This is a genomic window from Emcibacter sp. SYSU 3D8 (assembly GCF_039655875.1).
GTDB lineage: Bacteria > Pseudomonadota > Alphaproteobacteria > SMXS01 > SMXS01 > RI-34.
This window is the reverse complement of the sequence record NZ_JBBYXK010000003.1, coordinates 341,399-399,069: the sequence shown is the minus strand read 5'-3', so window position 1 is coordinate 399,069 and position 57,671 is coordinate 341,399. Positions and strand designations below refer to the sequence as shown.

Genomic DNA, 57,671 nt, shown 5'->3' with positions numbered 1-57,671 from the left:
GGGACCCGGCTTGCACTGCAGCAGCAGAAGCGCAGGCTGGGCCCGGCTCGCGGCCACACGCATTACGAGAAGATGAGCGATGGCCAGCTCACCGACAGCCACCACTACACCATCTTCCCCAACTTCTCGGCGGGGATGCTGGCCGACGGCATCCTGTTCCACCGGCTGCGGCCGCATGCAACGGACCCGAACCGGTCCTATTACGACGTGTTCTATTACGCGGTGGGCGACGACGCGTTCAGCAGCATGTCGACGGCCGCAGGCGGCGGTATCGCTGAGGCCGAGCGCGAATATGTGGAATATGGCGAGAAGAGCCTGGGCGCCCTGCTCGACGGTGACGTGGGCACCATGGCCACCCAGCAGAAGGGTTTGCGCTCGCGCGGCTACCGCGGCGGCGTGCTCGCCGACCAGGAATACCGGCTGGCGTTCTACCACCACATGATCGACCGCTACATGGCGGGGTACAGGCCCGAAAAGGCCTAGAATTGCGCTTCCGGCAGCCGGATCACGAGACCGTCCAGTTCGGGCGTCATCTCGATCTGGCAGGTGAGCCGGCTGCTGGGCAGCACGCCGATGGCGCAGGACAGCATGTCCTGCTCCTCCTCGGAAGGCGGCGCAATCCGGGCAGCCCAGGCGTTATCCACATAGCCGTGGCAGGTGGCGCAGGACAGGCAGCCGCCGCACTCGCCGATGATGCCGGGAACGAGCGCGTCGGTCGCCGCCTTCATCATGGAGCGGCCGGCTTCGGCGTTAAGAATGTGTTCGGCGCCCGAGGCGTCGATGACGATCAGTTTCACCATGCTTACAAATTTGCCAGACGAGCCGCAATTCCACCACCGTTCCGGCGATGTCGCAGAGCAACTTTCGGCGGCACGGCAGCCTTGCGGACAAATTCTCGGCCACGGCCATCGCGATCGCCCGTTTCAGCATTTCCCCGGGTGGACTCCGGCACTCCCTCGGGCGCGACTGCAAACGATTGCAGGTCGGACGTCAGGAACTCATCAGACGGGCCGCCGCGACACCCGCCACTGAACAGACCATGGTCAGCACCGCGCCCCACAGCATGTCGGCCAGTGTGATCGCCAGGGTCCAGTGCTTCAACGTCGCCAGGTTGGTCAGGTCATAGGTGCCGTAGGCCAGCAGGCCGAGCAGGAAGCCGCACAGCGCAGCGGTCTTGAGCGACTGGGCGGCGATCCCCGGCGCCATGGCAAAAAACAGCATCCCGCCCAGATAAAGCAGATAAAAGGCCACGGCAGCAGGCACGTTGAACGGCTCGCGCAGCAGGCCGCCGATCTGCCCGTGATAGAAGCCGCGCGCCACAATACCGAGCCAGAGCAGATCGAGCACGATGAACACGATGCCGGCAGCGGCATAGGCCCAGACATAGATCATCAAACATTCTCCTGTCGCCCACGTCGCCCGATCATACGCACAGATCGCGCCGGTGGATCGCCGCATCTGCCGGGGCGGCGCCGGGACAAACGTAAACGGCCCGCCGAAGCGGGCCGTCCGTAACCGGATCGATATCCGGATTACATGGTCATGATCGGGTTGTCGCCGGGCTTGAACAGCTCGTGAGCACGCTTCCACTGGGCGAAGGTGCCCAGGATGTGCTTGGGGTCGCCGTGCAGTTCGGTGAAGCCGCCGTTCAGCGAACGGGTGTCGAAGTAGCATGCATCCACTTCGTCGGCATACAGCCGGCAGGCGTCGACAAAGCCCAGGTCCTGCATGCGCTTGTATTCGGCCTCGAAGTCATGAACCAGCAGGCCCACATGGTGGTAGCCCTCTTCGCCCGCCTTGTACATGTCGCGGTAGATGGACGGCTTGTCGTCGTGCTGCTGGATGAACTGGATCATCATGTCGCCCAGATAGCCGAACGCGTAGGACACATCGGCCTCGATGTCCTGGCCGCGGTAGTGGAACTTGTCGGTGACGTGATGCGGCACCATCACGAACGGACCGGCGTAATACAGCTTCGCCCACTTGTTGATCGACGTTTCCAGATCGTTCACATAATACGCATACTGGAACAGCGGATATTCTGACATTAACGCTGTCATTTGGCTCTCTCCCCTTGATGACGGTGTTCAGGGCCGAACTGTTGCATCAAAAGCAGGCGCGGGAAAGACCCTATCGCAAGAAACAGTCATGTGCGCATGTCGCCGCGTCCGGAACCGTCCCATCCATCATGACTGGCGCGCGGGAACAGCCAGCTTCATAATCTAACAATTCCAGAGGACGGTTTTTGTCGCGGCGGTCTGACATGAAGTTTCCACCGGATGCGGGCGTCCGACGCGCCGGGGCGCTACCCATACGATTTCGGATCAATTTGGTTCAGGAATTCAACGACCGACCGCATACTACCCGCCATTTCACCAACAGCCAGACCCATAGTTCATGAACGTCGCCTCGCTCCGCTCGTCCCACAGAAACAAGGCCGTCCTGGCCGTCCTGGCAGTCGCGCTCGTTGCCGCGGGGTGGTGGATATTCGGCGGCGGCGAAACCGCGGCGCCTGCTCCGCCCTCCGTGCCCGTGGGCGTCATCCGCGCCGAACAGCGCGACGTGCCGCACATGGCGAGCGGCATCGGCACGGTGGAATCCCTCCATAACGTCACCCTGCGCCCGCAGGTCGAGGGCGTTTTGGCCGAGGTGCTGTTCCAGGAAGGCCAGATGGTTCGCAAGGGCGACCTGCTGGCGCGCATCGACGACCGGTCGATCGCCGCGGCGCTGGCGCAGGCACAGGCCGAGAAGGCCCGCAACGAGGCCCAGCTGCGCGCCGCCGAGCAGGATCTGACCCGGTACGAGAATCTGGTCAAGGAAGAGGCCATCTCGCGCCAGACCGTCGAACAGCAGCAGGGAACCGTCGGCGAGCTGCGTGCCGCGGTCAACGCCAGCGCCGCCGCCGTCGCCGCTGCCCAGGTGCAGCTTTCCTATACCCGCATCACCGCGCCGGTCACCGGGCGCGTCGGCCTGCGCCGGGTGGATCCCGGCAATCTGGTCCGCGCCTCCGATTCCGACGGGCTGGTGACAGTGGCCCAGATCGCGCCGATCTCGGTGGTTTTCTCGCTGCCCCAGACGCTGCTGACCAGCGTGCAGCCATTGCTGAAACAGCCGGACCGGGCGCTGGTGACGGCCTATGACCGCGACAATGGCACGCCGCTTGCCGAGGGACGGCTGAGCATGATCGACAACCAGATCGACACCGCGACCGGCACGATCAAGCTGCGCGCCGAATTCGACAATGCGGACGGCTCGCTGTGGCCGGGCCAGTTCGTCACCGTGCGGCTGCAGATCGGCCAGAGCCCCAAGGCCACGGTGGTTTCGCCGCGGGCCGTCAAGCAGGGCCTTGATGGTCCATTCGTGTTCCGGATCAACAATGGCAAGGCCGAGGTGGTGCCGGTGACCCTTGGCTACACCACGGACAGCGAGGTCGTCATCACCAGCGGAATCGCGCCCGGCGAGACCATCGTCTCCGACGGCCAGTCGCGGCTGAAGGATGGCGCGCCGGTGAAGATCGTAGAGGGCGAAGGCGCCGCCGCCGTTGCGGAGGAGACGCCGTGACCGTAAAGCCGGGCATATCGGTCTGGTTCATCCGCCACCCCATCGCCACCTTCCTGCTGTCGCTGGCGCTGGTGGCGCTGGGCGCTATCGCTTTCCCGCAACTGCCCATCGCGCCGCTGCCACAGGCTGAATTTCCCACGCTGAGCATCAATGCGCGCCTGCCCGGCGCCAGCCCCGAAACCATGGCCTCGTCGGTCGCGACCCCGCTGGAGGCCGAACTGAGCGCGGTGCCGGGCATCACCGAGATGACCTCGAGCAGCGCGCTGGGCATCACCAGCATCACGCTGCAATTCGCCCTCGACAAGGACATCGATACCGCAGCCCAGGAAGTGCAGGCCGCGATCAATTCGGTATCGGGCCGCCTGCCGTCGGACATGCCGAGCCTGCCCACCTGGCGGAAGGTCAATCCCGCCGATTCCCCGATCATCATTCTCAGCATCCAGTCCAAGCTGATGCCGCTGAACGAGTTGAGCGACCTGGCCGAAACCCTGATCGGCCGGCAGATCAGCCAGATCGAGGGTGTCGGCGACATGTTCTTCTCCGGCCAGAAGAAGCCGGCGATCCGCATCCAGGCGTCACCCGAACGGCTGGCGGCCTATGGCATCACCCTGGCGGATCTGCGCGACGTGATCCAGAAGGCCAGCGTCAACCAGGCCAAGGGCGCCATCTACGGCCAGGACCGGGTTTCGACCATCGAAACCAACGACCAGATATTCACGCCGGGCGAATACGATCGGCTTCCCGTCGCCTACCGCGACGGCCGGCCGGTGCTGATGAAAGATGTCGCCAAGGTTATTTTCGGCGCCGAGAACGACTACGTGCAGGCGTGGCAATATGGCGAGCCGGGCGTGAACTTCATCATTCGCCGCCAGCCCGACGCCAACATCGTCGAGACCGTGGACCGGATCACCGCGGCGTTGCCCCAGCTTCGGGCCAGCCTGCCCGCCAGCGTCGAGGTCAAGGTGCTCAATGACCGGACGCGGACCATCCGGGCGACGCTCCACGAGGTCGAGATCACCCTGATGGTCACCGTGTTCATGGTGATCCTGGTGATGGGCCTGTTCCTCAGGCAGCTTTCGGCGACGCTGATCGTGGGCGCCGTGCTTGGCGTGGCATTGATCTCCACCTGCGCGGCCATGTACATGCTGGGCTTCAGCCTGAACAACCTGACCCTGGTCGCGCTGGTGATCGCCGTCGGCTTCATCGTCGATGACGCCATCGTGGTGATCGAGAACATCCACCGGCACCAGGAAGCCGGCGAAGGCATGGTCGAGGCGGCGATCAAAGGATCGTCGCAGATCGGATTCACGGTGGTGTCGATCAGCTTTTCGCTGATCGCCGCGTTCATCCCGTTGCTGTTCATGGGCGGCATCGTCGGCCGGCTGTTCCGCGAGTTTGCGCTCACCGTCACCGCGGCGATCCTGATTTCCGTGGTCATGTCGCTGACCCTCGCTCCCATGCTGGCCTCGCGCTTCATGAAGCCGCAATCGCACAAGGAGGAAGGCTCAACCTTCACCGATCGCCTGCTGGGCAGCTATTCGCGGGGCATCGACTGGGTGCTGGCACACCAGAAATTCATGCTGACCACGTTCGGCCTGACGCTGGCCCTCGCGGTCGCCAGCTATGTGATGGTCCCGAAGGGCTTCTTCCCGCTGCAGGATACGGCTTTCGTGTTCGGCACCACCCAGGCGGCCGACGACGTCTCGTATGACGACATGGTCAAGAAGCACAAGCAGCTCGCGGCCATCGTCGACAAGGATCCGGCGGTCATGCAGTTCGGCATGGCGGTGGGGCCGACGGCGGGCAGCAGGACGCTGACCAATGGCCGCTTCTTCATCGTGCTGAAGGACCGGGGCGACCGCGACGTGGATGCTGAAGGCTTCATCGCCCGCCTGCGGCCGCAGCTGGCCGAGGTGCCGGGCATCTCGCTGATCCTGCGGTCGGCCCAGGACATCAATGTGGGCGTCGGCTTCAGCAAGGCCCAGTATCTCTACGTGCTGCGCGGCAACGACAGCCAGGAGCTGGGTATCTGGGCCGAGCGACTGACCGAACGGCTGGCGCGCATTCCGGGCCTGACCGACGTGTCCAACGACCTGCAGATGGGCGCCGCCATCACCCGTGTCACCATCGACCGGACCGCCGCCGCGCGCTATGGCATCGCCGCCCAGGATGTGGATCAGCTGCTCTACAACGCCTACGGACAGCGGCAGATCAGCGAGTTCCAGACCGAGGTGAACCAGTACAAGGTGATCCTGGAGATCGGCACCGACCAGCGCGGCACCGCCGGGAGTCTGGATTATTTCTATCTGCGCTCGCCGCTGACCGGCCAGATGGTGCCGCTGTCGTCCATCGCCAAGGTGGAGCCGGCGAAGGCGGGACCGGTGCAGATCACCCATGACGGCATGTTCCCGTCGGTCAATGTCTCGTTCAACCTGGCCAAGGGCACGGCGCTGGGCGACGCGGTGAAGCTGGTCAACGAGGCCCAGGCCGAAATCGGCATGCCGGCCTCGATCAGCGGGGCGTTCTCGGGCACCGCCGAGGCGTTCCAGAGTTCGCTGGCGAGCCAGCCCTACCTGATCCTGGCCGCCCTGCTGGCCGTCTACATCATCCTGGGCGTGCTCTATGAGAGTTTCGTGCATCCGCTCACCATCCTGTCGACGCTGCCATCGGCGGGCATCGGGGCCATCCTGTTCCTGTGGCTGCTGGGCTTCGACTTCTCGATCATGGCCATGATCGGGCTGGTGCTGCTGATCGGCATCGTCAAGAAAAACGGCATCCTGATGGTGGATTTCGCCCTGGAGGCCCAGCGCGTGCACGGCCTGTCGCCCGTAGAAGCCATCCGGCAGGCCTGCCTGGTCCGGTTCCGGCCGATCATGATGACATCGATCGCCGCCGCGCTCGGCGCGGTGCCGCTGATGCTGGGCCTGGGCACCGGCTCGGAACTGCGCCAGCCGCTGGGCATCGCCGTGATCGGCGGTCTGGTCGTCAGCCAGATGCTGACCCTGTTCTCGACGCCGGTGATCTATCTGGCGCTGGACCGGCTGTTCCACGGCGCGGCACGGCGCACCGATCCCACCGCGACCGCACCGCAGAGCCTGGCGCCATGACGCCCCGGCATCTGCTGATAATCGGCGTCGCGGCGGCCGGTCTGGCGGCCTGCGCTGCCACGCCCAGGCCGTTGCCCACGGCCGAATTGCAGCAATCGTGGCAGGGCGCGCCGGATGGCACCCGGGTCGGGGAAGTTGCGCCCAGAGCCTGGTGGCTGGATTTCGACGATCCCGTGCTCGCCCGGCTGATCGACATGGCCCAGACCCGCAACCTGGACCTGCGCCTTGCCGAAAGCCGCGTCATGGAAGCCCGCGCCTTGCGCAAGGGCGCCCGCGCCGAGCTGTTCCCCGAATTGACAGGTTCGGCCGGCGCCGAACGCGCACGCCAGCACCTGACGGCCGCCAGTGCCGGACAGACGCGCACGTCGGACAGCTTCGGCCTGTCGCTGGGCGCCACGTGGGAAGCCGACCTGTTCGGCCGCATCCGCAGCGAGGCGCGCGCCGCGAATGCGGATTTGCGGGCAACCGAAGCCGACCGGGACGCGGTGCGCCTGACCCTGCTGGCCGAAGTGGCGCGCACCTACATGGAGTTCCGGCTGTATCAGGCGCAGGCGGTTCTCGCCGCCAAGAACGCCGAGGCCCAGGCCGGCACGGTGCGGATCACCCGCGCCCGCTTCGACCAGGGCATGGGCAGCCGCCTCGACCTGGAGCGGACCGTGGCGCAGCTGGCCCAGACCCGGGCAACCGTGCCGCAGGCTCGCGAACTGGCAGAATCGGCACGGCACCGGCTGGTGCTGCTGCTGGCCACGACGCCGCCGGACCTGGCAGCCATGGTGCCCGAGGAAAGCCCCATGCCCAATGCCGACGCGCTCGATGTGCTGGCGGCACCCACCCAGGTGATCGCCCTTCGCCCAGACGTGCGCGCCGCCGAGCGGCGGCTGCTGGCGGCGGCCGAGCGGGTCAAGGCGGCGGAGGCGCTGCGCTATCCGCAGATCACCCTGTCGGGCCTGTTGGGCGTGCAGAGCGACCGCATCGGCGAGCTGTTCGATCCCGGCACCAAGGTGTGGTCGGCGGGCGCGTCGCTGCTGCAGCCGCTGTTCGACTTCGGCCGCATCCGCGCCAATATCGACGCCGCCGACGCGCGGCAGGAACAGGCCTATCTGAGCTACGAACTGACCGTGCGCACTGCGCTGCAGGAGGCGCAGACCGCCATCATCCTTTACACCCAGGGCGTGATCCGGCAGCGCGAGCTGGGTAACGCCGTCAACGCGGCGCGCCAGGCCGCCGACCTGGCCCACCGCCAATATCAGGAAGGCACCCTGGGCCTTCTTGAGGTGCTGGACGCCGAGCGCACCCTGTACGAGGCCGAGACCGACTGGACCGCCGCCACCGCCGATGTGGCCATCCGGCTGGTGGGCGTCTATCAGACCATGGGCGTGGTGCCTCCGACGCGGAGCTGAAGGCCGGATTGCAGCGATGTGAAGTGGGCAAGTCACCCGCCGAATGCCGGCTATGGGAGAGCGGCGGCCAGGCTGCGATGCGCTCCAAACGGTTCAATTTTGCAAATTGCTGACATTGATAGTAAATACCATCATACATGTCAGTGATGGGGAGCGATCAACGTGGACCAACAGACAATGTCACGCCAGCCACCACAGCCGACCTACCAAGAGATACTCCATGCCGATGGCGACGCGCCTCCGCCCGCAATGTTCGCCACGAACGCGCCGTTTCTCGGTACCGCGGACATCGACAAGGCGCGCTATTTCTCGCGAGAGTGGCATGACCGGGAAATGGACCGGCTGTGGCCGCGCATCTGGCAGATGGCCTGTCGCGAGGAACAGATTCCCGAATCGGGCGACAGCATCGTCTACGAGGTCGGCCCCTATTCCATCTTGATCGTGCGCGGCGAGGACAGCCGGATTCGCGCATTCTTCAACTCATGTCTTCATCGCGGCACTCAGATAAGGCCCGGCGGGAGCGCTGAAGGCACCGTGGTGTCGACCGGCAGCCTGACCTGTCCGTTCCATGGCTGGTCGTGGAATCTGGACGGCAGCCTGGCGCATATTCCCACCCAATGGGACTTCGCGCATGTCGAGGAGGCCGAATTCGACCTCCGGCCGGTGCAGGCACAGACCTGGGGCGGCTTCGTCTTCATCAACATGGATCCGTCGGCCGGGCCACTGGAGACCTATCTGGGCGACCTCGTGCCGCATTTCGAGCGCTGGCCGCTGCAGGACCGTTACATCGCCGCACACGTACAGAAGACCATGCCCTGCAACTGGAAGATCGCGCAGGAATCGTTCATCGAGGTACTGCATGTGGAGACCACCCACCCGCAGACGATGCCCTATATCGGTGACGTCAACTCGCAGTACGACGTGTTCGGCGACCATGTAAACCGCATGATCACACCGCAGGCGGTCGCGAGCCCGTTGCTGCCGCCGCTGGGCGAGCAGCAGATCGCCGACAGCTTCGTCAAGGAGCTGGCAGGCTCGCCCGGGCCGGGCGCCGCCGAGGACTTCGTGCTGCCGCAGGTCGAGGTGGCGCCGGGCAGCAATGCACGCGCGGCCATGGCGGCGCTGATGCGCGGCAACCTGACGGCCACGACCGGTGTCGATCATTCCGGCCTGTCCACCAGCGAGGTCCTCGACACCACCATGTACCAGCTGTTCCCCAATTTCATGCCCTGCGGCGGCGGCGGCGTCCCGGTGGTGTTCCGGTTCCGGCCCAATGGCGACGATCCGGACACCTCGATCATGGACGTGATGCTGCTCTACGCGTTCCCGCAGGACGGCGAGCGGCCCGAGCCGGCGCAGATGACGAAGCTCGGCCTCGAGGACAGCTGGCTCAAGGCGCCGGAACTGGGCGGCATTTGCGCCATCTTCGAGCAGGACACGGCCAATATGCCGCTGGTCCACCGCGGGATGAAGGCAGGCGGACGCCGCCTGCTCGGCAAGCCTGGTGTGACCCTAGCCAACTACCAGGAAATCCGCCTCCGCCACTATCACATGATGCTGGACAAATATTTGGCGGACTGAGCAATCGGGCATGAACGGGTGATTTGGGATGTGGGTATCCACTCTCCTAGATCGACCGTTGCCGCTTGATCAGACATCGGGTTCGGTATGGCGGCAAAACGCCCTACAAAGCGCCTTTGGGTCGAATGCTGGTTTTGCCGAACAGCATAGTGCAGACCACAATCCCCAAAAGAAAAGGGAGCCGGCATTCGCCGGCTCCCTGTCCTCGTCAGATAATGCTTACTGGCGGCCTTCGCGATTGTTCGTGTTCTCGCGGATCAGGTCGGTCACGCCGTCCCATTCCTCGTGCAGGGTCTGCCAGCCGTCGAACAGCTGGGCGATGACCGGCGCGTCGCCGTGCAACTCGACGAAGCAGCCCAGGTCCTTGCGGCAATCCATGTAGGCCACGTAGTCGCCGCCCCACAACTCGCAGGCCACTTCGTATCCGGCGGCCTGGAAGCGGCGGACCTCTTCCTGGACGTTCGGCACGAGCACGCCGACATGGTGGAAGCCGTTCTCGCCCTTCTTGTACATGTCGCGGTAGATCGACGGCGTGTCGTCATGCTGCGCGATGAACTGGATGTGGGCCGGGCCGGCCTGGCCGAAGGCGTAGCTGACATCGGCTTCGATCGGCTTGCCGCGATAGGTGAAGCCTTCGCCGATGTGGTGCCGCACCACAAAGAACGGGCCGGCGCCCAGCATCTTGTTCCACTTGTGGCAGGCCTCGTCGATGTCATCGACGAACCAGGCATACTGGCGGATCGGATGGCGGATCAGGCCGCGGGCATTGATACGGTTGGTCGGAATCTGGAAGCTCAGGTCATTCATGTCGGTTCTCCCCGGGGACATTCATGCGTGCATGATAACAGGGTAAACCGCTCAGGCAACCGGGTTCCATGCCCATTACTGCGCGGCCTGATCCCTGATGTCGGGCCGACGGTTGGCGGCCAGCGCCTCGCGCATGGCAGGCGGGAATTCAGCCGAACGGCGGGCGTCCAGGTCGAAGGCGATGCCGAACTGCAGGCCGAGGCTGATGGGTTCGCCGGTTTCCTCGTTGAAGCTCCAGTGCTGGAACACCACCGTCTTGGCGGTCACGTCCGCATGGCGTGTCTCGCTGACGACGGGTTCGCCCAGCCGCGGCACCCGGAACATCACATGGCGGCTTTCCATCGTGGCGATGGCGACCCGGTTGGCCACGTCGGGGTCGAACACCCGGTGCTGTTGCTTGATCTTGATGGGCATGCGCGCCAGCGCGATGGTCTTGGCATCGGAGATATCCATGAAGCCGTAGCCGTCGCATTCGCCGGCGACGATGGTGTAGGACGGAAACCGCACGAAGCTGCCTATGGCGCTGGCGGCCTCGCGGCTGACCGGCGTGACCGGTTCGATCGGCAGGCTGCGCGGCTTGCCATTGTCGGGCCATGCAACCGACGCGGAAGCCGCCGCCTCCAGCACGTCGGGCGGAATCGGCTTCGCCGCACGGGTCGCGCCATCGAACAGGCCAAAACCATGGTTGAACGTGGCCGCCAGGTCACCGGTATCGCGGTTGAACATTTCCATGTAGGCGTCGATGCGGCCCTCGCCCGCCTGGCGGACGCCGCCGCGCACGCCGAGCGGGGCGCCCTCGAGCTGCTCGCGGTAGAACCGCGTGTGAACATCCATGATCTGCACCACAGCCTGGTCGTCGCGCAGCCGGTCATGGCCCAGGCCCAGCGACGCCGCCAGATTGAGCGTGGCCTGCGCCGCCTTGCGGGCGTAGACCCGCACGTTCATGTGGCCGAGATTGTCGATTTCCGCCGGCTCGACCCGGCTTTCAGAATAAATTCGCATGGCATCCCGTCGATCGGGGCGCCGCGCCGCGAGGGCCTCAAGCGCCAATGACTTTTCCCGCCCTATTGAACACGGCCGCGCTGTCCGATCAAGCGCCGGAGATAAAAAAAGGGCGGTCCGAAGACCGCCCCATGAATTGAACCCGGCGCTGCTTCTAGAAGCGGAACCGCACGCCACCATTGATGATGTGGTTGGTGTAGTCGCCGCCGAGTTCGCTGCTGTAGTCGAAGAATACCGACCAGGTGCTGCTGATGACCCAGTTCACGCCAAGGCCGAAGGTGAACACCGTGTTCGCGCCGGGTTCGCCCCAGACCGTGAAGCTGGCGGTCTGGCCAACGAACCGGGACGTGATCGGCCGCAGATTGTTCTCCAGCTCGTGCGCCACGCCGACCCTGATATAGGGCACGAGGGCGGCGCTGCGCGAATTGCCGACCATGAACGCCTTGGTGACGATCAGGTTGGTTTCCACGCGCAGGGAGTCGGTGCCGTGCCTGTCGATGTCGAGGCTGACCGAGCCGGCGCCCGTCTCCAGGGCCGGGCCCTGGCTCACATGCGCGAAGGTGAAGCCCACATTCGGGATCGCGAACCAGCCGTCGTCCAGATGGAACGAGTAGCCGGCCTTGATGTGGGCATAGGCCACGTCACCGTCGTGCTTGGAGCGGGCGGTGCGGTCGATGGCGCCGAACGTGATGTCGCGGTTCGTCGTCATGCTCAGGTCGCCATAGCCGCCGACCACGTCGACGAACCAGCGCTTGCCGTAGAAGGTCGCGTAACCGGCGACCTGCCAGTGATCGACATCGCCGTCGCCCAGCCGGCCCTTCACTTCCATGTCGGTGTTGCCGAAGCCGCCCATGACCCCGACGATGATTTGCGAGTTCACCTGGTAGTCGAGGCCCATGAAGCCGGCGACATGATCCATCTTGTAGCCAAGGAAACCGCGCTCATCCCGCTTGATGTCGGTGTTGCCGTAGCCGCCCTGGACCCAGAACGAGAACCGGTCGTCATTGCTGTTGCCGACAGCCGAGCCGCTGCCGAACTTGACGACCTGGGCATTGACCCGGACGCCGTTACGGGCGCCGCGGAGACGGTCGGAGGCGGTCTGGATGCCCGCCTTGGCATAGTACAGGCCGGCTTCGGTATAGCCGTTGTACCATTCCGGATGCAGGTCATCGAGGCCGGCCGGGATATTCGGATCCAGGCCAAGCTGGGCCGCCACATAAGCAAGATCGTCGTTGGGCGCGGTACTGACGCCGAACGGTATCAGCACGTCGAGATAGTCGGCCGTGGCCTGCTGGTTGATGGTCAGCGGTCCGAACTGGCCGTTCCCGAACAGCGGGATGGTGGTCAAGATCACCGAGTTCGGGAGATATTGCAGCACGCCCTTGAACAGGCCGACGGTCTGCGTCTCGTCCTGGGTGGTTGAGGGATCATCCGGCACGACCACCAGCAGGCCGTTGTCGGTCACATCGTCGAAGGTGCCGACCACGCCGCCCTGGGCAGTAATGAGCGTGTAGGTCTTGCCGCCCTTGAGGAAGCTGGCGATCGGGGTCGCGCCGCCGTCTTCGTCGTAGTCGAAGCCGTCCACGACGCCGTCGAGGTTGAGATCGACGAAGCCGGGCTGGAAGAGGATCTCGATCGTGCCGTTGAGGTTGGCCTTGCCATCGGTCGAGGTCTTGGTCGATTTGAACACCTGGAGCAGATCGGCCGTGAACGGATCCACCTCGGCCTGATAGATGCCGCCGGTGGTGCCCGCGACCGGATCCGGATCGGCGAAGTTGACGTTGCCGACCACGCTCAGCGTGCCGATGGAGCCGCCGGGGGCCAGGATGCCGCCGTCATTGACGTCGACAACGCCGACCACCGTGCCGTGGCCGCCCAGCGTGCCGCCAGCGTTCACATTGACGGTGGGCGACGTCAGGACCGCCGTGCCGACCGGTGCCAGCACGTCCGGCGTGAGGGGATCGGCGTCATGATCCGCCAGGCCCGTGCCGCCCACGTTCAGACGGCCGGCATTGATGTTCGTCACCACGTCGACCGATACGTCGCCGTTCAGGTCCCAGGTGCCGTCGTCGACCTTTTCCAGATCCTCGATCTCGACCGCATTGCCGTCGAACACGCCGTGGCCCGTGCCTTCCAGCGTCAGGACGTCGGTTTCGACGTTGGCGCCGTCGTCACCCATGTCGATGTCGCCGGTCAGGCCCGCGCCGGTGCTGAGGAAAATCTGGTCACTGCCAAGGCCGGTAAGCACGTTGCCGGTCAGCAGCGAACCGTCGTTCAGGTCGACCAGGTCGCTGCCGCCGCCCAGCGAGACGCTGCCGGCGATAACGCCGCCGGCGTTGTTGTGGACGATTTCAACGCCGCCGGCGCCGGTGATGGTGTTGCCGCCGGAAATCAGGCCCCAATTGTCGATGGTGGTGGTGCCGGCGCCCGATGCCTCAATCGCCGTACCGCCCGGTGCGGTGATGGCGCCGCTCGAGTAGTTGGTGATCCAGGTGGCGCCGCTCGAGGCGACCTGGATGCCGTCCCCCGGACCGGAGCTGATCAGTCCCTCGTTTTCGATCTCGGTGTCGTCGCCCTCGACCCGGATACCCGCGGTGCCGCCGGTGATCGAACTGGTGCTCGCATTGCCGATCAGGGTGCCGTCGGCATCCTCGCCGACGAGGACACCGATGTCGCCGCCGTCGATGGTGCTGCCGAGATTGACCACGACGTTGTCGTCGCCGAGGACCACGACGCCGTTGTTGTCGCCGTGGATGTCGCCGTTGTTGCCCAGATAATTGTCGTCGCCGCCCAGGGTCACGCCATCGTCGCCGACGTCGATTTCGCCGTCGTTCAGGATATCGTTGCCGTCGACAACCTCGATGCCGTTGCCGCCTCCGGTGATCAGACCGCCGGCGACATTGACGATGAGGTTGCCGCTGCCGGCACCGATGCCGAGATCGTCGGCGTCGATGACGCCCGCATTGACGATGAGATTGCCGTCACCCGCGCTGATGCCGGTCTCGTCGGATTCGATGCTGCCGAAGTTGCCCACCTCGTTGGAATCGCCAACCAGGATGCCGACGCTGTCGGCCACGATCTCGCCGGTCTCGGTGTTGACGATCGAATTCTCGTCGACGCCCGCGATGCCGATGTCGGCCTCGATCGAGCCGGCATTGCCCACCGCAGTGCTACCGCTGCCGACATTGATGCCGACGTCTTCGGCTTCGATGGAGCCGTCCTCGGTGTTGTAGATGGCCTCCTCGTTGCCGTCGCCCACCTGAATGCCGTTGTTGCCGGCCTCGATGGAGCCGTCATTGACGATCTGGTTGTCGCCGTCGCCGGCCACGATGCCGTCGTCATCGGCCTCGATGGAACCTTCGTTGAGGATCTCGTTGCCGGTGCCGGTGACCTCGATGCCGTCCTCTGCGGAGACGATGTCGCCATCGTTGTCGATGTCGTTGTCGTCGCCGGCAAGGATGCCGTCGCCGTCCGATTCGATCTCGCCGCCGTTGTAGATCTCGTTGTCGTCGCCGGCGCGGATACCCTGCTCGCCGGTGGCGATCGAACCGTTGTTCTCGATGTAGTTGCCGTCCAGCACGTCCACGCCGACGCCGGCCACATCGATGTCGCCATCGTTGTAGATCAGGTTGTCGTCGAGCACGGTGATGCCGTTGCCCGAGCCGAGGATCTCGCCCGCGCCCTGGTTGACCACGGTATTGCCGTCCTGGCCCTCGACGCCCGAGCTGCCGGGGAACGCGCCGAAGGTGGTCACCTTGCCGGCGTTGATCAGCAGGATGTTGTCGTCGATCTCGATGCCGTCGTCGTTGGCATTGATGGTCGCCAGGTTGTTGAACACCGAGGGCGAACCCTTGCTGCCGCTGTAGTCGAGATCGATGCCGTCCTCGTTGGCATTGATGATCGTGGCGCTCGACGCGTTGAGCTGGTTGCCCGCCGCCTCGATATGCACGCCGTCCTGGCCGCCGTTGAGCTTGGAGTCGATGGTGACGCCGACGACGTTGATCTGGTTGTTGCCGCCGCTGACCAGGATGCCATGGCCGTCGCCGCCGGTGATCTTGCTGCCGCTGGCGATATTGACCTGGTTGCCGGATCCCATTTCGATGCCGTCACCGCCGCCATCGGCCACCGTGACATTGTTGAGATCGATCTGGTTGCCGCCGCCGATCCGCACGCCGTCACCGGTGCCGGCCGAGACGTCCCCGTTCACATCGATGTCGTTGTTGTCGCCGGCGACGATGCCGCTGGCCGAGCCGGACACGTTGTTGACGTCGACATTGTTGTTGTTGCCCATGTCGATGCCGTCGCCGGCAAGGCCGGTGACGTCACCCGAAACCGCCAGCGTATTGCCGCTGCCCAGGCTGACGCCGGTGCCGCCCGTGACACTGGCGGCTTCGAACACGTTGCCGCTGCCGCCCTGGACGTGGATGCCAGCCTGGCCCGCCGTGCTGGAGCCGATGATGTCGGTGGCCTTCACATGGTTGTTGCCGCCATCGACCCAGACGCCGTTGCCGGTGCCGTTGGTGTCGCTGTCGCCGGTGATGCTGGTGACGACGAACACATTGTTGGTATTGCCGGTGATGCGGACGCCGTCCAGCTTCCCGTCCACGTCGAAAGCCGTGACCAGGTTCAGGTCGCCGGAGATCAGCACGCCCGGATCGCCCGAAATGGTGCCGCCGGCCTGGACCACGTTCAGCGTACCGCTGATATCGACGCCGTCACCGTTGATGCCGGTGATGTCGCCGGATACGTCCACATTGTTGCCGTTGCCGGCGATGTTGACACCGTCATCGTCGCCGGTCACGTCGTCGGCCTCGACCGTGTTGTCGTCGCCATCGATGCTGACGCCGTGGCCGCCCTCGCCGAGGATCAGCCCGCCTACGTCGATTTCGTTGCCGTCACCCGAGATGTCCACACCGTCCTCGGCGCCCGTAATGGAATCCGCCGCGACAGTGTTGTCATCGCCGGCAATGGCGATGCCATCGCCGACCGTGCCGGTGATGTCGCCATCCGCCTCGATCTGGTTGTCGTCGCCGTCGATCGAGACGCCGATCGTGCCGGTGATGTTGTCGGCATCGACCTGATTGTCCTCGCTGCCGTTGACGATCTCGACGCCGATGCCGATGCCGCCGGTGATGTCGCCGTCGGCCTCGACCTGGTTGTCGTCGCCGTCGATGCGTACGCCGCCGTTGCCGCCGGTGATGTCGTCTGCGCCAACCTGGTTGTCATCGCCGTCGATGCCGACCGCAAGGCCACCCGCGACGATGCTGTCGTCCACGTCGACGTCGTTGTCGTCACCCTCGATCAGCACGCCGTCGCCGGTGGCCGAAATGTCCTGGGCATCGACGTCGTTGCTGTCGCCCTCGATGGTCACGCCGTCGCCGGCCGTTGCCGTGATGGTGTCGTCGGCATGGACATCGTTGCGCGTGCCCGCGATGACAACACCGTTGGCGCCGGTGATCGCGCCGGCGTCCACATGGTTGAACACACCGTCGATATTGACGCCGTCCCCGGCGCCGCCGTCGATCAGATCGTTGACGGAGATATCGTTCGAATCGCCGTCGATCAGCACGCCGCCGTTGCCGCCCGTGACGCTGTCGGCATCCACGGTGTTGTCGTCGCCATTGTCGATGTCGACGCCGGCGCCAGCCGTGCCGACGATGTCGCCGGTATCGACGTTGTTCTCGCCACCCGTGATGACTAGGCCATTGTCACCGCCATAGATGTTGTCGCTGTCGATCTCGTTGTCGTCGCCGTCGATCACCGCACCGTCACCAGCCGTACCGGTGATGTCGCCATTGGCGTCGATGCTGTTGTCGTCGCCGGTGATGTCGACGCCGTCGTCGCTGCCGGTGATGTGGTCGGCACCGACATCGTTGCCGTCGCCGTCGATGGCCACGCCATCACCGCCGAGACCGGCGATACTGCCGTCGGCGTCGATTTCGTTGTCGTCACCGGTGATGTCCACGCCGCTCGCGCCGCCGGTAATGCCGTCGGCGCCGACGTCGTTGTCGTCGCCGTCAATGTTGACGCCGTCGCTGGCTGTACCGGTGATGTTGCCGTCGGCGGAGACGATATTGTTGTCGCCGTCGATCTCGACGCCCTCGTCGCCGCCGGCGATGGCGTTCGCGTCGACCTCGTTGTGATCGCCGTTGAGATTAACGCCGTCACCAACCGTGCCGGTGATGTCGCCATCGGCCGAGACAGTGTTCTTGTCGCCGGCAATGTCGACGCCGTCGTCGCCGCCCATGATGTCGTTGGCCTCGACCTCGTTCTGGTCGCCGTCGATGTTGACGCCATCACCCGCCGTGCCGGTGATGTTGCCGTCGGCATTGACCACATTGTCGTCGCCAGAGATATCGACGCCATCGTCACCGCCGGCGATGGCATTGCCGCTCACCTCGTTGTCGTCGCCGTCGATGGCCACGCCGTCGCCGGCCGTGCCGGTGATGTCGCCATCCGCGTCGATGTCATTGTCGTCGCCGGTAATGTCGACGCCGTCGTCCGAGCCGGTGATGTCGTTGGCCTCGATCTGGTTGTCGTTGCCTTCGTCGATATGCACGCCGTCGCCGGCGCCGCCGACGATATTACCGCTGGCCTTGACCTCGTTGTGGTCGCCCGCGACCTGGACGCCGTCACCGCCCAGGCCGATGATGGAATCGCCCGATCCGTCGGCGCCGGCTTCGATCTCGTTGTCGTCGCCGTCGATCACCACGCCATTGGCGCTCGAGGACGAAATCTCGTCGTCGGCCGTCACCTCGTTGTCGTCGCCGGTGATATCAACCGCATTGTTGGTCGCCGTGATCGAGCCGCCGGCCGTCACCAGGTTGTCGTCGCCCGAGATCAGCACGCCCGGATCGCCTGAAATGTTGCCGCCAACAATCACGTCGTTACGGTCGCCGTCGATATCGACGCCGTCGCCGATGCCGCCGGCGACATAGCCATCGACTTCTACCTGATTGCGGTCGCCATCGATTTCGACGCCGTCCACGCTGCCGTCGACGAAGCCCCCGATGCCGAACCTGTTGCCGTCACCGTCGATGCTGATGCCGTCGCCGCCGCTGCCGATCACGTTTCCGGTCACATCGACATTGTTGTCGTCGCCCGCGGTTATGATGCCGCTGGTGGCGCCGGTGACGCTGCCGCCCACATCCACATCGTTGTCGTCGCCGTCGATGTCGATGCCACTGCCGGTATCGCCGGTCACGGAGCCGGTGACATCGATATCGTTGCCGTCGCCATCGATCGCCAGGCCGCCGCTGCCGGAGACCGAACCGCCGACGGTGATGCCGTTGTCGTCACCGCCAACATCGATACCGATGCCGCTGCCACCGGATACATCGCCCGTCGCCTTCACGGCGTTGCCGTCGCCGTCGATGGCCACGCCGCCGTTACTGCCGGTGATGTTCTTGGCCTCGACGCTATTGCCCTCGCCGTTGCCGGTGATCGAGACGCCGACACCGTCCTCGCCGGTGATGTCGCCATCGGCGACGACCGCGTTGGTATCGCCATCGATCACCACGCCATTGGCGGAACCGGTGATGTTGTCACCCGAAACGTCGTTGTCGTCGCCGTCAATGACCACACCGTCGCCGTCGCCGCCAAGAATGTCGCCGCCCGCTTCGACCGAGTTGTCGTCGCCGTCGATATTGACGCCGTCGCCGCCCTGGCCGTCGATGGTGCCGGCCACCGTGATGTCGTTGTCGTCACCGCCGGCAATAACAACGCCGGAAGCGTCGGTCGAGGTAACATCCTCACCGACGTTCACAATATTGTCGTCGCCGTTCGCGATGTGGATGCCGTCCTCGGTCGCGAGCACGAAGCCGTCGATGGTGATCAGGTTGTGGCTGCCCACATTGATCAGCACGCCCGGATCGCCGTACACGTTGCCGCCGACCAGCACCATGTTGAGCATGCCGCTGATATCGATGCCGTCGCCGCCGCCCGAGGCGTCGTCGTCGCCCTTCACGTCGCCGGTGACCTCGACCCGGTTCATGTCGCCATCGATGTCGATGCCGTCATCGTCGCCGGTGACGCTGCCGCCCACCGTGACCACATTGTTGTCGCCCGCGAGTCCGACGCCGATCGCGGACGCCTTGCCACTGCCGGTGACGTTGCCTTCCACTTCGATGCCGTTCTGGTCGCCATCCACGGACACGCCGTCGCCGCCCAGGCCGGTGATGTCGCCGCCCGCCGTGACATCGTTGTCGTCGCCGTCGATGGCGACGCCGTCGCCGTCGGTGCCCACGATATCCGTACCGGCCGTCACGTCGTTGTCGTCGCCGTCGATGACCACGCCATCGGTGCCGCCGGTAATCGCGCCGGCTTCCGCCATCACATCGTTGTCGTCGCCGTCGACGAACACGCCGACGCCGCTGCCACCGGTGATGCTGCCGGCCGCCGTCACGCTGTTGTCGTCGCCGGTCACGCTGGCGCCGCCGGCCGAACCGGTGATGTCGCCGCCCGCAGTCACCTCGTTGCCGTCACCGTCGTCGATCAGCACGCCGTCGCCGCCATTGCCGATGATGTCGATGGCGGCGCTGACCGTGTTGTCGTCGCTGTCGATGATCGCCACGCCATCGGTGCCGCCGATGATCGAGCCTTCCTCGGACGCGACCTCGTTGTCGTCGCCATCCTCGATCAGGACACCGCGACCATTTGCGCCGGTGATGCTGCCGACAGCGCTCACACTGTTGTCGTCGCCGTCGACGTTCACACCATTGTCCGAAGCGTCGATCACGCCGCCGGCCTCGACCTCGTTGTCGTCGCCATCGATCTGCACACCGTCGCCATCGGCGGCAAGGATGTCGCCGCCGGCGGTGACCGCATTGTCGTCGCCGTCGATCACCACACCGTTCGAGCCGCCATCGATGTCGTCGCCCGCGCTGACGTCGTTGCCGTCGCCCGCGATGGTCACCGCGTCGCCGACGTCACCGACGATATCGCCGCCGGCGCTGACCTTGTTGTCGTCGCCGTCGATGTCGACGCCGTCCGCCTCGCCATAGATCAGGTTATCCGCGGTCACCTTGTTGTCGTTGCCGTCAATCAGGACACCGTCGCCGGTATCGGCGGTGATGTTGTTGCCGGCCGAAACCACGTTGGAATCGCCGTCGACATTCACGCCGTTGATTTCGCCGTCGATGTTGTTGCCGGCCGAGACGATGTTGCTGTCGCCGTCCAGATTGACGCCGTCGCCGCCGCCGCCCGTGATATCGCCGCCGGCCGCGACCGTATTGTCGTCACCGTCGACGACGACACCGTGGCCGCTGTCGCCGGTGATATCGGTGGCGGCTTCGACCAGGTTGTTATTGCCCTCATCGATGTTGACGCCGCTTTCCGAACCCTTGATCTCGCCGGTCTCGGTGCCGACCGTATTGCGGTCGCCATTGATCAGGACGCCGTCACCATCGCCGCCCAGGATGTCGGTAAAGGCATAGACCTCGTTCTCGATGCCCTCGATGCCGACGCCATAGCCGCCCTGGCCATCGATCTTGCCGTCCTCGCTGAACACGTAGTTGCCATCGCCGTCGATCACGACGCCGCTCGCCTCGGTCGAGACGATATCGCCGATCACCAGATCCTTGGTGTCGAGGCCAGCCGAGACCTGGTTGTCGTCACCGGTAATGTCCACGGCGTTGTTGGTGGCGGTGATCGCGCCACCGACCTCGACGACGTTGTCGTCGCCCGTGTCGATCAGCACGCCCGGATCGCCGGACACGCTGCCGCCCACGGTCACAAGATTGGTCGAGCCGTCGATGTCGATACCATCGCCATCGGTGCCGGTTACATCGCCCGCCACGTCCACCGTATTGTCGTCGCCGTCGATCTCGATGCCGTCGTCAAGGCCGCTGACATCGCCGCCCGCTGTGACCTTGTTGCCGCCGCCGTCGATCTGGACGCCGTCGCCGGTGATGCCGGTGATGTCGAGGCCGGCCGTCACGTCGTTTTCGTCGCCGGTCATGGCCACGCCGTTCACGCCGCCGAAAATGGTGCCGGTGGTGCTGACGTCGTTGCTGTCGCCTGCGATGGCGACGCCGTCGGTGGCGCCGCCGATGCCCAGGTCGGCGATGGTCACCGGATCGCCCTTGCCTGCCGTCACCGTGTTGTCGGTGCCGGTGATGCTGACACCGGCGCCGCTAGCGCCCAGGATGAAGCCGTCGGTGCTCACCGAGTTGCCGTTGCCCAGCGTGCCGCCGGAGATGCTGACGCCGTCGGTGCCTCCATAGATGCCGAAGCCGGTGCCGTCGACGACGATACCCGACTGCTTCAACGTGTCGGCCACGTCGCCGCTGCCGGCATCGACATCGTTGCCGCCGCCAGTGATGGCGACGCCCGCGCCGGTCGCGCCGGCAATAAAGCCCAAGGTAGTCACGGTGTTGTCGTCGCCGTCCAGGTTGACGCCGTCGCCGTCGGCGCCCTTGCCGGCGCCGTAGATGCCGAGGTTGCTGGCCGTGTCCTTCCAGTTGGTGGCGCCGGTCTCGACGGTGTTGTCGCCGCCCTCGATCACCACGCCGCTGTCGAAAGCGTGAATGCTGCCGGTGGTATCGACATCGTTCTCGTCGCCGTCGATGACGACGCCGTCGGTGGTGCCGCCGATGCCGAAATTGTCGAGGCCGGTCTCGGTGGTGCCGCCGCCGGCCGACAGCTGGTTGTTGTCGCCATTGATGGTCGCGCCGGTGCCGCCGGCGCCCAGGACAAAGCCGCTGGTGGTGACCGTGTTGTCGTCGGAATCCTTGGTCGCGCCGATCACCACGCCGTCGGTCGAGCCGTAGATGCCCTGGCCGGTGGCGTTGGAAACCGTGCCCAAGGTGACGTTGTCGATCACGTCCCCGTCAGCGGCGGTGACCGTGTTGCCGTCGGAATCGATGGAGACGCCCGCGCCGCCGAGGCCGACGATCATGCCGATGGTCTCGACCGTGTTCTCGGTGCCGCCCTTGATGCTGACGCCGTCGCCGCCGCCGCCCAGGATGCCGACGCCGGTCGCTTCGGCCAGGTCGACGAAGCCCGAGGTGACCAGGTTGTCGGCGCCGTCGATGACCACGCCGCTGGCGGCGCTGGAGGCGATCTCGTCGACCGCAGACACGGTGTTGTCGTCGCCGGTGATGTCCACCGCATTGTTCAGGGCGGTGATCGAGCCGCCGGCAGCGACGTCATTCTGGTCGCCGGCGATGATCACGCCCGGATCGCCGGAGATGTCGCCGGTCGCCTTCACCTCGTTCAGGTTGCCGGTGATGTCGACACCGTCGCCGGCCGTGCCGGTGATGTCGCCGGTGACGTCGACCGTGTTCTTGTCGCCCTCGATGTGCACGCCGTCGTCGCCGCCCAGCACGCTGCCCCCCGACACGACGCTGTTGCCGCTACCTTCGAGATCGATGGCATCGCCATTGATGCCGTTGATGCCGCTGTCACCGACGGTAATGTCGTTGTCGTCGCCCTCGACGTCCACGCCATCCCAGAAGCCGCTGATGCCCAGGGCCTCCACGGTATTATCGTCGCCCTCGATGTCGACGCCCTCGTCGCCGTTGCCGATGATCATGTCGACGGCAGTGACGATGTTGTCGTCGCCGTCGATCGACACGCCGTCGTCGTCGCCCTCGATGGTGTCGCCGGAGACGACGGTATTATCGTTGCTGTCGATGTCGACGCCGTCGTCGCCGCCGGAAATGCCGCCGGGCGCCTCGACATAGTTGCCGTCGCCGCCCTCGATGCGGACACCATCGCCGTCGTCGCCGTCGATGGCACCGCCCGCGAGCACGTTGTTGCCGTTGCCGTCGATGTTGACGCCGTCGTCGCCGCCGCTGATGCCTTCCTCGGCGCTGACGAAGTTGGAGTCGCCGGTGATGTTGACACCGTCCTCATCGCCGCCCTCGATAAACGTGCCCGCAGTGACGGTGTTGCCGCCGCCGTCGATCCTGACGCCATGCTCGTCGCCGGTGATCTCGTCGCCGGCCGTCACAAGATTGCTGTCGCCGTCGATGAAGACGCCGTCCTCGTCGTCGCCGTCGATGGAACTGTCGGCCTTGACGGTGTTGCCGCTGCCGCCGCCCACGATCGCCACGCCGAAGGTGCCGCCGTCGATGTTGTTGGCGGTAACCTTGTTGTCGTCGCCGTCGATCAGCACGCCCTCGGCCTGGTCGCCGACGATGTTGTCGTCGGCGGTCACCACGTTGTCGTCGCCGTCGATGGAAACGCCGGCCAACTCGCCCTCGATGTCTTCGGTCGCGGCAACCTTGTTGGCGTCGCCATCGATGTTCACGCCGTCGCCATTGTCGCCGAAGATATCGTTGCCCGAATTGACGATGTTGTCGTCGCCGGCGAGGATCACGCCGCTCTCGGAGCCCTTGATGTTGGTCTCCGCGTCGACCTTGTTGCCGTCCCCGGTGATGTTCACGCCGTCGCCGTCGCCGCCGATGATGGAATCGTCGTTGCCGTCGTCACCCGCCGACACGATGTTGCCGCCGCCGCTGATAACCACGCCGCTCCCGCCGGTCGAGGCGATCTCGTCTACCGCAGTGACCGTGTTGTCCTTGCCGGTGATGTCGACAGCATTGCCGGCCGTCGCCGTGATCGAGCCGCCCGCGCTGGTGAAGTTGTTGTCGCCGGCGATGATCACGCCCGGATCGCCGGAGATGTCGCCAGTGGCCGTGACCTCGTTCAGGTTGCCGGTGATGTCGACGCCGTCGCCGCCGCCGGTCGCGTCGGTATCGCCGAAGATCGACCCCTTGACGGCAACCTTGTTGCCGTCGCCGTCGATATTGACACCGTCGTCCGAGCCCTTGACGTCGCCGAAAAAGTCATCGTTGCCGGTCGTCACATTGTTGTCGTCGCCGACGATGCCCACGGCCGTGCCGCCGGTCGCCGTGATGCCGCCCTGACCCGCGACGACGTTGCCGAGGCCGTCGATCAGGACGCCGCCCGTGGTGCCCTCGATCAATCCGGAACCTCCATTGGTGGCGAGTGCGGTGACCACATTGAAGTTCGAATCCGTCACGCCGTCGCCGATGACGACGCCGGCGCCCTGGCCGCTCGCGTCGGCATCGCCCTTGATGCCGCCAATGACCGTAACCGCGTTATTGAGGCCGGAAATCTCGACGCCGTCGTCGTCGCCGATGACGCTGCCCAGCAACACCGAGACCTCGTTGCCACCGAAGACGAAATCGCCGCCGACGATGTTGATGCCATCACCTTCGCCGCTGTCGTCGTCCTTGCCGATGATGTCGCCGAGGTTTGCTTTGACCGTGTTGCCGTAACCGGTAATGCCGACGCCGTGGCCATCGCCGCCGAGGATGCTCGTGCCCGCGCCGTCATTGCCGGCGAGCACGGTGTTGGCGTCACCGTCGATGATGACGCCGCCGCCATCCGTCGACGCAATCTCCTTGCCGGCGGTAACCGTGTTGCCCTTGCCGGCAATGCCGCCGGTGATCTTCACCGCGTCCTCGATGGCGGTGATAGAGCCGCCGGCGCTGACGAAGTTGCCGTCGCCGGCGATGATCACGCCCGGGTCGCCGCTGATGTTGCCGCCGGCGCTCACCGCGTTGTCGTTGCCGGTGATGTCGACGCCGTCGCCATTGTTGTCGCCGTCCGCGTCGCCGATGATGTCGCCGTCGGTCGACACCAGGTTGTTGTTGCCGTTGATCACGACGCCGTCGTCGTCGCCCACGATGTTGGCGGGGGTCTGGAGCCCGCCAACCGCCTTGACGGTATTGCCGTCACCGGCGATGTCGACGCCGTCGCCATCGCCGCCGTCATCGTCCTTGCCGATGATATTGCCGGCGGCAGTCACGGTATTGCCGGTACCGCCGATCTGGACGCCGTCGCCGTCCGCGCCATGGATGCTGTCTCCCAGCTGGTCTGCGCCGGCCGTGATGTCGTTGCCGTCACCACTGATGCGCACGCCGTCACCATCGAGGCCGAGAATGTCTCCGGCGACATCGATCTTGTTGTCGTCGGCGCGATCGCCAATGGTAACGCCATCCTCGCTGCCCTCGACACGGCCACCGACGTCGATGGTGTTTCCGTCACTCAGGGTGCCGATCTCGATGCCGTCGCCGACGCCGCCGTTTTGGCCGCCGAGAATGTCTCCGGCCACGGTGACCTCGTTGCCGTCGGCATCGTTGTCGATCTTCAGGCCGTCGCCGCCGCCGTAGAGATTTTCGCCGGCAACAACGTTGCCGTCGCCGCCATCGATATGCACGCCAAAGCCCGTGCCGTCGTCGTCCCGGTCGCCGTCGATGTCGCCGGAGGCCAGCACCGTATTGGTGTCGCCGGAAATCAGCAGACCACCGCTGCCGCCGCGGATCTCCTTGACGCCCGCCTGGGTGTTATCGCCGACATCGACAATGTCGTTGCTGTCACCCGAGATGATCACGCCCACGCCCGCACCATCGTCGTCCCGGTCGCCGTTGATGTTGCCGTTGACGACGGAGACAAGGTTGTTGTCACCAGCCAGAATGACGCCGCTGCTCTTGCCGCGGATGTCGCCGGTTTCCGTCACGACAGTGTTCTGGTCGCCGTCGATATCGACGCCCTTGTTGCCGCCGAGGATGTTGTCGACGGCGCTCACGAAATTGCTGTCGCCATTGATGTCTACGGCCGCGCCCGACCCGTTCTTGTCGTTGTCGCCAATGATGTCGGTCGCCGAGGTGACGGTGTTCTGGTTACCGTCAATATGCACGCCGTCCTTCTTGGCGGTGATCAGTCCCCCAGACACGTTGTTCTGGTCCCCGGACAGGAATACGCCCGGATCGCCCGAAATCGTCCCGGCGACGTCGACTTCGTTCTGATCCCCCGCAATCCTGACGCCGTCCCCTTCCTCGCCGACGGCATCGTTGAGGATGACGACCTTGTTGAGTTCGCCTTCCTTGCTGATAAAGACGCCGTGCTTGCCGCCCTCGACGCCGCCCAGCGTAACCTCATTGAAATCGCCCTCGATCTCGAGGCCGTTCTCCTGCCCCTCGACGAACGTCAGGCCCTCGACAAAGTTGTGATCGCCGTTCAGGTCGATGCCGTCGTCGCCGCCTTCTACAGTCGCGGCGAAGATGAATATCTTGTTGTTGCTGCCCGCATTGATGCCGTCGCCGGAATTGCCGATGACAACCGAGCCTTCGCCGATATACAGGGCATTGCCGTCGCCCAGGTCAACACCATCATCGCCGCCTTCGACCCAGCCCGGGCCCTGGATGCTCCAGCCGATATAAATCTCGTTGTCCTGGCCGCTATCGGCATCGATGCCGTCGTCCTCGCCGATGACGGTGGCGAACCCTTCGACCGCCACGAAATTACCGTTGCCGATCGTGCTGATGCCGTCCGCGTCATCACCGCCGAAAGCCCTGACGTCCTGTCCCTCGGTGACTACGACGCCGGAGCCTTCGCCGAGCACGATGCCGTCATCGCCGTTGGTGCCGATCACCTCGCCGCCATCGCCGGCCAGGTACAGATTCATGCCCGGATCGATCACGATGCCGGGGCTGTTGGCGGTGATGGTACCAAGGTTCAGGACGAATACGGTATTGTTCCCCAGAGTCGCGCCGTCGTTGTCGATGACGAGACCACCGGTGCCCGATCCCTCCACATATCCGCTGGCGCCGATCACGCCTTCGGAACCCGCATGCAGACGCATGCCGGCGCCGTCGGCGGCCGTGATCTGGCCGTTCATGTCGAAGACGGAATTCAGCCCCAGGTCGATGCCGTCGCCTTCGGACGTGTCGATGAGACCGTCGGCGCCGACGGTTACCGAGGATTTTTCGCCAGTGATGATGCCGTCGCCGGTGGAATAGATCGTGCCCTTGTCAAAGTTGACCGTGGTGCCGGAATTTGTGTAGGCGTCGACGCCTTCTTCCGCGAGGCGCGCGTCCGATTTGCCCAGATCCGCCCCGTCGAGATCGACGGTGCCGCCTTCCACACCGAAATCGAGTTCCACACCGTCCTGGCCGAGCAGGGTGATGCTGCCCTTGCTGGTGCCCTTGACGATGAAGGTGGAATCGTCCGCGTCGCTGCGCATGTACAGCGCGGCATCGTCGCCTGTGATGATGCCCGCGCCGCTGTACTTGACCGTGATGTCGTTGTCGAACAAGGCGATGCCGTGGTCACCGCCACTGATGGTGCTCAAATTGGAGCCGGTGATGTCGTGGCTGCTGTTGTCGACCGACATTTCGATGCCGTTGGCATCGCCCTTGATCGTCCCCTGGTTGGTGATGTTCGTCTGCTTGACGTTGGAGCCGTCGATCCGGATCGCCGTATCGCCCGTCGACTCGATGGTGCCCATGTTGAGCACGGTCAACTGGCCGCCCGCGTCGATGGCATTCTCGTCGCTCTGCACCACGCCGCCTGAATTGACGGTGATATTGACGTTGACCGCGTCGGTGCCGCCTTCACCCAGCGCGTCGTCACCGGCCACGATGAGCTGCGCGTTGGAGTTGATGATAACCACGGAATTGGTGCTGATGGGCTGGGGGTCGGTATCGGGATTACTGACGTTGGTATCGCACGTGATGTTGATGCCGCTGGCCACGCATTCCGCACGCACCTGGGGCGACGGCAGCAAGACCAGGGCCAGCGACAGGCCGACCACGTAGGTCAGCGGACGCTCGGCAATGCCGGGATAGGCCTTGCTCAGCTGCTTTGCCAGGTCACGTTCGGCAAAGCGGTTGCGGATGAGCTGGCGGTTCTTCTGGCTGATGCGACCAATGCGACGAAACATGACTCGACTCCTTGCCCAACGTGCGGACGAGAGCCGGTGCAGAACACCTGGTCGGTGACGGCGAAAAGTGCGGGCATGCCGCCCGCGCAACAATAATCCCCGGTCGACCAGTCCCGGACCTAACGCCGGACAGCAGACCAGAAACGGATGTTATGGAGATCCCAGCGCAAAATATCCCGCGGCTGGCATAGGCCCCTCTTTCCCTCGCCAAAACCTTGGTAGTGCTCGTCACCGGCGTCTTCTGGAACGGCTCCAGACCTCGCCGATGGAGCTAAGTGTCTATAATTTCTTCATTATTAGGAAGTAACATACATGGGAAATCTACGTGATTAAATATCACGAACGCGTGATTTCTTGTCATTAAAGGTCAATTTCCCGCTCTTGCGGCACGAGCGCATCCAAACCGCGCTGTCGCACGGCTCAATCTTGCGCATCGGGCTGCTGACTGTCGAGAATCGGGCACCAATGGTAGGACGCATCCGCTATTTTAATAGATATGGTGCCCCAAGGCGCCCGTTCCAACCGAACCACTAGCGTTTTTAACCGGTCGATTCCAGGCCGTAATGACATGGTTACTTGCACGCAACATCCCTGGCAGCCGGAAGAGGCATGAAACCGAACACGCAGATGTGAAGTGCGGCAGCCATGTCACGCATCGGGGCGCTGCCTCGTCACAGTGGCGAAGGAGATTGGCGATGACGGCAAAAGCAATCACGGGACTGGGGCTGGGCGGGCTGCTGGCGATCAATGGCGCAATCATGCTGGCCTGGCCAGACGGCTGGTACCAGGGGGTTCCCGGGGTCATCGAGCGCGGCCCCTACAACGGCCACTTCATCCGCGACATCGGCATCGTCTTCATCATCGCGGGCGCGGCCATGGTCTGGACCATCCGCCAGCCGCCGGCATGGCCCGCGGCGATGGCCGGCGCGCTGTTTCTGTGCGCGCATACCGGTGTCCACCTTGTCGAGGCGGCCACTGGCCATGTGGGACACGGCCTCGCGCTTCTGGAACTGCCGCCGTTTCTGCTGGGCGCGGCACTGGCGCTCTGGATTGCCTGGCCGCCGCGATTGGCGGGAACGGGAGGCCGCTGATGCTGAAATGGCTGATGCGCCGGCGAATCGGAGCGCTCGAGCGGGACTTCGGCTACGATGCGTCCTATATGCGGGACATCCTGAACGCGGACAGGGCCGCGTTCATGGCAATGTCCCGAACCCTGGCGATGGCGCAATATCACAAGGACATTCCGGCAGCGGCGTGGCATGCGGCCAAGATCACCGCCGTCATGCAGGAAGATTGCGGCCCCTGCACGCAAATCGCCGTGACCATGGCCGAGCGGGACGGGGTGGATCCCGGCGTGCTGCGCGCCCTGCTGGCAGGTGAAGAAAGCCGCATGCCGGAAGATGTCATGCTGGCGTGGCGCTACGCGCGCGGCGTGATCGCCCACGATGCCGAGGCAGCGGCGCTGCGCGGCTTGATCCTCGGCCGCTGGGGCCCGCGATCCCTGGTCTCCATTGCCTTTGCCATCACCGGCGCCCGGCTGTTCCCGACACTGAAATATGCCTTGGGCCATGGCCAGGCCTGCGTGCGCATCACCGTCGCGGGCGATGCGGTGCCCGTTGCGCGGAGGGCGGCATGACGGCCCGGCTCGACGAATCCACCGCCGATTTCGAGTCCCACAGGCGCCGGCTGACCGGCCTTGCCTACCGCATGCTCGGCTCGCTATCCGAGGCCGAGGATATCGTGCAGGAGGCTTGGCTGCGCTGGCACGGCACCGACCGGGCGGCGCTGCGCGAGCCGGCGGCGTGGTTGTCCCGGGTCGTCACCCGGCTTTGCCTGGACCAGATGAAGTCGGCGCGGGCGCGGCGCGAGACCTATGTGGGCCCCTGGCTGCCCGAGCCGGTACTGGGCGAAGCCGCGCTCGCGCCCGACGCCGCCAGCGAACGGGCCGAGGACATTTCCGTTGCGTTCCTGCTGGCGCTCGAGCGGCTGTCGCCACTGGAGCGCGCCGCGTTCCTGCTGCACGACGTGTTCGAGATGGATTTCGCCGACGTGGCGCGGACGCTCGATCGCGAAGAGCCCGCCTGCCGCCAGCTGGCCTCGCGCGCCCGGACGCACCTGAAGTCGGCCCGCACCCGCTTTGCCGTGCCGCAGGAAGAAGGCGAACGGCTGGTACGGGCCTTTCTCGTCGCGGCGGGCAATGGCGACACGGACGCCTTCGCGCGGCTTCTGACGGCGGATGCCGCGCTGCATTCGGACGGCGGCGGCAAGCGTCTTGCGGCGCTCAATGTCATCAACGGCCGCGACCGGGTGGCGCGTTTCTTTATTGGCATCACCCGCAAGGGACACTGGCCCTCCTGGCGAATCCGGCCGGAGTCGGTCAACGGCATGCCGGGGCTGGTGATGACCGATCCCGACGGCGAGGTCCAGACGGTCGCCTTCCAGATCGCGGACGGCGCGATCAGCGCGATCTATATCGTGCGCAATCCCGACAAGCTGCGGCATCTGGCCTGACGAGCCGGGACAAGAGTTCAGTTGCCGCCCTTGCGCATCAGCAGACCGCCGCCGGCGAACACCTCGCCAATGATCAGACCCCGATATTCCCTGAGTTCGCCGCCGGTATCGCGCGCGGTGTCGCGCACCATCCGCTGTACGGCCTGCCTGCCGCCATCCTGGTAGACCAGGCCGTCGCTGCCCGATTCCGAATTGTCCAGGTAGAGATAGCCGCCTGGCCGGATCACCCGCATGGCGTTCTCGATACAATCATGGCGGCAAAGCCCGTCGACCACGCACAGGTCGAAACTTGCGTCGGCGAAGCCGGCGGTGTCCGGGTAATCTTCCAACTCGCGCTGGATGACCTGCACCTTGCCGCGGCAGGATTCGGACTTGCGTTGCACGAACGCGGCCCATACCGGGCTGCTCTCGATGCTGACCGTCTCGGCACAGCGATCGGCGAGCCACAATGTCGACCATCCCGAACCGAATTCCAGCACTCTCCAGTCGGGCTGCACCAACCGCTCTATCGCCTGTACCGCCGGATAGGGCCATCCAGGGAGCCGCAGGTGGCTCCCGATCAGCCGGCTCGCAACCTTCATGCCCACGGACGCAGGAAGATGCCGGAGTTGGCCAACACCCATGAAGCGATTGTTCCCGTCGTGGAACCGGCTGGCCCGGCCATAGCCGGTGCCCAACACGCGCTGCACCAAGGTATTCATCGGACTCTTCCGCTCCTGTCCATTCTCTATCCCGACTCGCCCCGGGAATCCTTCATGGATATTCAGTCTTCATGACCGAGCCGAGACTCATCGCCTCGAAATTTAACCCAATTTGAATCAAAAAAATGACTTATTCATTGATGTTGAGGCGGACGCCTCCGCATCGCTTCTTTGCATCAGCTAATAGGGAGATTGTGTCGATTTCTTGTCTTCTTTAGGTCATCCCTGAATTTCTATTTCGCGCCCGCAAAATGATGTTGACCTAAGGTTGCATGGAGATACATCCTTCACAACGCAGGGTCATCCTCCTTGGAGGTGGGGCCATGCCGAACCGGGTGTGGGCCACCCGTCCGGCATGTGGCGCTGCAGCGATAGTGCCAGGGCCAACATGTTGTCCTGTCCGGATATTCGCGGAGGCGGAACTTGTTGTGGAATTGGGCCGGGTCACAGGGCGGATTCGCCGCCGGTGACGTTACGATATTGGGCATGACTGCAGGGTGCTGCCTTGCGCTCGCGATCGCCGTCTGGTCAACCCCGGTGGGCACAGCCCTGGGGGTGATGGACAAGCCTGACGGCGCCCGCAAGCTGCACACCGCGCCGACCCCACTGGTTGGCGGCATCGGGCTCTTCCTGGCGCTGTGTGCAGGCGTCGCGCTGCAAGCCGCCGTCTTTGGCTCGACGCCGCCCGCCAGCGTTGCCATCGCTGCGGTTTCCGGCGTGTTTTTCCTGCTCGGATTCATGGACGACCGCCGGCACATCAACCCGTGGCTGCGTCTGGCTGTCGGCATCGTGGGGGCCGGCGCCGCCGCCATCGCCGTGCCCAGCCTGCGGGTGGGCGCGCTGTGGTTTCCCGACCTGGGATTCACTATTCCGCTGGGCATGGCCGCCGTGCCCTTCACCGTGTTCTGCGTGCTGTGCCTGAAGCACGGATCGAACCTGTCCGATGGCCTCAACGGCCTGTTCCTGGGCATGTGCATCCTCTGGCTCCTATTGCTGGCGCCGTGGATGGTGCCGGAAACCAGCGTGCTGTTGCTCCCGACCGCCGGCGCGCTCGCCGTACTGCTGGTCGCCAATCTGAAAGGCCGGCTGTTCACTGGCGATTCCGGCGCCTACATGATGTCGTCGCTGATCGGATTCGCCGCGATCGAGGCCTATGCCAGTCACCGCGGCGGCATGCCGGCGCTCTATCTCGGCGCGTGCTTTCTCATTCCCGTGCTGGACATGGGCAGGGTGATGGCGGTGCGCATCAGGCGCGGCACCGGCGCCTTCACGCCCGGACGCGACCATTTGCACCATTATCTGAAGGACTGGACCGGCAGCTCGAACCGGGCCGTCGCGGTCTATCTGGCGCTATGCTCCATTCCGGCGCTGCACGCCTATCTGGACGCGCCGCTGGTGATGGTGATGGCGCTGCAGGTAGTGGCCTATGCCGCCACGCTGTCGGTCAACCGGGCCCGCGGGCCGGAAATGCACCAGCCCGCTCGCGGCGATCCGCAGAAACCGGCCTTTGGCGGCGGCAGCTTCAAGCACAGCCCGAAACCCTACCAGAACCGCGAGTAGGACGGGATGGGGCGGATCGTCGCGGTCAACCGCTATTACTGGCCGGACCATTCCGCCACCAGCCAGCTGCTGACCGACCTGCTGGAGCATCTGGCAGCGGGCGGGCAGGATACGCTGGCGATTACCAGCCGGCAACGCTACGACCAGCCCGACGCCGCGCTCGCCGCATCCGACTCCCATGGCGGCGTCGCCATCCGCCGGCTATGGAGCACCCGCTTCGGACGCACCAGCATGGCCGGACGCGCCGCCGACTATCTGAGCTTCTACGCATCAGCCCTGTTTACGTTGCTGTTCACGGTTCGCCGCGGAGACACGATCCTGGCGCTGACCGATCCGCCGTTGCTGTCCGTCTTGGCCGGCGCCGTGGCTGCGGTCAAGCGGGCGCGGCTGATCAACTGGTGCCAGGACCTGTTTCCCGAGATCGCCGAGCGGCTGGACGTGCCCATGGTCCGCGGCGCGGTAGCCCGCGCACTGCTCTCCGCCCGCAATGCCTCGTTCCGCGCGGCCCACGCCAATGTGGTGCTGTGCGACAACATGGCGAACCACTTGCTGACCCAGCGCGTGCCGGCCGAACGCACGATCATCGTCCACAACTGGGCCGACAGCGACATCCGGCCAGTGAGCCGCGAGACAAATCCGTTGCGCCTGGAATGGGAGCTGGGCGACCGGTTCGTGATCGGCTATTCGGGCAATCTGGGACGGGCGCACGACCATGACGCGTTGCTCGACCTGATGTCGCGCCTGCGCGGCCATGACGACATCGCCTTCCTGTTCATCGGCGGCGGCGCCGGTCTCGACCGGCTGAAGGTCATGGCGGCAGAAGTCAGGCTTTCCAACGTACAGTTCCGCGCCTATCAGCCGCGCGAACGCCTGTCCGAGAGCCTGTCGGTTCCGGATGTTCACCTGGTGAGCCTGCGCGAGGAGATGGAAGGGCTGATCATGCCCAGCAAGATCTATGGCATTCTCGCGGCGGGGCGGCCGACGCTGTTCCTGGGTTCGGCCGGGGGCAGCATCCAGCGCATCGTCGACAGCTTCGGCGCAGGCGTCCCGGCGATGGGCACCGACACCGCCTCGGCCGCCGCATGGATCGTCGCCAACAAGGGCGACCGCGCCTTGCTGGCGAAAATGGGCGGCGGCGCGAGGCGCGCCTACGAAACCGAATTCAACCGGGCCATCAGCCTGGGCCAGTTCGAGAGAGTCTTCAGCCCGTCGGTAATGTCGCTGCCCGCCTAGGCTGCCTCGCCGCGCAGCGACCCCCGCTGCGCCAGATACCATTGGTAGGTCGAGCGCAGGCCCTGCTCGAGCGGCATGCGGGCCCGCCATCCCATCCGGTCCAGGCGCGAGACATCGAGCAGTTTGCGCGGCGTACCGTCGGGCTTTGACGTGTCGAAGGAAATCCGCCCCCTGAAACCGGTAATGTCGGCCAGCAGCCCCGCCAGATCGGCGATGCTGACATCCTCGCCCGTGCCGACATTGATATGCGACAGCATGGGCTGGGTATTCGCCCTGTAGACCGCCGGGTCGAGGCCGAGCACGAACAGCGACGCCTCGGCCATGTCATCCACGTGCAGGAACTCGCGAAACGGCTTGCCGCTGCCCCAGATCGCCACCTCGGGCAGGCCGTCCTGCGCCGCCTCGTGGAGCCGCCGCATCAGTGCCGGCACCACATGGGCATTGTCCGGATGAAAATTGTCGCCGGGACCATAGAGGTTGGTGGGCATGACGCTGCGGTAATCCACGCCGTGCTGCCGGTTGTAGCTTTCGCACAGCTTGATGCCGGCGATCTTGGCCAGCGCATAGGGTTCGTTGGTCGGCTCGAGGGTGCCGGTAAGCAGGGCCTCCTCGCGCATGGGCTGTTCGGCGTGCTTCGGGTAGATGCACGAACTGCCCAGGAGCAGCAGACGCCGCACGCCGGCCAGGAACGCCTGATGGACCACGTTGCACTCGATCATCAGGTTCTCGTAGATGAAGTCGGCCGGATAGGTGTTGTTGGCGTGGATGCCGCCGACCCTGGCCGCAGCCAGGATCACCACGTCGACCTGTTCCGCGTCGAAGAACCGCCGCACCGCAGCCTGGTCGGTCAGGTCCAGTTCGGCATGGGAGCGGGTCACGATCTGCGACAGCGGATGGCCGCCCGCCACCAGATTCCTGAGGATCGCGGCGCCCACCATGCCGCCATGTCCGGCGACGAAGATGCGCTTGCCGGCGAGGCTGCCGTCAGTTGCCATGCATGTTGCTCCTGTTCGGACTCAAACCGGCTTTTCGCCGGCGATCAGGTTGCTGAAATAGTCCACTGTCCAGCCAAGGCCCTCATCGAGGGCGATCGCCGGCTGCCAGTCGAGCAGGGCCTTTGCCTTGGAGATGTCCGGGCAGCGCTGCTTGGGATCGTCCTGCGGAATGTCGCGAAAGACGATCTCGCTTTTTGCGCCGGTCGCCCGCACCACCTTCTCGGCCAGTTCCCTTATGGTGAACTCGCCCGGATTGCCCAGATTGACCGGACCGGCGACGCTGTCGTCCGTTGCCATCAATCGGATGAAGGCCTCGACCATGTCCTCGACGAAGCAGAACGAGCGCGTCTGGCTGCCGTCGCCATAGATGGTGATGGGCTCACCCTGCAGCGCCTGCATGATGAAGTTCGACACCACGCGCCCGTCGGCCGGATGCATGCGCGGGCCGTAGGTGTTGAAAATGCGGGCGACCTTGATCTGCAGCCCGTGCTGCCGGTGATAGTCGAAGAACAGGGTTTCGGCGCAGCGCTTGCCCTCGTCGTAGCACGACCGCGGGCCGATTGGGTTGACGTTGCCCCAATATTCCTCGGTCTGCGGATGGACGACCGGGTCACCGTAGACCTCGCTGGTCGAGGCCTGGAAGATCTTGCACTTCAGCCGCTTGGCCAGCCCCAGCATGTTGATGGCGCCATGGACCGATGTCTTCGTCGTCTGCACCGGGTCGTACTGGTAATGCACCGGGGAGGCCGGACAGGCCAGGTTGTAGATCTCGTCGGCCTCGACATAGAGGGGAAACGTCACGTCGTGACGCAGAAACTCGAAGCGGGGGTGATTGTGCAGGTGGTCCACATTGCGCTTGGTGCCGGTGAACAGATTGTCGGCGCAGATCACTTCATGCCCGAGTTCGAGCAGCCGGTCGATCAGATGCGAGCCGATGAAGCCGGCGCCGCCGGTGACCAGGATACGTTTGCGGCTATCGTATAATCGTGCCAACTGAAGTCCTTTCAGCGAGTGGAGCGATCAAGGCGACGGGCTGATTTCGCGGATCATCAGACGAATCGTCTGAAAGTACCACGCCTTGTAGAACGCATAATGAAGCCCCGCGCCGCCGTCGAGGAAGCCGCGCTTCACGATGTAGGTGTAGATAAAATACAGCCACGGATACCACCACCGGGCCAGGTTCCGGTACTTGAAGGTCTGACGCTCGGTGAAGTCGGCCCAGGCCGCGTCGTTGCCCTGAAGCGCCTGGTAGCGATGGGCTTCCCACAGCGCATAGTCGCGGTGTTTCTCGATGAACTTGCCAATGCCCTTGTAGTCCCGGTGGTCGATGGGCGCGGCGATCTCGCCGACCTTGCCGTCGACGATGGGGTGCTCGTGGATTTCCATGTCGAGCGGGCTCCACGCCTGCTCCTCGATCCGCTCATAAAGCGCGCCGCCGGTGCGGAACAGCGCCAGCTTGCGCTGGGGGACGCCGTGACCGAGGGGGCGTCCCAGAAAGTGGTTGGTGTAGTTGAGCCAGTAGCCGTTGCATTCGCTCTGCCAGACGGCATCGGCGACGGCGTCGCAGAACCGGTCGTCGACGAACTCGTCCGCATCGACGAAAAACACCCAGGGCTGGGTTGGCGGCGCGTTCAGCAGGAACCAGTTGCGCTTCTTCGGATAGCCGCCGTCCCACTTGAAGGTGACCACCCGCGCGCCGAAGGACTCGGCGACCGCGACGGTATCGTCGGTCGACCCGCTGTCGATCACGACCACCTCGGCAAACCGTCCCAGGCGCTCGAGGCACCGGGCAAGATTGGCGCCTTCGTTCCGCACCGGCACGGCCGCGGTGACCGGAATCCGGCTGACATGGATCTGTTCCTGTCGCATGGCTCTTCAGGCCTTTCGGGCGATGGCGATCATGGATTTGGCAAGCGGTGGAATGCGACCGATGCGCCGGAAACGGATATCGCGAAAGCCCGCCTCGGTGAGCAGCGTCGTCAGGGTCGGTATGGACCAGAACTTGATGTGCCCATTGTCCCAGAGCGCCGTGAAATGGGCGTCGAGCCTGCCGGACACCGCCAGCGCCACATTCTTCAGGTAGCCGTGATAGGGCGTCGACACCAGCGCCATGCCGCCCGGCTCCACAAGGTCGTACAGCGTTCGGGCATAGTCCCGCGGCGCATAGACATGCTCGACGACTTCCAGGCTGACGACCGCCGGGAACCGGCCGAACCGGGCGACGAGGTCGTCATAGGCCGAGCCGGCTTCCAGCCGCAGCTCGGGATACGCCGACCGCGCCTGCGCAATGCCCTCGGTGCTCGGATCGACGCCGCAGACGTGATAGCCGGCTTCGGTGAGGCGTGCGGCCATGCTGCCGTTGCCGCAGCCCAGCTCGAAAATGCGCCGCATCGCAGGATCGGCGCTGCCAGTCGGCTGTGTCGCGAAGAACGCGGCAAGTTCGCGCCGGACCGTGGGCATCAGATAGGCATGCGTGTGCTTCGGCGCCGCGTTGGCATATCGGTAACCGGATATGGACTGCTGGACTGTCATGCGGTTTGCTGCCCGTCCTGAATTCTGCGGCGCAGCACACGCGCCGGATTGCCACCCACGATCGTTGCCGCAGCGACGTCCCTGACCACCACCGCCCGGGCGCCGGCGATAGCGCCCATACCGACGCGCACGCCCGGCCCGACAAAGGCATCGGCGCAGATCCAGGCATCATCGGCGATCAAGATCGGCGGCTTCAGCAGCGGCATGTCCGGCATGCGCCAGTCATGGGTGCCGGCACACAGATGCGCGCCCTGCGAGACGGTCACCCGCTTGCCGAGTGTGATCGGGCCCAGGGCATAGAGCGTCACGCGGTCGCCGATCGCGCTCCCATCGCCGATCGACAGGTTCCAGGGAATGGTGATGCGCACCGACGGATAGATATGTACGCCGTGGCCGACCTGCGCGCCGAAGACGCGCAGCAGCATCCGCCGCCAGCCCCAAAGGGGTCGTGGACTCCAGGCGAACAAAGGGCCTGCCAGTTCCCACAGAACGCGGCCCAGCAATTCCTTGCGCGTCCATTTTCGCGCCCGGCGGTTGGCGGCGACATCGAGCGTGGGTACGGTCACGATCAGTCGATCCTCACGCATGCCGGCCGTTTGCCGCCATGCACCAGCCAGCGATAGACATCGCTCATCCGCGCGGCGATACCGTCCCAGCCGAAATCGCGCTCCATCCACTCACGCCCGCGATCTCCCATCGCCCGCCGTTCCTCGGCCGGCAGTTCCATGGCGATCCCGAGCGCCTTGGCCATGGCCTCGGCGCCATGATCGATCCACCATCCGCAGCGGTGTTCTTCCAGCCCGGCCCAGGGTGCGCCCTTGGTGGAAATCACCGGCGTGCCGCAAACCAGGCTTTCAGCGACCGTCATGGCAAAGTTCTCGTTTCGCGTCGCCAGCACGAACAACGCGGCATCAGCCATGAGGGCGGTTTTCGCCTCGCCGAAGACCGGCCCTGAAACACTGACCCGATTCAGCCCCAGCTCGCGGGACAATGCCTCGAGTTCCGCGCCGTGGCCGCCTTCGCTGGGACCGACAATTTCAAGCCGCCAGTCCGGGTGCGATGCCTCGACCAGGGACCAGGCCTTGATCAGCCTGTCGAGGCCCTTCTTGGGGTGTATGCGGCCGAGCGAGAGGACCGTGCGGGATTCCGGCTGGCGGGGCATGCGGACCGTTGTGGGCAGATCGATGCCGTTGGGGACGATCGCCACCGGCTGGGCCAGGCCAAAAGCGCGGATATCCTCGTATTCCTGCTCGGCGGTCGCGTGAAAGCAGCTGACCGAGCGAACCGCGCGGCCCTGGGCGGCCTGCCAGAACATCTGCTTCTTGAGCCGGGAGAACCGCAATGCTTCGGCGCCGAGCATGCCGCGCGGCGCGAGCAGGAAGGGCCTGCCCTTCGCGCGGGCCGCCCAGGCCGGATAGACGTTCGGCAGCATCCAGAGGCCATGCGTATGAAACAGTTCGGCGTCGGCGTCGCAGACGGCGCGCCGCATGGCCCGCGATTGCCCGAGCCGGCGCAGCGCAGGGGGCCAGACGGAATCCCCGGCACAGCGCCGGTCGCGGTAGCCATCCCGGAGCGCATCGGCTGGCGCGCCGAGCGAAACCAGATCGACATGCTCCCCCCGCGCGGCAAGCGCCCGGCACAGCCGCGGCACGGAATAGGACGGCCCCGACGCTTCGGATTCGATGGACGACACGGTGTGTAGCGAGCGGGTATGCGGCATGATTCCCCGGTCCGCCGCCAGATCGGCGGGGCGCGCCTGCACCGGTCCCGACCTGGTCACTGGATCAAGCATCGGGATGCGCGCGGCCTGGCCGCCCGGCAAGCGCCAGCCGATCATCGATGAATCTGCCCAGGCGATCGGCGGCGGCGGCCGGCGTTATATGGCGTGCGGCGGCGGCCGTACCGCGGACCATGTCCGACCAGCGATCCGGTGCCGAGGCCGAGACCAGCAATGCCGCGAGCGCCGCGGCGTCACCCGCGCGAAAGACGGCGCCACTGCCGAACTGCTCGACGATCACGCTGGCGCCCATGCCCGAACTGACCAGCACGGGGCAGCCGCAATTCAGCGCGTCGTTGACCCTGATCCCCCAAGGCTCGTTGGCCCCTGGCGCGACGAACAGGTCGGCCGTTTCATAAAGACGCACCAGTTCGTCGAGCGGTACCATGCCCCGGAACTCGACGGCCAGATCGCGGCGCGCGGCAAAGGCCTGCATCTCGCCGGTCAGCGGCCCTTCGCCGCATACGATGGCGCGGATGCCCGGCCCCGACGCGGCGGCCATACCAAGCGCCCTCATGAACGTCATCGGGTCGCGATGGTCGGTGTGCCCGCCGGACAGCAGCACGGTCATTTCCGCCGGCGGATGATCCGCCCGGGCAACGAAGCGCGATCCGGGCAGTGCCGGCGGGAAATAGCCGAATGTGAGCGTCTGCTCGGCCCGCCAGCCGATCGCGTCGACAAATCCGTTAGGCTGACCCGACATATTCGCGAACAGACTGGCTGACGCAACGACGCCAGCAACGCGGCGCGGCAGCATCCAGCGATAGTAGAAATGCCGGGCCAGACGACGGCCCGTCCGACCCTCCATGTTGCACGGCGCCTCCGAGACGATCCCGAAAGGAATACCTTCATCCGCGCAGCGGCGCGGCAACGCCGCATGCCGGCTCGCAGGATGATAGAAGCCGAAAAGATGCGTCCGGTCACGATGGGCCAGGAGGTAGTCGAGGGCGACATCCGCGTCAGGCTCGATCAGATCGAACATGTCGGCCGAAAATTCGTCGCCGCTGAAACCGGCCCGTTCGCGCGCGATATTGGTCAGCGGACCGCACAATACGAAGCGGACGTCATAAGGCGCACGGCTGCGCAGCGCGGCGTATGTCGCGAGCGTCGAGCGGCAGTAGCTGTAGACCCAAACGACGAGCCCGTTCCGCGGCTGTTGCCAGTCCGGACCATTCGGTTCGCCCGCTGGTGCGGCTGGCGATAGCATGCCCATGTCCAGAGACATTCGGTCAGCAGCCTCGTTCACGCTTCAATGCCTCGCCGGCAACATACCAGTCGTCGAACCTGGAAAGATGCTCGAGCTTTCGGACATAGCCGTGACCGGAAAGCAGGTCATGGATCCGCTGGCGATTGGCGGTGAAATTATGCTCGCAGGTCACCACCCCGAACATGAACCGGTCAAAGTCCACATGGCTCAGGATGTCGTACTCGGACCCTTCGGTATCGATGCTCAGATAATCGATGTTCGCCGGCGCGCCGTGACGAACCAGAAGGTCGTTCAGGCTGATTGTCGAGACGTCGTAGCGCTGTCCCGACTGCCGGTTGAGCAGGTGCTTGCCCTCGCCCCGGAAGCGATCGAGCGTCGAGAATTCACCGGCCTTTGACTCGTTGAAGGTCAAGGTTTCGCCAGTGGTCGTCCAGACACAGTCGAACTCGATGCGGCAGGATCGGTTCGCGGCCAGCGCCTGGTGCCAGTTGCGTCCCGGCTCGGCCAAAATGCCGGTCCAGCCGAACTGGGTTTCCAGCAGATGGGTGTTGCTCAGTTCGACGCCGCTGGCGGCGCCGAACTCGACAAAGTAGCCGCCGCGCTTGAAGCCGTGTTCGGAGAGCGCGAACAGGTCCTGGCGCAACTGGCCCCGGGACATGGGGAGAGCCTCGAGGATCGCGGCGCGGTGCTCGTGCGGCAGCGCCAGCAGGAATTGCATGTCGTGGCCATGCCGCGCGGCCACGCGCAATTCATCGAGCGTCGATTGCCGGGTCACGCCGATGCCCAGGGTCGAGAAAGCGGATCGGATGAGTTGGGTAACGGCGCTAGGCATTGATAATTCCTGACCCTGGAAGCGGCCGCGCTGTACGGCCCCGGTCGGCCACGGCCGATCCGTTCTGCCGAGCGTCCCTGACGGCGACCGTTGCGACAATCATCGCCGCCGGGATCAGCGCGGCAAATATCCGGTTGAGCGAACTCAGATTATTGAAGGGGATGGAGAACAGAAACGTGATCAGATACGGCGCAACCAGCCAGTAGAGCCGTGATCTGGAGAGGACCAGATCCTTGAAGAACGCCAGCGTCCTCGAAAAGATGTAGATCCAGAAGGGGATGACCAGCGGACCATAATTCGCCCAATTGCCGAACAGGATGGAATGGCCGGTGCCGCGCCGGGCGACGATGTCCAAATAAACCACCGGCGGAATCTCGATCCCCAGAAACCGCAGGGCCTTGATGACATATGGCCCCTCGACCGGCCACGAGCCCGAGCCGAATATCGGATTCTCGACGATCATCAGATAGTTCGAGACCAGGGCGTACCGGGCCGACAGGAACATGTTGATCACGTCATCGGACGTGGGCGCCCTGATCTGCATGAGCACCTTGCCCGCAAGCCGGTCGCCGAAAGCACCGCTGACGGCCAGGCCGATATAGGCCTGCAGCGCCAGATAACCGCCGATCAGGGCGATAAACACCATCATCATCACGGAGCCGGGGCCAAAGCGTCTGGTTCCGACGGCACTGCGAAGCAGCAGGACGAGATGAAAAATCGCCGCCGCCGCGAGGAAACTTGCTGCCGTCGTACGTGAGAAACGCTCCGAAACAAGGAGGAATACCGCCACGAACAGCAAGGTCGGCAAGGCTGCATTGTAGCGCGCGAGAAAGAAGGCGGCGATGGTGGTAACGGCGAAGACCATGGGCGTATAGACAAACGCTGCATAGCCGTAGCTCAACTTTTCCAGGTGGTCGGACACCCGGAAATCGGTTTCAAAGATGAGATTGCCGCTCGCGGAAACGAGCAGTCCGAGGAAGAACCACAGGAAGGCGCGGGGGTGTTTCCTGAGCAGGCCGAAGCAGGCGACGAACATCGACAGGACGACCAGCGGCCTGGCCACACCGCGAAAGAACAGGTCGAAGCCTGAACCGTTGACCAGATCGCTGAGCACGATGCCCAGCACCCACAGTCCCAGCAGCACCAGATAGATGCCGATGGCCCTGACGTGCCTGGCCTCGTCCAGCAGCTTGCCCCAGTACCCGACCGACAGGAGAACGAGGATCAGCTCGCCGAAACTGATCCGCCCGATCGCATAGATGTCGACACGAAGCAGTGCCCCGGCCAGGAACAGCGCCAGCGATGGCGCCCATGGCCCCCTGAAGCTGGACATTATGTCCCAGGGCTGGCTCGCCCACCGCCTCACGGCACTGACCGCGGGTGTTGCTTGTCTGCCGGGATAGGGATTGTGGCCGGAAGTCATCCTGGCTGACCCTCTTTCGCTGCCCGCCGCCCGGAGGCGCCCGCGACCCCGCCCAGATGCGTCCTGGTATAGATGGCGACGAGCCGGACCATGGTGCTGACCCAGGTCCGCAGCGCCCGCGCAAGGCCGAGCCTTGCGCGCAAGGCGTCGGCGGCGATCCGCCGGTAAAGCGGCACGCCGGCCTCGACCCCCAGCCGCTCGGCAACGAGCACGGACAGGTCACAATCAGGCGCCTCACGGGCCCCGCCCTCGGCTGCCGCGACCCGGCCCGTGAAGTTGCTGTAGGCCAGCCCTTCATAACTGCGCGGCGTGATTTCGACCGGCAGTTCGCTGTCCGGGTCCGGACAGAACACCCGCTTGCCCAGGCACAGGGCCTCGCCGCTGGTGCGTCCGGCGCCGATGACGATGTCGAACGCATTCATATAGGCGGAGATATTGCCGGTGATGCCGGGGTCGGTGGTCATCCAGACATCCGGCATGCCGGCGATACGGTCGCGAAGCGACTGCACATAGCTTTGATCGTGCGCCGTGCCGGCAATGACCAGACCCGCCGGCTGGCCGCTCGATTTCATCGCATCATGCAGGCGGAATGCCTGATCGACGATGAACGCCTTGCCCCAGCCCAGCCGCACCGGGCAGAAGATCGACGGGCCGGCGCTGCCAAAGCCCGGCAGCAGACTGCCGAGGCGGACCGCCGCATCGGGCGCCGGATCCGGCCTGGCCACCCGGTTGGGCAGGTAATGAAGCGCCACGCCGGCATAACGGGGATGGCGCGCATAGAAATCCAGATTTTCGCGCGTGAACAGGATGAAGTTCGCAACGCCGTCTGACCACGAGGCGCTGTTGATCCAGCCAGGCTTGACCGAAACGATCCGGTGACGCTGTCCGATGGTCGAGGCAATCGCGATACGGACGGAAAGCTCGTCATATCCGAACACGACAAGAGCCGGATTATCTGACAGCCGGCGGCGCACGAATGCGATGGCCTCAAGGAAGCAGAAGCCCGCATCGACCTGCACATGCGGCATGCCGTCAAGCGCCCGGCTGCTCTGCCCCGGCCGGTTGAGGATGAGACAAAGCTCTGTCCGCACCCCTGCCGCATCGAGCGCCCCGGTGATGTCGCGGACCGAGTAGTGATGACCGGCGACACCCGACGGCGTCGACGCGGCGAGCATCAGGAACTGTGGTTCAGGCTGCGTAAGCATCTGCGTCCAGGGCCGAACCGATCTGGCCTGACGGCTCGACGAACCGAACCTCGGGCTGCAGCAAATGACCCGTTCGCTGATGGACCACTGACCGGACATGCCGCATGACAGCGAGGATGTCGGCAGCGGTGGCGCCGCCAGCGTTGACGATGAAATTGGCATGCAGACGGGAAACCACGGCGCCGCCGATCCGGAAGCCCTTGAGCCCTGCCTGCTCGATCACCGCGCCAGGCGGTCCCCAGCGTTCGTACATCGCAGGATTGGAGACAAACACCGAGCCGCAATTCGGAAACCGCAGCGGGAATTTCGCCCGCCGCGCGGCCATGATGCTCATCATCTCGCGGCGTATGGTATCGCGGGCGCCGGGCGCGAGCCGCAAGGTCGCGCCGGAGATGATCTCGCGGTTGCCGTGAAATACCGAGTGGCGCGTGGTAAAGCCGCAATCTGCCGCGTCGCGATGCATGACTGCCCCATTCCCATCGACCGACACGACGCGCACCAGTGCGTTGCCGATGGATTTGCGCTGGCTGCCGGCGTTCATGTAAATCAGCCCGCCAACGCTGCCCGGCACGCCGCAAAGGTGCTCGATACCGGTCAGGCCCGCATGCATGGCGGAAAGCGTGAGATACGGCCCCCAGACACCCGCGCCAACATCGATCTCATTGCCGCGAACGGCAATATCCGAGGTGTCTCCCTGCACCTGGATACACAGCGCCCGCAGGCCTTCGTCGGCGAACAGCAAATTGCTGGTCGCACCGACGACCACGTAGGGAAGCCGCCGCTCAAGGCACAGCCGGATCAGCGCGGAGAGCTGCGCCACGCCGCGAGGCCGCACGACCACATCCGCCTTGCCGCCCACCCTCCAGCGGCTGATACGGCCCAGCGGCACATCGACATGCAACCGGTTCGGGCAGAGCCCGCGCAGCGCGCGGATGTCAGCGGCACTCAACATTGCATGCCGCTCATTCGGATTCGATCTCGGCGCCAAGCCCGGCGAGCTTATCGCGAAAATTGCTGTAGCCGCGAAAGATTTGCCATGGATCCAGGATGCGGGTCTCGCCCTCGGCCACCATGCCGCAAAGCGTCAGGGCGGCGCCGGCGCGGAGGTCGAGCGCGCGAACCTCGGCGCCGATCAGCGCGCCGCCGCGACCCGTGATTCTCAGCATGTCACCATCAATTGCGTATTCGACCCCCATCTTGGCCATCTCCAGCGCATAGCCGTACCGCCCGGGAAACCGAAGATCGACGATGCGGGACTCGCCCTTGGCGCAGGCGCCCCAGGCGGCGAGGATCGGCTGAACGTCAGAATTGATGCCGGGGTGAGGACCGGTACTGATCTCAATGGGATAACAATTGCTGCCACGGATAACCGCCGCGTCCCCACGCGCATAGATCTGGGCACCGGCGGCTTTTAAATGGGCGAGGACAACCTCGAGATCTGCAAACGGCATATCGAGAATCTCGATCTCACCACCGGTCATTGCCGCGGCGGCAAGCCACGTCACCGCCTCCATATTGTCCGGAATGACCTGGTGGACGGCACCAGTGAGGCCCTCCTGGCCGTTGATTTCAATGCGCTCCTGGCCATAGACGTCGATATCGGCGCCCATTTTTCTGAGCAACCCGATCAGGTCGAGGATTTCCGGACGGATATGGGGATTCCAGATGACGGTTCTGCCGCGCGCCAGCGTGCCACACAGGATTGCATTCTCGGTCGCGCCCGTTGACCGGATGGGCAGATGAATATCTGCACCGACCAGACCGTTTTCTGCGGCGGCGACCAGATTGTCCCCCTCTTCCCAGACCCTGGCGCCGAGCGCCTCGAGCAGCATCACGTGAAGGTCATATTTCCGGTCGCCGAGCTTGCAGCCGCCGGGCAGCGGCACGCGACCATGGCCATGGCGCGCCGTCAACGCGCCGAGGATCAACAACGTGTTCCGGATCGAGCGGCCCCTCCAGACGAGGTCGTCAATCCCGCTTTCCGCCGTCGCAATCACGATGTGGTCTCGGGCCTCGGTCCTGACGGACTTGCCGAGCACTTCGAGCATGTCGATATGCACCTGGGCATCCAGCAGATCGGTCGGAAAATTCGTGAGCGTCACCGGCTCGTCTGTCAGCAGGCTGGCCGCGAGCAGCCGCAGCGCCGAGTTTTTGGCGCCGCTGATCCGCACCGTTCCGTACAGCCGCGACCGGCGGACAATGAGGGTCTCCGGCGGCGAAGATCCTCCGGATATCTCGATGGCGGATGCCACGATGCTGTCTGTCATGTGCTCACCTTGACGCGCGCCGGTGCGCCCACGGCTGTGGCGCCCGGCGGGACCGACTGGAAAACGACTGAATTCGCACCGACCACCGCATCGCGGCCGATCTCGATCGCGCCAACGACGACGGCACCGGCGAAGAGGACCGCCCCGCTGCGAACGACCGGGTACTGGCCTGTCCGCGCCTCGCCCAATCGACGAGCGCCCAGGGTTACGTGCTGATAGAGCGTCGCATCCGCTTCGACGACAACGCCGTCGCCGATCACGACGCCTGTCGGGTGCGGGAAGTGCACATTGCGGGCAATCCTGGCCTTCCAGGAGATGTAGCAGCCAAAGCGCCGTGCGATGCGTCGCGACATGAGCATGGCAAAGCGCGGATAGCCGCGGTCCCGCGACGTCTGCATCAGGCCGATATAGCGGCCAAGCCGCGTCGGCGGGTCGGGAAACAGCAGCGATCGGAGCGCACGGCCATTCACGGCGACGGGTCTTGCTGCGCAACCAGCCGCGGCACCGCCACGCACAGCAGCAGATAGTAGCCGGTCATTATCATGGAATATGCGAAGACGAAGCTTGGCGCGTCCAGCTCCTGCCAGTAGACGGCGCCAAACAGCGCGGCGATCAACAGGCACCTGAATACGTTCATCCGCAGGTAGAATTCCTGCCGGTTGATAACGTTCAGCACCTGCATGACCGGCGCGGACAGAATCTGGGTGACCGCCATGGGAACCAGCATCACGAAGAACTGCGCCGCCAGCGCCCAGCGCTCGCCCAGCACCACGGTCAGGTGACCGCCAAGCAGGCCCGCGGCAATCCCCGCAGGAATGGCGAATACCAGGAGTCTTTTCTGGGTCTGGGCAGTAAGCGCCCGCAGCCGCCCGGTGTCGCGCCTGCCGATCGAGGCGATTTCGCCGTAATAGGCTGATCCCACCGCCTGGCCGATGATGCCCGCCGGCAGCGCGATCAGCATGAAGGCCATGGCATAACTTCCCGCCGTCGCCGATGAATAGAAGTGGGCGACGATCAGCAATGGCGCCTGCACACTCAGTTGCAGCAGCACGTGCGAGGGCAGGCGATAGGCGGGAAAGCCGATATAAAGGCGTGCGACCCGCAGCATGCGGCGCGGCGGTGCACGCCGGATGGCGGCAAGGATGCGGCCGCGCTCGCGCGACAGGATCAGCAATCCGCCACTGCCCTGGGCGACAATCTGGCCCAGCACCAGACCGATGGGCCTGAACCCCAGCACCCCGAGACCGATCTTCACGCCCTCGCCCGCAATGGACTGGAAGACCTGCGACTGGGAAATGCGGGCGTAGGCCTTGATCCGGGTTCCCCAGAGCATGGCGAGTTCGTATGTGCCGGCAATGGCGAGGCCGACCGGGATCGCCCAGTAATAGTGCGACGGCACGCCCAGCAGGTTGTCCTGCCCCAGCAGCGCCGCCGCCACCAGCGCAACACCAATCAGCCCACACACGCCCATGATCAGCAGCGCGCACAATTGCATGACCGCCGCCGCGACCTGATCCGAACGCGGCAAGGGCACCGCGACAACGTAGCGAAGCGTGGCAAAAGGCAGCACGACGGCGATGATCGCCATCACCACGGCGGCAAGGCCGTAATCCGCCGGGCTGTAGATGCGCGCCAGCAGCGGCACGGTCAGCAAGCCCACCGCCCTGCCGGCGGCCGTGCCCGAGACCAGCGTCAGGGCGCCGCGGGCGATGCGGTCCGACCTGATTGCCTGAATGATGGCGTTCACGCCCGGCCTTTACCGCGCTGGGCACCGTCTGCGCCGGACTGGAGGCTAACGGCCAACGCCGCTGACCGCCACCAGCCGCTGGCGGCCGCGATCTTCGTCGAGGCGGCGATGCCTGGCCTCCTCGGACACGGTGCGCAGATCCTCGGCGACCATTTCGCTGACCAGGGTCGAGAACGGCGTCGTCGCCTGCCAGCCAAGCTCGCGTTTCGCCTTGGCGGCATCGCCGATGAGGATTTCGACTTCCGTAGGGCGGAAGTATTTCGGGTCGATCTCGACCAGCACGCGTCCGGTCTTCCGGTCGAAACCGGTCTCGCCAACGCCGTCGCCGCGCCACGCGATCCCGATATCGACCTCGGCGAACGCAAGTTCGACGAATTCCCTGACGCTGCGCGTCTCGCCGGTTGCCAGGACGAAGTCGCTGGGTGTCTCGTGCTGGACGATCCGCCACATGCCTTCGACATAGTCGCGGGCGTGGCCCCAGTCGCGCTTGGCGTCCAGATTGCCCAGATACAGCCGCTCCTGCAGCCCGTGGTGGATCGCCGCCACCGCGCGGGTGATCTTCCGGGTGACAAAGGTTTCACCGCGGATCGGGCTTTCGTGGTTGAACAGGATGCCGTTCGAGGCATGCATGCCATAGGCCTCACGGTAGTTCACCGTGATCCAGTAGGCGTAGAGCTTGGCCGCCGCATAGGGCGAGCGCGGATAGAACGGCGTCTTCTCCGACTGCGGAATCTCCTGCACCTTGCCGTAAAGCTCGGACGTCGACGCCTGATAGAACCGGGTGGTTTCCGACAGGCCGAGCAGGCGGATCGCCTCGAGCAGACGCAAGGTGCCGATGGCGTCCGCGTTGGCGGTATATTCGGCAGTTTCGAAACTCACCTGGACGTGGCTCTGGGCCGCCAGGTTGTATATTTCGTCAGGCCGCGTCTCCTGCACGATGCGGATCAGATTGGTCGCATCGGTCATGTCGCCATAGTGCAGATGAAGCCGCGGATCGCCCTCGTGAGGATCCTCATAGAGATGATCGATCCTGCCCGTGTTGAAGGACGATGAGCGCCGCTTGACGCCATGCACCACATATCCCTTGTCGAGCAGGAGTTCGGTGAGGTAGGCGCCATCCTGTCCGGTGACCCCAGTAATCAGTGCTGTTTTCGCCATATCTCCACATCTCTGATGAGTTATCTTGATGTCAGGTGAAATAATAAACTTGTATTACATAGTTTATTACAATTCATTATTGTTTCCACGCTACCGCACTTAAGGGTGAATCACTCCACCCCATCATTTTTATGTTTCGTTCTATTTATACTACTAAAGTTTAACTGTTACGACTCATGGGCAAATACGCCCTGAAAAAATTCCAGTCCCGGTCACCGTGCGGCACCGGCCGGATCGGCCGCTCAGACCGGGTGGCCCAGCAGGTCCAGGTCGGACATGTGGGCGCCTATGGTGATTTCCCGGTTCATCAGCCGAAGCAGGATGCGAACCCGGTTGCCGGCCGGCATGTCGACGATGCTGCCCACGAAGTCGGCGAACGGTCCTGTCCGCAACCTGACATCCTGGCCGACCTGTACGCCGTGCCCCGCAGCGGCGCCGGTCAGCGACATCAGATGCTCGACCAATCCATCCTCGAGAGGCACCGGCCGGGCGCCGTCCGTCAGGATGCGAGAGACGCCCAGCGTGCCGTTCACGCTGCGCCACGGCTGTTCCGCCACATCGATTCCGACAAAGACGTAGCCTGGAAACAGCGGCTCGCTGACGGTGGTGAACTTTCTGGCGTGACGGCGGGTGCGCCGGACGCGCGGGCAATAGGCGCGGAAACCCTGGTTCTCGAGATTCTGCGTGGCCACGGACTCCTTGCGCGGCTGGGTCTGGGCCACGTACCACTCGTTTCCGTCACTTGCCTGCATCGTTCACCCTGTTAGCCGCTATGTTCGCGCCGGTGCGGCTTCATGCCGCCGGTCGCCTGTTCCGCCGCAGCCAGTCCAACTCGGCCTGCAGCCGGTCCTCCTGGGCCAGCGCCAGCTGTGCCAGTGGCAGCAGCCCGCGATCGCGCATGCCCACGAGCAGCGCGCGGCGCTGATTCCGCGAGCCCGTCCGCCACGCGTGGCGCAGCGTCGTCAACGTCGCCGCCCGGGTTTCGCCCGGCAGGTCACCCCACAATGCAAATCCCACGTCCAGCACGCTACAGCGCAGCCGGGGCATGTCGGCGCCGGTCAGCAGCGCCATCGACAGGTGATCGGCGGCGACGGGACGATCGCCCGCCATCGCTGCCAGAATCGACAGGCGCAGCCAGTCATGCGGCGAGGCCGGCGCCTGCTCCAACGCCTTGCGGGTCTGCGCCGTGGCGCGGTCGATGGCAGCCTGCTCGACCGGCCTGTCGCCCTGCGGCATGACCGATGCCGTCGCCAGTTCGCGGCGCCAGTCCAGCGCGCCATAGCGATCTATGGCCCGGCTGCGGGTGGCGATCAGGGTGACGATCTGCTCGCCGTCCAGCGCCGACCGGTGCCGGAGATCGCGGGCGGTCGTGTCGCCGGGAAGCGCCGCCAGAGCACCGGCGGCAATCGGGCCCGCCAGGAACAGCAGGCAGCATCCCACTGCCAGGCCGCCGGCCGCGGCCACGACGCGTCCGCGCCGGCTCCGGTCGGATTCAGTCCTGATAATATTCACCGTATTTCCCGTAATAGGGGCTGTAGCTGTCGTAGCCATAGATCAGCGCGCCGCGGGCGCCGACCTGCGACAGCACCGCACCGGCGAATTGTGCGCCGGCCTCGTTGAGCTGGCGGATCGCCGCGGTCACGATGCTGCGCGGCGTGCGGTTCCAGTGGGTGATCATCACCACCCGGTCGCCAGCGGCGGCCAGCAGCCGCGCCTCGCTCACGATGCTGGACGGCGGTGTGTCGATGATCACGTAATCGTAGAGCGTTCGCGCATGCGCCAGGAAGTCGAGCATGGACCGGGAACCCAGAAGGTCTTGCGGGCTTCGCACCGCGCCGCCGCCGACGATCACGTCAAGACCGCTGGGCGCGTGCCGCTGCGCCACCTCGGCGATCGGCTTGTGCTCGAGCAGCAGGGTCACCAGACCCGGCTCAGGCAACAGGCCCAGCCGCTCGTGGGTCCGGCCGCGCCGCAGGTCGCTGTCGACCAGCAAGACCTTGTGGCCCGACTTGGCGAGCATCACCGCCATGCAGGAAGACACCGCGGTCTTGCCCTCGCCGGGGACGGCCGAGACCATCAGGATGACCTTGGGATCGTCGTCGACACCGGACAGCTTGATGCCGGTGTGCAGGTTTCGCAGCGCCTCGGCGAACGTCGAGTTCGGCTTTTCCAGCACGGTACGGATCAGGTCGCCGTCCTTGACGACCGGGATCGAGCTGAGCGCGTGCAGGCCGGTCAACTCCTCGAGCTGGTCGAGTCGGCGGAAGCCGCGGTCGAGGATGCGGTCGACGAACACGGCCGCGCCCACGCCACCACCCAGCGACAGCAGGCCGAAGATCAGGAGATATTGCTTGATCGGCGGGAAGCTGGGCCGCAGCGGCGGCTCGGCGCGCGAGATGATATCGGCGTCGGCCTGCTGCAGGTCCTCGGCCGCCGAGGTTTCCTGGAAGCGCTTGAGGAAGGTGTCGAACAACGTCCGCTTTGCGGCGGCTTCGCGCTCGAGCATCCGTAATTGTGCGGCATCGTTGCTGTTCGCGCCGGCCTGCCCCTGCAGCGACGACAGGCTGCCGACCAGCGTGCTGTAACGGGTCTGCGCCACCGCCGCCTCGTTGCGCAGGTTGGCCATGATCTTTTCGACTTCGGTCTTGATCTGGACCTGCGTGTCGGCGATCTGCGCCTTGAGCGACACCATCTTGGGATGGCGCTCGCCGAATTCCTGCGACTGATCCGCCATCTGCCGCTGAAGCTCGGATTCCTGCGCACGAAGCCGCGCGATGGCCTCGGAATCGAGGATCTTGGCCACCGCCTCGGTGCCGCCGCTCTTGTACAATTGCTCGATCCGGGAGAGACGCGCATTGGCGGTCGCGGCATCGGTCTTGGCCATGATCATCTGGGCGTTGACCTCGGATGCCTGCTGCGACAACAGCGTGCTGTCGCTGCCGCTGGACATGATGCCCGACTTCGCCCGGAACTGCTCGAGCGCACGCTCGGCGGCCTCGACCTCGGTGCGCAGGGTGCCGAGACGATCGTTCAGCCAGGCACTGGCGCGCTCGGCGGCGCTGAACTTGGCCTCGAACTGGCTCACCAGATATTCGTCGGCGATCGCATTGGCGATCTTCGCCGACGTCGCAGGATCGGGCGAATCGACGCGGACCTCGACGATCGACGACATGACCTGATTGGTCGCCTTCGTCATCTCGATGACGCGGCTTACCGCGCGGCTGCGCAGGCGCGCCTGCTTCTCCGCCTCGGTCAGCCCCTGCCCGGCCTCCTCACCGGAGCCGAACAATCCGTTCCATGCACCGCGCACGTAAAACAGAGGATTGATGAACCGCCAGGCGGACCGGTTCGCATCCGGCGCAAGCTCGGGGTTGAAGTAGGGATTTTCCAGCAGCTTCAGCTTGTCGACCACCCGGCCCATCAGCTGGCGCGACGTGATGACGCCGATCTCCGTCACCACCAGGCCCTGGCCCTGCCCCTGGGACTGGAGCACGGCCTCCATGTCGACGATGTTCGCCCTCGGCGCGCCGACGCGGAGCGTCGCAACCGCCTCGTAGCGCGGAACTAGCTGGAAGATATAGATCAGCGAGATGGTGAACAGGATGGCGGCCACCGCCAGCACCACCGTCTTGCGGCGCCACAGCGAGGCAAAAACGCCGAAAATGTCTAGGCCGCGATCCCGTCCAGTCGGCTGCTGCGGCTCGAAGGCCCAGTCTCGTGCGGGCGCGTAGGGCGTGCGTTGATCCATGGTGCGTGCAATCCGCTTGTTGGGTTGCCGGTCAGTCCGGAAGACCGGCCCGCGCCCTGAAAGCGCGCGGGCCTTGCTGCGAAATCAGAAAAACCGTTCTGGAACGTGAACGATGTCGCCGGGCAACACCTGGGTCTGGGGATCGGCGGGCACCTTCTGCTGGCCACCCCGCTCGATGAATATCTTTCCCTGGCTGGCACGCACGGTGTAGCCGCCCGACAGGGCGACCGCGTTCACCACCTTCATGCCCGAGACATACGGGTAGCTGCCCGGCTTGTTGACTTCGCCCAGGATGTAGAACGGCCGGTAGTTGAGCACGTCGACGTTTACCGAGGCGTTCTTGAGGAAATCGGGCTCAAGCGCGTCCTTGATGCCTGACTCGACTTCCTGCGGCGTCATGCCCCCGGCCTTGATGTCGCCCACCAGCGGCAAGGCGATCACACCGTCGCCGCTGACGGTGAACTGGCCGGACAGGTCGGCGTGGTTGAACACGGTCACCCGCACCTCGTCACCAGCGCCAAGCCTGTAGCCTGACGGATCATTGGCCAGTGCCGCCGTGGCAGAAACAAACAGCATCGCGATGGCTGCGAGCATTCTCACCAAGTCATGCCCCCATATCTGCATTTTAACCTCCGAAGCAAAGGAGATGGGCCCAGGTCGATCCCCCCGACACTTCGATACGCGCTCAATAACGTGCCTTCAGACTGACGCTCACCCGGTTCTGGTTGAAGTCCTCGACGAACGCGAAGTTGGAGTCGCGGCCCTGGTAGCTGTAGGCCACATCCGCGGCCAGGTGACGGTTGAGCCGCCACTCGATCCGGCCGCCCACGCCATAGCGGAAATCATTGCGGGCGATGCCGCGATAATCGTCCTGGCCGATTTCGCCAAACACACTGAGGATCAGGTTCTCGCGAACCTTGTGGTCGACGGACAGGCGGCCCCTGTCCGCAAAGTAGCCTGCCGAGTTGACGAACTGGCTGTCCTCGATCGTCCGCTGCCCCTTCAGACCGACGGTCGTGCGCGGGGTGACGTTCCAGTCCAGGCTGGCGCCGAAGGCCGGCCCCTTGAGCTTGCTCAGCGACGGATCGTCGGGGTTCTGCTGCATGTAGCCGCCATAGATGGAACCCTGGATCAGGTTGGTCAGTTCGAACGTCAGACCGGCATTGATCTCGAAGCCTTCGGAATCACGGTCGATTCCCAGATCGTCGACGAGATCGTCGAAATCGCGCCAGTTGTACGAGAACTCGGTATAGACGCTGTATCCCGGGGAGAACTCGAACGCGGCCTTGGCATTGGCGACGTAGATGTCGCGGTCGCGATCATCGTTGTTGATGAAGCCGCCGCCGACAGCCTCGACGTCGCTGAAGTCGAGCCGTCGAAAGCTGCCGCCACCCGACAACATGAGCCGGCCGAGCGACTGGTTGACTTGAACCTTGGCATTGGTGGCATCGTATTCGGTCGGATGCAGGCCCTCGACCTCTTCCGGGTCACCACGCTGCTGATGGTCCCGTCCGTGGCTGGCCTCGAACATCAGGTTCGTGGCCCGGCTGACGTCGAGACGGAACCGGCCCTGGAACAGGTAGTCCTGGTAATCCTCGTCGGTGAAATCCTCATACAGACCGAACTCGCCCATGGCATAGAGCTGCAGTTCGTGCCGGGACCAGTCGGTCTGCACCTGCAATTCGGGCCGGACGACCAGAATCTCGTCCGACCGCTTGCCCGTCTCTTCGGCATAGATGTTGTCGTTGTAGATGCCCTGGACGGACACCGACGGGAAGAAGTAGATCGGTCCTGCCCTGAACCCGATGGGATCGTAGGGTCCCGGCGTTGTCAGCACCGTATTGCCGTGCTGATTGTTCGCAAGCTGTGCCCAGGCAGGCTGGGCTGCAGTGGATGCCGCGGCACATGCCGAGACAGCCACCAAACACTTCCGTGTCCGACGCAACATTCTTTCTTCAGGCGAAAACTCCGCCTGCTCCCTTAAGTTCGATACGGTGGGTGATTGATCAGATCACGGCGAAACGGGCGACGTGTTGTCCTGCGTGTTGGACAACGTGTTCACGTCACCGCCGATGATTCCCTGATTGAATGACGCGATTGCCACGCCATACCCACCGGCAACATCCTTCTGGGAGCACGCCGAGACGGCGGTACTCACAGCGGCTTGCTGCTCGGGATCCGATATGCCCTGAAGAATCTGTTGCTCAATGGTGTCGCCCTGACCGAAAAACTGCACCGAAATGCAGGCGATCTCGTCAGAGTAGCCGGGATTTTGCACTGCAAGAGCGTAAATCCCCGGATCGATGTTTCCACCCACAGAGCCCTGGATCAGAGCACTCAGTTGTTGCGCAAGTGGAGGCGGCAGCGCGTTGTCGTCAGCGTGCGCCGCACCCACCGTCAAGATAGCCCCAAAGCCCATAACATAGATTAGCCTCGTAAAGGATGTCGCCATAACGAGCCTCACAGTTTTTAGGTGCCCAATAATGCCTATGGTTGTATCACGCTTCTCGCAATGCGGGAAGCCCTCAAAGATTTAATCTGGATCAGGAAGATTTTTTCTATTTTTATTTAAATGACTTAGAAGATTTATGAGAACTTGATGCTTGAGAAAATCCGAGGCCGAGAACCAGTGAGAACGCTGCGGCGATCGCCGGTATCTGCAGGGGGAAATCAACCATAGAGTGTATTATCGCCGCAGCCGCCACGCCCGCGGCCAGCGCCGGGAAATGCTGGTCCCGCCGTCTCGCGCCCGCACCGCGCCAGCAGGCGGCGCCGATCCAGAGAATCGCGCCGAACAGAAGCAGGGCCGCCGGGATACCCAGTTCCACGATCGTCTCCAGCACCGTGCTATGGGCGAATTCGACCACGCCGGTGGTGTCATTCCGGTCGTACATCCGATAGAGCGCCGGGAAGCTGCCCAAGCCATAACCCAGGAGCGGCGAGGCCTCGATGGCGCTTGTTGCGTTGCGGTAGATTTCCAGGCGCTGGACCGATTCCGATTCGACCTTGCCGACGCGGTCGGCGAACCGGGCGACGGTGGGCGCGAACAGCAAGCCCGCCACGGCGACCAGCAGGATCGCGGCGCCGGCGGTCCGGCTGATCCGCGGCCGGCTGCGCCGGATCAGCGCTGCCCACAGCACGATCAGTCCGGCCAGCAGCGCCACTGCGCCGCCGCGCGACTGGCTGAACGCCACGGCTGCCGCGTATATGACAGCGGCGACCAGCAGCGGCCATTGGCGGGAGACAACCGCCTCGATGAACCGGCGAAGTTTTTCGCGTGGCGCCGTATCGGGGCGCCAGAGCCCGCGGCTTCGCCCGACGATCAGCCCGATCGCACAGATCAGGCCCATGCCTGCAAAGCTGGACAGGTGGTTCGGATTGACGAACGGGATGGCAAGGCGCGAGCCATAACGTAGCTGCGTCACCAGGAACCCCTCGTCGAACCACAGTAGTTTCGTCAGGCCCGCCAGCCCCAACAGCAGGCCCAGCCCAGCGGCGAAGGCGCCGGCGACGGTGAAGATGCCCAGCGCGCGCTCGGCCAGTTTCGGGTCACTGCCATACTGGGCCGCCAGCCAGAATATGGCGGCATAGCTCAGCAGCCTGATCAGCGCGAACCATCCGGCCTCGACGTCGATCGCAACACGTCCGCGTATCGGCTCGCCCAGCGCGTCACCGGCCATGGCCCATATGGGATGGTGCCAGGCATCCGGCGTCAGCGGGCTCAGTTGGAGAAGGATCCAGGCCACGGCAAGTGCAAACGCGGCAATCGGCCATGCCAGCCGGCCAACATGCGCCGGTGTGGCCCGGTCCAGCACGGCCGCCGCCGCCCAGCCGAGCATCGCCAGCCCGGCAGCAAGGGCAAGCAGGCTCCAGGCGCCGATCTGCACCGCGCCGAATGGGAGCGGCGACAGCGCCACGGCGGCGAGCAGGAGGTAGAATGGCAGTCGATGAAGGCTCAAGGCGAATCCACTCGCGGACCAGGCGGCAGATCCGGCCGGCCTATTTCGGGTTGCCTCCTAACAGTCCAAGGAATGATGGCAATTGTTAGGCACCCGCGCCAGCAGGGAGGCCCCCTTCGCCCGTCACATCACACTGGACATCCCCGGCGGCGCAGACCAAGTGTAGGCCATGCTTCGCCGCCTGTTCCGATCCAGGACCCACGCCACGCCGCAGCCCGCCGGGGCCGCGCGAATATATGCGATCGGCGATATCCACGGCCGCCTCGACCTGCTGCGCACACTCTGTGCGCGGATCGAGCAGGATGCCGCGGACCATGCGGGCCCCTGCACTCTGGTCTTCCTCGGCGATTATGTGGACCGCGGCCCGGACAGCGCCGGCGTGATCGAGTTCCTGCTGAGCGGTATCGACAGCCGCTTCGACACGGTCTTCCTCAAGGGCAATCACGAGGATTTGTGGAAGCGCTTCCTCGACGAACCCGAAATCGGGCCGGCATGGTTCGATACGGGCGGCGTCATGACCGTGGTCAGCTACGGCATCCGTGAAGGCCTGGCCGGGCAGTCGGCGGATTTCCCGGCCATCGCGGCACGTCTTCGCGCGGTCATGCCGCCGGCGCATCAGGCGTTCCTCGACGGGCTGGCGCTCAGCCATCGGTCGGGCGGCT

The 57,671-nt window shown here is 64.8% G+C and carries 40 protein-coding genes (2 of these 40 running past the window's edge); 11 read left to right on the top strand and 29 right to left on the bottom strand.

Annotated elements, in window-relative coordinates; all coding sequences use genetic code 11:
* Nucleotides 1–483, top strand: partial view of an aromatic ring-hydroxylating dioxygenase subunit alpha gene (locus WJU21_RS12840; protein WP_346323838.1) — the final stretch only. 861 nt of this gene lie to the left of the window's left edge; only the last 483 of its 1,344 coding nucleotides appear in the window; its start codon lies off the left edge, out of view; the stop codon is at nt 481–483.
* On the opposite strand, the gene WJU21_RS12835 is transcribed toward WJU21_RS12840, so the two are convergent.
* The 3 genes from WJU21_RS12835 to WJU21_RS12825 all read right to left on the bottom strand — a co-directional run bounded on the left by WJU21_RS12835 (nt 480) and on the right by WJU21_RS12825 (nt 2,060).
* Nucleotides 480–800, bottom strand: a complete 321-nt coding sequence (locus tag WJU21_RS12835) for a 2Fe-2S iron-sulfur cluster-binding protein (protein WP_346323837.1) — start codon at nt 798–800, stop codon at nt 480–482. The two genes, WJU21_RS12840 and WJU21_RS12835, sit on opposite strands and share 4 nt — an antisense overlap.
* 190 nt (nt 801–990) lie before the next feature.
* Nucleotides 991–1,392 (bottom strand): DUF2177 family protein, encoded by a 402-nt coding sequence (locus tag WJU21_RS12830; RefSeq protein ID WP_346323836.1) that lies wholly within the window; start codon nt 1,390–1,392, stop codon nt 991–993.
* A 140-nt stretch (nt 1,393–1,532) separates the two neighbouring features.
* Nucleotides 1,533–2,060 (bottom strand): VOC family protein, encoded by a 528-nt coding sequence (locus WJU21_RS12825; protein WP_346323835.1) that lies wholly within the window; start codon nt 2,058–2,060, stop codon nt 1,533–1,535.
* A gap of 337 nt (nt 2,061–2,397) precedes the next feature.
* Between WJU21_RS12825 and WJU21_RS12820 the strand changes: the two genes are divergently transcribed.
* The 4 genes from WJU21_RS12820 to WJU21_RS12805 all read left to right on the top strand — a co-directional run bounded on the left by WJU21_RS12820 (nt 2,398) and on the right by WJU21_RS12805 (nt 9,649).
* Entirely contained in the window at nt 2,398–3,561 is a 1,164-nt protein-coding gene (locus WJU21_RS12820; RefSeq protein WP_346323834.1) for an efflux RND transporter periplasmic adaptor subunit, read from the top strand.
* Nucleotides 3,558–6,668 (top strand): multidrug efflux RND transporter permease subunit, encoded by a 3,111-nt coding sequence (locus WJU21_RS12815; protein ID WP_346323833.1) that lies wholly within the window; start codon nt 3,558–3,560, stop codon nt 6,666–6,668. The genes WJU21_RS12820 and WJU21_RS12815 overlap by 4 nt, the downstream gene beginning before the upstream one ends.
* Nucleotides 6,665–8,068 carry a TolC family protein gene (locus WJU21_RS12810; protein WP_346323832.1) on the top strand — a complete coding sequence of 468 codons (1,404 nt, stop codon included), beginning with the start codon at nt 6,665–6,667 and terminating at the stop codon, nt 8,066–8,068. The genes WJU21_RS12815 and WJU21_RS12810 overlap by 4 nt, the downstream gene beginning before the upstream one ends.
* Nucleotides 8,069–8,230: 162 nt before the next feature.
* Nucleotides 8,231–9,649, top strand: a complete 1,419-nt coding sequence (locus WJU21_RS12805; RefSeq protein WP_346323831.1) for an aromatic ring-hydroxylating dioxygenase subunit alpha — start codon at nt 8,231–8,233, stop codon at nt 9,647–9,649.
* Nucleotides 9,650–9,868: 219 nt separating this feature from the next.
* Here WJU21_RS12805 and WJU21_RS12800 read toward each other — a convergent pair whose 3' ends face one another.
* From WJU21_RS12800 to WJU21_RS12790, 3 genes are all read right to left on the bottom strand, one after another.
* Nucleotides 9,869–10,456, bottom strand: a complete 588-nt coding sequence (locus tag WJU21_RS12800) for a VOC family protein (protein WP_346323830.1) — start codon at nt 10,454–10,456, stop codon at nt 9,869–9,871.
* A 75-nt stretch (nt 10,457–10,531) separates the two neighbouring features.
* Entirely contained in the window at nt 10,532–11,458 is a 927-nt protein-coding gene (locus tag WJU21_RS12795) for a thioesterase family protein (protein WP_346323829.1), read from the bottom strand.
* A gap of 154 nt (nt 11,459–11,612) precedes the next feature.
* On the bottom strand, nt 11,613–28,154 hold the full coding sequence (locus WJU21_RS12790; protein WP_346323828.1) for a right-handed parallel beta-helix repeat-containing protein: 16,542 nt from the start codon (nt 28,152–28,154) through the stop codon (nt 11,613–11,615).
* 695 nt (nt 28,155–28,849) lie between these two features.
* Here WJU21_RS12790 and WJU21_RS12785 point away from each other — a divergent pair.
* Genes WJU21_RS12785 through WJU21_RS12775 form a run of 3 tightly spaced genes read left to right on the top strand, consistent with a single transcriptional unit; the run spans nt 28,850 to nt 30,665 of the window.
* Entirely contained in the window at nt 28,850–29,245 is a 396-nt protein-coding gene (locus WJU21_RS12785; protein ID WP_346323827.1) for a hypothetical protein, read from the top strand.
* Nucleotides 29,245–29,790 carry a hypothetical protein gene (locus WJU21_RS12780; protein WP_346323826.1) on the top strand — a complete coding sequence of 182 codons (546 nt, stop codon included), beginning with the start codon at nt 29,245–29,247 and terminating at the stop codon, nt 29,788–29,790. Before WJU21_RS12785 ends, WJU21_RS12780 begins: the two co-directional genes overlap by 1 nt.
* A complete protein-coding gene (locus tag WJU21_RS12775; protein WP_346323825.1) occupies nt 29,787–30,665 on the top strand; it encodes a sigma-70 family RNA polymerase sigma factor in 879 nt (292 codons plus the stop codon). The genes WJU21_RS12780 and WJU21_RS12775 overlap by 4 nt, the downstream gene beginning before the upstream one ends.
* A 17-nt stretch (nt 30,666–30,682) precedes the next feature.
* On the opposite strand, the gene WJU21_RS12770 is transcribed toward WJU21_RS12775, so the two are convergent.
* Nucleotides 30,683–31,366: a methyltransferase domain-containing protein gene (locus WJU21_RS12770; protein WP_346323824.1), complete on the bottom strand. Its 684-nt coding sequence runs from the start codon at nt 31,364–31,366 to the stop codon at nt 30,683–30,685.
* Nucleotides 31,367–31,924: 558 nt separating this feature from the next.
* Between WJU21_RS12770 and WJU21_RS12765 the strand changes: the two genes are divergently transcribed.
* Together WJU21_RS12765 and WJU21_RS12760 are read left to right on the top strand one after the other, a co-directional pair.
* Nucleotides 31,925–32,926 (top strand): MraY family glycosyltransferase, encoded by a 1,002-nt coding sequence (locus WJU21_RS12765; protein ID WP_346323823.1) that lies wholly within the window; start codon nt 31,925–31,927, stop codon nt 32,924–32,926.
* Nucleotides 32,927–32,932: 6 nt separating this feature from the next.
* Entirely contained in the window at nt 32,933–34,159 is a 1,227-nt protein-coding gene (locus WJU21_RS12760; RefSeq protein ID WP_346323822.1) for a glycosyltransferase family 4 protein, read from the top strand.
* Here WJU21_RS12760 and WJU21_RS12755 read toward each other — a convergent pair.
* The 22 genes from WJU21_RS12755 to WJU21_RS12650 all read right to left on the bottom strand — a co-directional run bounded on the left by WJU21_RS12755 (nt 34,156) and on the right by WJU21_RS12650 (nt 57,009).
* Complete coding sequence (locus WJU21_RS12755; RefSeq protein WP_346323821.1) at nt 34,156–35,154, bottom strand: GDP-L-fucose synthase; 999 nt, start codon at nt 35,152–35,154, stop codon at nt 34,156–34,158. The genes WJU21_RS12760 and WJU21_RS12755 overlap by 4 nt on opposite strands.
* A 21-nt stretch (nt 35,155–35,175) precedes the next feature.
* Complete coding sequence (locus WJU21_RS12750; RefSeq protein ID WP_346323820.1) at nt 35,176–36,147, bottom strand: UDP-glucuronic acid decarboxylase family protein; 972 nt, start codon at nt 36,145–36,147, stop codon at nt 35,176–35,178.
* A 27-nt stretch (nt 36,148–36,174) separates the two neighbouring features.
* Entirely contained in the window at nt 36,175–37,023 is an 849-nt protein-coding gene (locus WJU21_RS12745; RefSeq protein ID WP_346323819.1) for a glycosyltransferase family 2 protein, read from the bottom strand.
* A gap of 6 nt (nt 37,024–37,029) precedes the next feature.
* Complete coding sequence (locus WJU21_RS12740) at nt 37,030–37,686, bottom strand: class I SAM-dependent methyltransferase (RefSeq protein WP_346323818.1); 657 nt, start codon at nt 37,684–37,686, stop codon at nt 37,030–37,032.
* Nucleotides 37,683–38,252: an acetyltransferase gene (locus tag WJU21_RS12735; RefSeq protein WP_346323817.1), complete on the bottom strand. Its 570-nt coding sequence runs from the start codon at nt 38,250–38,252 to the stop codon at nt 37,683–37,685. Before WJU21_RS12735 ends, WJU21_RS12740 begins: the two co-directional genes overlap by 4 nt.
* Nucleotides 38,253–38,254: 2 nt before the next feature.
* Nucleotides 38,255–39,523, bottom strand: a complete 1,269-nt coding sequence (locus WJU21_RS12730; protein WP_346323816.1) for a glycosyltransferase — start codon at nt 39,521–39,523, stop codon at nt 38,255–38,257.
* On the bottom strand, nt 39,471–40,445 hold the full coding sequence (locus WJU21_RS12725; protein WP_346323815.1) for a glycosyltransferase: 975 nt from the start codon (nt 40,443–40,445) through the stop codon (nt 39,471–39,473). Before WJU21_RS12725 ends, WJU21_RS12730 begins: the two co-directional genes overlap by 53 nt.
* 247 nt (nt 40,446–40,692) lie before the next feature.
* Nucleotides 40,693–41,502: an FkbM family methyltransferase gene (locus WJU21_RS12720; RefSeq protein WP_346323814.1), complete on the bottom strand. Its 810-nt coding sequence runs from the start codon at nt 41,500–41,502 to the stop codon at nt 40,693–40,695.
* A complete protein-coding gene (locus WJU21_RS12715) occupies nt 41,495–42,835 on the bottom strand; it encodes a hypothetical protein (RefSeq protein WP_346323813.1) in 1,341 nt (446 codons plus the stop codon). The genes WJU21_RS12720 and WJU21_RS12715 overlap by 8 nt, the downstream gene beginning before the upstream one ends.
* 86 nt (nt 42,836–42,921) lie before the next feature.
* Entirely contained in the window at nt 42,922–44,130 is a 1,209-nt protein-coding gene (locus WJU21_RS12710) for a hypothetical protein (protein WP_346323812.1), read from the bottom strand.
* Nucleotides 44,114–45,082: a UDP-N-acetylmuramate dehydrogenase gene (gene murB, locus WJU21_RS12705; RefSeq protein WP_346323811.1), complete on the bottom strand. Its 969-nt coding sequence runs from the start codon at nt 45,080–45,082 to the stop codon at nt 44,114–44,116. The genes WJU21_RS12710 and murB overlap by 17 nt, the downstream gene beginning before the upstream one ends.
* A gap of 10 nt (nt 45,083–45,092) precedes the next feature.
* The gene (locus tag WJU21_RS12700; RefSeq protein ID WP_346323810.1) at nt 45,093–46,397 is read right to left on the bottom strand and encodes a UDP-N-acetylglucosamine 1-carboxyvinyltransferase; all 1,305 of its coding nucleotides are present in this window, start codon (nt 46,395–46,397) and stop codon (nt 45,093–45,095) included.
* Complete coding sequence (locus WJU21_RS12695) at nt 46,394–46,867, bottom strand: hypothetical protein (protein WP_346323809.1); 474 nt, start codon at nt 46,865–46,867, stop codon at nt 46,394–46,396. The genes WJU21_RS12700 and WJU21_RS12695 overlap by 4 nt, the downstream gene beginning before the upstream one ends.
* Nucleotides 46,864–48,144, bottom strand: a complete 1,281-nt coding sequence (locus WJU21_RS12690) for an oligosaccharide flippase family protein (protein ID WP_346323808.1) — start codon at nt 48,142–48,144, stop codon at nt 46,864–46,866. Before WJU21_RS12690 ends, WJU21_RS12695 begins: the two co-directional genes overlap by 4 nt.
* 45 nt (nt 48,145–48,189) lie before the next feature.
* Nucleotides 48,190–49,302 carry a GDP-mannose 4,6-dehydratase gene (gmd, locus tag WJU21_RS12685; RefSeq protein WP_346323807.1) on the bottom strand — a complete coding sequence of 371 codons (1,113 nt, stop codon included), beginning with the start codon at nt 49,300–49,302 and terminating at the stop codon, nt 48,190–48,192.
* A gap of 242 nt (nt 49,303–49,544) precedes the next feature.
* On the bottom strand, nt 49,545–50,054 hold the full coding sequence (locus WJU21_RS12680) for a transcriptional activator RfaH (protein ID WP_346323806.1): 510 nt from the start codon (nt 50,052–50,054) through the stop codon (nt 49,545–49,547).
* Nucleotides 50,055–50,094: 40 nt separating this feature from the next.
* Entirely contained in the window at nt 50,095–50,814 is a 720-nt protein-coding gene (locus tag WJU21_RS12675) for a hypothetical protein (RefSeq protein WP_346323805.1), read from the bottom strand.
* Nucleotides 50,795–53,050, bottom strand: coding sequence for a polysaccharide biosynthesis tyrosine autokinase (locus tag WJU21_RS12670; RefSeq protein ID WP_346323804.1), 2,256 nt, complete (start codon nt 53,048–53,050; stop codon nt 50,795–50,797). Before WJU21_RS12670 ends, WJU21_RS12675 begins: the two co-directional genes overlap by 20 nt.
* 84 nt (nt 53,051–53,134) lie before the next feature.
* Complete coding sequence (locus WJU21_RS12665) at nt 53,135–53,644, bottom strand: polysaccharide biosynthesis/export family protein (RefSeq protein ID WP_346324063.1); 510 nt, start codon at nt 53,642–53,644, stop codon at nt 53,135–53,137.
* Between the two features lie 91 nt (nt 53,645–53,735).
* Nucleotides 53,736–54,971, bottom strand: a complete 1,236-nt coding sequence (locus WJU21_RS12660) for an outer membrane beta-barrel protein (RefSeq protein ID WP_346323803.1) — start codon at nt 54,969–54,971, stop codon at nt 53,736–53,738.
* Between the two features lie 90 nt (nt 54,972–55,061).
* Entirely contained in the window at nt 55,062–55,502 is a 441-nt protein-coding gene (locus WJU21_RS12655; protein WP_346323802.1) for a hypothetical protein, read from the bottom strand.
* A 112-nt stretch (nt 55,503–55,614) separates the two neighbouring features.
* Nucleotides 55,615–57,009, bottom strand: coding sequence for an O-antigen ligase family protein (locus tag WJU21_RS12650; protein ID WP_346323801.1), 1,395 nt, complete (start codon nt 57,007–57,009; stop codon nt 55,615–55,617).
* 169 nt (nt 57,010–57,178) lie between these two features.
* Between WJU21_RS12650 and WJU21_RS12645 the strand changes: the two genes are divergently transcribed.
* Nucleotides 57,179–57,671: the 5' portion of a metallophosphoesterase family protein gene (locus WJU21_RS12645; protein ID WP_346323800.1), read on the top strand. It continues 260 nt past the right edge of the window; only the first 493 of its 753 coding nucleotides appear in the window; its start codon is at nt 57,179–57,181; the stop codon falls past the right edge of the window.

What these genes read in the sequence shown, in the direction of transcription:
- WJU21_RS12835 (WP_346323837.1), bottom strand. Translation starts at nt 800, where the DNA reads ATGGTGAAACTGATCGTCATCGACGCCTCGGGCGCCGAACACATTCTT.
- WJU21_RS12830 (WP_346323836.1), bottom strand. Translation starts at nt 1,392, where the DNA reads ATGATCTATGTCTGGGCCTATGCCGCTGCCGGCATCGTGTTCATCGTG.
- WJU21_RS12825 (WP_346323835.1), bottom strand. Translation starts at nt 2,060, where the DNA reads ATGACAGCGTTAATGTCAGAATATCCGCTGTTCCAGTATGCGTATTAT.
- WJU21_RS12820 (WP_346323834.1), top strand. Translation starts at nt 2,398, where the DNA reads ATGAACGTCGCCTCGCTCCGCTCGTCCCACAGAAACAAGGCCGTCCTG.
- WJU21_RS12810 (WP_346323832.1), top strand. Translation starts at nt 6,665, where the DNA reads ATGACGCCCCGGCATCTGCTGATAATCGGCGTCGCGGCGGCCGGTCTG.
- WJU21_RS12800 (WP_346323830.1), bottom strand. Translation starts at nt 10,456, where the DNA reads ATGAATGACCTGAGCTTCCAGATTCCGACCAACCGTATCAATGCCCGC.
- WJU21_RS12795 (WP_346323829.1), bottom strand. Translation starts at nt 11,458, where the DNA reads ATGCGAATTTATTCTGAAAGCCGGGTCGAGCCGGCGGAAATCGACAAT.
- WJU21_RS12790 (WP_346323828.1), bottom strand. Translation starts at nt 28,154, where the DNA reads ATGTTTCGTCGCATTGGTCGCATCAGCCAGAAGAACCGCCAGCTCATC.
- WJU21_RS12785 (WP_346323827.1), top strand. Translation starts at nt 28,850, where the DNA reads ATGACGGCAAAAGCAATCACGGGACTGGGGCTGGGCGGGCTGCTGGCG.
- WJU21_RS12780 (WP_346323826.1), top strand. Translation starts at nt 29,245, where the DNA reads ATGCTGAAATGGCTGATGCGCCGGCGAATCGGAGCGCTCGAGCGGGAC.
- WJU21_RS12775 (WP_346323825.1), top strand. Translation starts at nt 29,787, where the DNA reads ATGACGGCCCGGCTCGACGAATCCACCGCCGATTTCGAGTCCCACAGG.
- WJU21_RS12770 (WP_346323824.1), bottom strand. Translation starts at nt 31,366, where the DNA reads ATGAATACCTTGGTGCAGCGCGTGTTGGGCACCGGCTATGGCCGGGCC.
- WJU21_RS12765 (WP_346323823.1), top strand. Translation starts at nt 31,925, where the DNA reads ATGGACAAGCCTGACGGCGCCCGCAAGCTGCACACCGCGCCGACCCCA.
- WJU21_RS12760 (WP_346323822.1), top strand. Translation starts at nt 32,933, where the DNA reads ATGGGGCGGATCGTCGCGGTCAACCGCTATTACTGGCCGGACCATTCC.
- WJU21_RS12755 (WP_346323821.1), bottom strand. Translation starts at nt 35,154, where the DNA reads ATGGCAACTGACGGCAGCCTCGCCGGCAAGCGCATCTTCGTCGCCGGA.
- WJU21_RS12745 (WP_346323819.1), bottom strand. Translation starts at nt 37,023, where the DNA reads ATGCGACAGGAACAGATCCATGTCAGCCGGATTCCGGTCACCGCGGCC.
- WJU21_RS12740 (WP_346323818.1), bottom strand. Translation starts at nt 37,686, where the DNA reads ATGACAGTCCAGCAGTCCATATCCGGTTACCGATATGCCAACGCGGCG.
- WJU21_RS12730 (WP_346323816.1), bottom strand. Translation starts at nt 39,523, where the DNA reads ATGATCGGCTGGCGCTTGCCGGGCGGCCAGGCCGCGCGCATCCCGATG.
- WJU21_RS12725 (WP_346323815.1), bottom strand. Translation starts at nt 40,445, where the DNA reads ATGTTCGATCTGATCGAGCCTGACGCGGATGTCGCCCTCGACTACCTC.
- WJU21_RS12720 (WP_346323814.1), bottom strand. Translation starts at nt 41,502, where the DNA reads ATGCCTAGCGCCGTTACCCAACTCATCCGATCCGCTTTCTCGACCCTG.
- WJU21_RS12715 (WP_346323813.1), bottom strand. Translation starts at nt 42,835, where the DNA reads ATGTCCAGCTTCAGGGGGCCATGGGCGCCATCGCTGGCGCTGTTCCTG.
- WJU21_RS12710 (WP_346323812.1), bottom strand. Translation starts at nt 44,130, where the DNA reads ATGCTTACGCAGCCTGAACCACAGTTCCTGATGCTCGCCGCGTCGACG.
- murB (WP_346323811.1), bottom strand. Translation starts at nt 45,082, where the DNA reads ATGTTGAGTGCCGCTGACATCCGCGCGCTGCGCGGGCTCTGCCCGAAC.
- WJU21_RS12700 (WP_346323810.1), bottom strand. Translation starts at nt 46,397, where the DNA reads ATGACAGACAGCATCGTGGCATCCGCCATCGAGATATCCGGAGGATCT.
- gmd (WP_346323807.1), bottom strand. Translation starts at nt 49,302, where the DNA reads ATGGCGAAAACAGCACTGATTACTGGGGTCACCGGACAGGATGGCGCC.
- WJU21_RS12680 (WP_346323806.1), bottom strand. Translation starts at nt 50,054, where the DNA reads ATGCAGGCAAGTGACGGAAACGAGTGGTACGTGGCCCAGACCCAGCCG.
- WJU21_RS12670 (WP_346323804.1), bottom strand. Translation starts at nt 53,050, where the DNA reads ATGGATCAACGCACGCCCTACGCGCCCGCACGAGACTGGGCCTTCGAG.
- WJU21_RS12665 (WP_346324063.1), bottom strand. Translation starts at nt 53,644, where the DNA reads ATGCTCGCAGCCATCGCGATGCTGTTTGTTTCTGCCACGGCGGCACTG.
- WJU21_RS12655 (WP_346323802.1), bottom strand. Translation starts at nt 55,502, where the DNA reads ATGGCGACATCCTTTACGAGGCTAATCTATGTTATGGGCTTTGGGGCT.